This window comes from Amycolatopsis sp. cmx-11-12, from assembly GCF_046269425.1.
In the GTDB taxonomy this organism is placed as follows: domain Bacteria; phylum Actinomycetota; class Actinomycetes; order Mycobacteriales; family Pseudonocardiaceae; genus Amycolatopsis.
Genome location: NZ_JADNQM010000006.1, coordinates 1 through 57,671, shown reverse-complemented (window position 1 = coordinate 57,671; position 57,671 = coordinate 1). Strand labels below are relative to the sequence as shown.

45 protein-coding genes (1 of these 45 running past the window's edge) are annotated in these 57,671 nt (G+C 68.8%); 29 read left to right on the top strand and 16 right to left on the bottom strand.

Going from position 1 to position 57,671, the window contains the following annotated elements; all coding sequences use genetic code 11:
• A protein-coding gene (locus ACLARN_RS10110) for a LuxR C-terminal-related transcriptional regulator (RefSeq protein ID WP_409491063.1) crosses the window boundary here: on the bottom strand, window positions 1-196 show its start. Its footprint begins 2,171 nt before the window's first position; only the first 196 of its 2,367 coding nucleotides appear in the window; it begins with the start codon at window positions 194-196; the stop codon falls past the left edge of the window.
• Window positions 193-1,344 carry a molecular chaperone DnaK gene (locus ACLARN_RS10105; RefSeq protein ID WP_409491062.1) on the bottom strand — a complete coding sequence of 384 codons (1,152 nt, stop codon included), beginning with the start codon at window positions 1,342-1,344 and terminating at the stop codon, window positions 193-195. The genes ACLARN_RS10110 and ACLARN_RS10105 overlap by 4 nt, the downstream gene beginning before the upstream one ends.
• A gap of 296 nt (window positions 1,345-1,640) precedes the next feature.
• Between ACLARN_RS10105 and ACLARN_RS10100 the strand changes: the two genes are divergently transcribed.
• The 5 genes from ACLARN_RS10100 (at window position 1,641) to ACLARN_RS10080 (ending at window position 7,867) form a co-directional block, all read left to right on the top strand.
• Entirely contained in the window at window positions 1,641-2,723 is a 1,083-nt protein-coding gene (locus tag ACLARN_RS10100) for an IniB N-terminal domain-containing protein (RefSeq protein ID WP_409491061.1), read from the top strand.
• Between the two features lie 121 nt (window positions 2,724-2,844).
• Window positions 2,845-4,611 (top strand): dynamin family protein, encoded by a 1,767-nt coding sequence (locus tag ACLARN_RS10095; protein ID WP_409491060.1) that lies wholly within the window; start codon window positions 2,845-2,847, stop codon window positions 4,609-4,611.
• Window positions 4,608-5,813 (top strand): GTPase, encoded by a 1,206-nt coding sequence (locus ACLARN_RS10090; protein ID WP_409491059.1) that lies wholly within the window; start codon window positions 4,608-4,610, stop codon window positions 5,811-5,813. The genes ACLARN_RS10095 and ACLARN_RS10090 overlap by 4 nt, the downstream gene beginning before the upstream one ends.
• A gap of 105 nt (window positions 5,814-5,918) precedes the next feature.
• Window positions 5,919-6,479 carry a TetR/AcrR family transcriptional regulator gene (locus ACLARN_RS10085; RefSeq protein ID WP_409491058.1) on the top strand — a complete coding sequence of 187 codons (561 nt, stop codon included), beginning with the start codon at window positions 5,919-5,921 and terminating at the stop codon, window positions 6,477-6,479.
• Window positions 6,476-7,867, top strand: a complete 1,392-nt coding sequence (locus tag ACLARN_RS10080; protein ID WP_409491057.1) for an MFS transporter — start codon at window positions 6,476-6,478, stop codon at window positions 7,865-7,867. The genes ACLARN_RS10085 and ACLARN_RS10080 overlap by 4 nt, the downstream gene beginning before the upstream one ends.
• Here ACLARN_RS10080 and ACLARN_RS10075 read toward each other — a convergent pair.
• Window positions 7,836-8,237, bottom strand: a complete 402-nt coding sequence (locus ACLARN_RS10075; protein ID WP_409491056.1) for a PPOX class F420-dependent oxidoreductase — start codon at window positions 8,235-8,237, stop codon at window positions 7,836-7,838. The two genes, ACLARN_RS10080 and ACLARN_RS10075, sit on opposite strands and share 32 nt — an antisense overlap.
• Window positions 8,238-8,376: 139 nt before the next feature.
• Here ACLARN_RS10075 and ACLARN_RS10070 point away from each other — a divergent pair, with 139 nt between their 5' ends.
• The 5 genes from ACLARN_RS10070 to ACLARN_RS10050 all read left to right on the top strand — a co-directional run bounded on the left by ACLARN_RS10070 (window position 8,377) and on the right by ACLARN_RS10050 (window position 14,115).
• On the top strand, window positions 8,377-9,594 hold the full coding sequence (locus ACLARN_RS10070) for a glycosyl hydrolase family 8 (RefSeq protein WP_409491055.1): 1,218 nt from the start codon (window positions 8,377-8,379) through the stop codon (window positions 9,592-9,594).
• A 155-nt stretch (window positions 9,595-9,749) separates the two neighbouring features.
• Window positions 9,750-10,712, top strand: a complete 963-nt coding sequence (locus ACLARN_RS10065; protein ID WP_409491054.1) for an ABC transporter substrate-binding protein — start codon at window positions 9,750-9,752, stop codon at window positions 10,710-10,712.
• Window positions 10,699-11,628: an amino acid ABC transporter permease gene (locus ACLARN_RS10060; RefSeq protein WP_409491053.1), complete on the top strand. Its 930-nt coding sequence runs from the start codon at window positions 10,699-10,701 to the stop codon at window positions 11,626-11,628. The genes ACLARN_RS10065 and ACLARN_RS10060 overlap by 14 nt, the downstream gene beginning before the upstream one ends.
• The gene (locus ACLARN_RS10055; protein WP_409491052.1) at window positions 11,621-12,388 is read left to right on the top strand and encodes an amino acid ABC transporter ATP-binding protein; all 768 of its coding nucleotides are present in this window, start codon (window positions 11,621-11,623) and stop codon (window positions 12,386-12,388) included. The genes ACLARN_RS10060 and ACLARN_RS10055 overlap by 8 nt, the downstream gene beginning before the upstream one ends.
• Window positions 12,385-14,115 carry an aminotransferase class V-fold PLP-dependent enzyme gene (locus ACLARN_RS10050; protein WP_409491051.1) on the top strand — a complete coding sequence of 577 codons (1,731 nt, stop codon included), beginning with the start codon at window positions 12,385-12,387 and terminating at the stop codon, window positions 14,113-14,115. The genes ACLARN_RS10055 and ACLARN_RS10050 overlap by 4 nt, the downstream gene beginning before the upstream one ends.
• 70 nt (window positions 14,116-14,185) lie before the next feature.
• Here the strand turns inward: ACLARN_RS10050 and ACLARN_RS10045 are convergent, their stop codons facing one another.
• Complete coding sequence (locus ACLARN_RS10045; protein WP_409491050.1) at window positions 14,186-15,355, bottom strand: macrolide family glycosyltransferase; 1,170 nt, start codon at window positions 15,353-15,355, stop codon at window positions 14,186-14,188.
• Window positions 15,356-15,544: 189 nt separating this feature from the next.
• On the opposite strand from ACLARN_RS10045, the gene ACLARN_RS10040 reads away from it, so the two are divergent.
• From ACLARN_RS10040 to ACLARN_RS10010, 7 genes are all read left to right on the top strand, one after another.
• A complete protein-coding gene (locus ACLARN_RS10040; protein ID WP_409491049.1) occupies window positions 15,545-17,104 on the top strand; it encodes an alpha/beta hydrolase in 1,560 nt (519 codons plus the stop codon).
• Window positions 17,105-17,247: 143 nt separating this feature from the next.
• A complete protein-coding gene (locus tag ACLARN_RS10035; protein WP_409491048.1) occupies window positions 17,248-18,150 on the top strand; it encodes an ABC transporter ATP-binding protein in 903 nt (300 codons plus the stop codon).
• Complete coding sequence (locus ACLARN_RS10030) at window positions 18,147-18,878, top strand: ABC transporter permease (RefSeq protein WP_409491047.1); 732 nt, start codon at window positions 18,147-18,149, stop codon at window positions 18,876-18,878. Before ACLARN_RS10035 ends, ACLARN_RS10030 begins: the two co-directional genes overlap by 4 nt.
• 20 nt (window positions 18,879-18,898) lie before the next feature.
• Window positions 18,899-19,528, top strand: coding sequence for a hypothetical protein (locus ACLARN_RS10025; RefSeq protein ID WP_409491046.1), 630 nt, complete (start codon window positions 18,899-18,901; stop codon window positions 19,526-19,528).
• Window positions 19,525-19,848, top strand: coding sequence for a transcriptional regulator (locus ACLARN_RS10020; protein ID WP_020634259.1), 324 nt, complete (start codon window positions 19,525-19,527; stop codon window positions 19,846-19,848). The genes ACLARN_RS10025 and ACLARN_RS10020 overlap by 4 nt, the downstream gene beginning before the upstream one ends.
• Window positions 19,835-21,151, top strand: a complete 1,317-nt coding sequence (locus ACLARN_RS10015) for a DNA polymerase IV (RefSeq protein WP_409491045.1) — start codon at window positions 19,835-19,837, stop codon at window positions 21,149-21,151. Before ACLARN_RS10020 ends, ACLARN_RS10015 begins: the two co-directional genes overlap by 14 nt.
• 201 nt (window positions 21,152-21,352) lie before the next feature.
• Window positions 21,353-22,498, top strand: a complete 1,146-nt coding sequence (locus ACLARN_RS10010) for a CapA family protein (RefSeq protein ID WP_409491044.1) — start codon at window positions 21,353-21,355, stop codon at window positions 22,496-22,498.
• A gap of 61 nt (window positions 22,499-22,559) precedes the next feature.
• Here ACLARN_RS10010 and ACLARN_RS10005 read toward each other — a convergent pair whose 3' ends face one another.
• Window positions 22,560-23,585, bottom strand: a complete 1,026-nt coding sequence (locus ACLARN_RS10005; protein ID WP_409491043.1) for a family 2 encapsulin nanocompartment cargo protein polyprenyl transferase — start codon at window positions 23,583-23,585, stop codon at window positions 22,560-22,562.
• A gap of 415 nt (window positions 23,586-24,000) precedes the next feature.
• Here ACLARN_RS10005 and ACLARN_RS10000 point away from each other — a divergent pair, with 415 nt between their 5' ends.
• Entirely contained in the window at window positions 24,001-24,765 is a 765-nt protein-coding gene (locus ACLARN_RS10000; RefSeq protein ID WP_409491042.1) for a hypothetical protein, read from the top strand.
• Window positions 24,766-24,779: 14 nt separating this feature from the next.
• Window positions 24,780-25,970, top strand: coding sequence for a DUF6923 family protein (locus ACLARN_RS09995; RefSeq protein ID WP_409491041.1), 1,191 nt, complete (start codon window positions 24,780-24,782; stop codon window positions 25,968-25,970).
• Between the two features lies 1 nt (window position 25,971).
• Here ACLARN_RS09995 and ACLARN_RS09990 read toward each other — a convergent pair whose 3' ends face one another.
• From ACLARN_RS09990 to ACLARN_RS09980, 3 genes are all read right to left on the bottom strand, one after another.
• The gene (locus ACLARN_RS09990) at window positions 25,972-26,988 is read right to left on the bottom strand and encodes an autoinducer 2 ABC transporter substrate-binding protein (RefSeq protein WP_409491040.1); all 1,017 of its coding nucleotides are present in this window, start codon (window positions 26,986-26,988) and stop codon (window positions 25,972-25,974) included.
• Window positions 26,989-27,603: 615 nt separating this feature from the next.
• Window positions 27,604-28,830, bottom strand: a complete 1,227-nt coding sequence (locus ACLARN_RS09985) for a hypothetical protein (protein WP_409491039.1) — start codon at window positions 28,828-28,830, stop codon at window positions 27,604-27,606.
• Between the two features lie 132 nt (window positions 28,831-28,962).
• Entirely contained in the window at window positions 28,963-31,902 is a 2,940-nt protein-coding gene (locus tag ACLARN_RS09980; protein ID WP_409491038.1) for a BTAD domain-containing putative transcriptional regulator, read from the bottom strand.
• A gap of 144 nt (window positions 31,903-32,046) precedes the next feature.
• Here ACLARN_RS09980 and ACLARN_RS09975 point away from each other — a divergent pair, with 144 nt between their 5' ends.
• The gene (locus tag ACLARN_RS09975) at window positions 32,047-32,703 is read left to right on the top strand and encodes an SH3 domain-containing protein (RefSeq protein ID WP_409491037.1); all 657 of its coding nucleotides are present in this window, start codon (window positions 32,047-32,049) and stop codon (window positions 32,701-32,703) included.
• A 43-nt stretch (window positions 32,704-32,746) separates the two neighbouring features.
• A complete protein-coding gene (locus ACLARN_RS09970) occupies window positions 32,747-34,318 on the top strand; it encodes an alkaline phosphatase D family protein (protein WP_409491036.1) in 1,572 nt (523 codons plus the stop codon).
• Between the two features lie 167 nt (window positions 34,319-34,485).
• On the opposite strand, the gene ACLARN_RS09965 is transcribed toward ACLARN_RS09970, so the two are convergent.
• Together ACLARN_RS09965 and ACLARN_RS09960 are read right to left on the bottom strand one after the other, a co-directional pair.
• A complete protein-coding gene (locus ACLARN_RS09965; RefSeq protein ID WP_409491035.1) occupies window positions 34,486-35,490 on the bottom strand; it encodes a winged helix-turn-helix domain-containing protein in 1,005 nt (334 codons plus the stop codon).
• A 50-nt stretch (window positions 35,491-35,540) separates the two neighbouring features.
• The gene (locus tag ACLARN_RS09960; RefSeq protein ID WP_409491034.1) at window positions 35,541-36,734 is read right to left on the bottom strand and encodes a glycoside hydrolase family 105 protein; all 1,194 of its coding nucleotides are present in this window, start codon (window positions 36,732-36,734) and stop codon (window positions 35,541-35,543) included.
• Window positions 36,735-37,000: 266 nt separating this feature from the next.
• On the opposite strand from ACLARN_RS09960, the gene folP reads away from it, so the two are divergent.
• The gene (folP, locus tag ACLARN_RS09955) at window positions 37,001-37,867 is read left to right on the top strand and encodes a dihydropteroate synthase (RefSeq protein WP_409491033.1); all 867 of its coding nucleotides are present in this window, start codon (window positions 37,001-37,003) and stop codon (window positions 37,865-37,867) included.
• Here the strand turns inward: folP and ACLARN_RS09950 are convergent.
• Window positions 37,864-39,384 carry a sensor histidine kinase gene (locus tag ACLARN_RS09950; protein ID WP_409491279.1) on the bottom strand — a complete coding sequence of 507 codons (1,521 nt, stop codon included), beginning with the start codon at window positions 39,382-39,384 and terminating at the stop codon, window positions 37,864-37,866. The two genes, folP and ACLARN_RS09950, sit on opposite strands and share 4 nt — an antisense overlap.
• Before the next feature lie 355 nt (window positions 39,385-39,739).
• On the opposite strand from ACLARN_RS09950, the gene ACLARN_RS09945 reads away from it, so the two are divergent.
• The 4 genes from ACLARN_RS09945 (at window position 39,740) to ACLARN_RS09930 (ending at window position 43,529) form a co-directional block, all read left to right on the top strand.
• Window positions 39,740-40,801 (top strand): ABC transporter substrate-binding protein, encoded by a 1,062-nt coding sequence (locus ACLARN_RS09945; protein ID WP_409491032.1) that lies wholly within the window; start codon window positions 39,740-39,742, stop codon window positions 40,799-40,801.
• A 16-nt stretch (window positions 40,802-40,817) separates the two neighbouring features.
• Window positions 40,818-41,600, top strand: a complete 783-nt coding sequence (locus ACLARN_RS09940; protein ID WP_409491031.1) for an ABC transporter ATP-binding protein — start codon at window positions 40,818-40,820, stop codon at window positions 41,598-41,600.
• Window positions 41,587-42,489 (top strand): ABC transporter permease, encoded by a 903-nt coding sequence (locus ACLARN_RS09935; protein ID WP_409491030.1) that lies wholly within the window; start codon window positions 41,587-41,589, stop codon window positions 42,487-42,489. Before ACLARN_RS09940 ends, ACLARN_RS09935 begins: the two co-directional genes overlap by 14 nt.
• 107 nt (window positions 42,490-42,596) lie before the next feature.
• Window positions 42,597-43,529 (top strand): acyl-ACP desaturase, encoded by a 933-nt coding sequence (locus tag ACLARN_RS09930; protein WP_409491029.1) that lies wholly within the window; start codon window positions 42,597-42,599, stop codon window positions 43,527-43,529.
• A gap of 99 nt (window positions 43,530-43,628) precedes the next feature.
• Here the strand turns inward: ACLARN_RS09930 and ACLARN_RS09925 are convergent, their stop codons facing one another.
• Entirely contained in the window at window positions 43,629-45,320 is a 1,692-nt protein-coding gene (locus ACLARN_RS09925; protein ID WP_409491028.1) for a DEAD/DEAH box helicase, read from the bottom strand.
• A 274-nt stretch (window positions 45,321-45,594) separates the two neighbouring features.
• Here ACLARN_RS09925 and ACLARN_RS09920 point away from each other — a divergent pair, with 274 nt between their 5' ends.
• Both ACLARN_RS09920 and ACLARN_RS09915 read left to right on the top strand, forming a co-directional pair.
• The gene (locus ACLARN_RS09920; RefSeq protein ID WP_409491027.1) at window positions 45,595-46,920 is read left to right on the top strand and encodes a serine hydrolase domain-containing protein; all 1,326 of its coding nucleotides are present in this window, start codon (window positions 45,595-45,597) and stop codon (window positions 46,918-46,920) included.
• A 24-nt stretch (window positions 46,921-46,944) separates the two neighbouring features.
• The gene (locus ACLARN_RS09915) at window positions 46,945-48,675 is read left to right on the top strand and encodes an acyl-CoA dehydrogenase (protein ID WP_409491026.1); all 1,731 of its coding nucleotides are present in this window, start codon (window positions 46,945-46,947) and stop codon (window positions 48,673-48,675) included.
• A gap of 79 nt (window positions 48,676-48,754) precedes the next feature.
• On the opposite strand, the gene ACLARN_RS09910 is transcribed toward ACLARN_RS09915, so the two are convergent.
• Window positions 48,755-51,151, bottom strand: a complete 2,397-nt coding sequence (locus ACLARN_RS09910) for a Tex family protein (RefSeq protein ID WP_409491025.1) — start codon at window positions 51,149-51,151, stop codon at window positions 48,755-48,757.
• Between the two features lie 162 nt (window positions 51,152-51,313).
• Between ACLARN_RS09910 and ACLARN_RS09905 the strand changes: the two genes are divergently transcribed.
• Window positions 51,314-52,801, top strand: coding sequence for a chitinase (locus ACLARN_RS09905; protein WP_409491024.1), 1,488 nt, complete (start codon window positions 51,314-51,316; stop codon window positions 52,799-52,801).
• Window positions 52,802-52,925: 124 nt separating this feature from the next.
• Here ACLARN_RS09905 and ACLARN_RS09900 read toward each other — a convergent pair whose 3' ends face one another.
• From ACLARN_RS09900 to ACLARN_RS09890, 3 genes are all read right to left on the bottom strand, one after another.
• Window positions 52,926-54,584: a GMC oxidoreductase gene (locus tag ACLARN_RS09900; protein ID WP_409491023.1), complete on the bottom strand. Its 1,659-nt coding sequence runs from the start codon at window positions 54,582-54,584 to the stop codon at window positions 52,926-52,928.
• Window positions 54,581-56,050 (bottom strand): flavin-containing monooxygenase, encoded by a 1,470-nt coding sequence (locus ACLARN_RS09895; RefSeq protein ID WP_409491022.1) that lies wholly within the window; start codon window positions 56,048-56,050, stop codon window positions 54,581-54,583. Before ACLARN_RS09895 ends, ACLARN_RS09900 begins: the two co-directional genes overlap by 4 nt.
• A 320-nt stretch (window positions 56,051-56,370) precedes the next feature.
• Window positions 56,371-57,474, bottom strand: a complete 1,104-nt coding sequence (locus tag ACLARN_RS09890) for a winged helix DNA-binding domain-containing protein (RefSeq protein WP_409491021.1) — start codon at window positions 57,472-57,474, stop codon at window positions 56,371-56,373.
• Window positions 57,475-57,671: the final 197 nt, after the last annotated feature.

Genomic DNA, 57,671 nt, shown 5'->3' with positions numbered 1-57,671 from the left:
CGTCGTCGACCAGCAGGGCCTCGACCCCGGCACCCGCGTAGTGGCGCCCGAGCAGGCCGAGCAGATGGGTCTTCCCGTGCCCGCCGGGGGCGACGACGGTGACCCGCACCGGGAGTTCCGGGGCGGTGGTCACCTCGTCGAGCAGGCGCCGGGCACCCGGATGGATGATGCCGGGCTTGTCGAGCAGTGCGTTCAACAGCGACCTTCGGGGGGTGTAACGGCGCCGGGGGTGGGCGGCGCGCAGGAACTCGAAGTGGTGGGAGGGGCTTCGGGACCCTTGCCCGCGGTGGCTTCACGAGTGGTCAAGGTGAGCAGCAGGGTGGTCGCGGCCAGCACCACGACCGCGGCTCCGGCGACGAGAGGCTTGCGACGGCTGAGCAGTTTCGCCGCCCCGGTGCGTTCTGGCAAGGGGAACGGGGTGATGTCGACCGGCGGCCGTTCGGGTCGCTCGGTGAGTTCTCCGGGCACGTCGACCCGGGGGAGCAGGGTGGTTTCCACGGTTTCCACCGCGGCCAAGGCGCTCGAACGCGGGCCGCCGGGTTGAGGAACGTCACGTCGTGCGGCGATGTTCGCCGCGCCGGTCGCCACCGTCAGCACGGGATCGCTGGAGGCGAAGACGGGACACGGCATCCGGCCGGGAACCGGTGGGGCCTCGCCGCAGAACACGATGCCCGCCAACGTCGTCGGCTGGATCCCCGCGCCGTTCGCGAGTTCGAAGACCTTGCCGACGGCCTCACCGGGGTCGACGCCTTCCACCGTCTTGACCGGCTGCCAGCCGTTGATCCCGGCGGTGGCGATCGTGACCACCGCGCCGTCCGGGCCGAATTCGCAGATCCCGGCGGTGACGTCGCCTTGCGGGGCGAGATACGCGTGGAGTGCGGCGATGGGCGCCGGTACCAGCGCGGCACGGGGGTACCCGGCTTCGGTCAGCGCCCGGCGCAGCAGGTCGCGGCGGAACGAGCCCCAGCCGACGGGGTGCGTGATGACGATGTGCCGCGGTTTCTCCCCGAAGCGCTCGGCCGCCTGATCCACCGCGGCGTCCACGAGGACGGCGCTGAGGGATTCGGCGGGGAACCGTTCGCCGCCGACGATCACCGGGACGTCGTCGCCGATCCGCTCGTGGAACCCGGTCAGCAGCCGAGCGGGCGCCGACCGGCCCGCTTCGGCGGCGGCGTCCCCGGTGAGCAGGTAGCCGTCGTCGTCGAGGAACACCGCGGACGCCGCCGACGGGCCGCTCCCGCCGAGCCACGACGGCTCGGGCACGCCCCAGCCGTCACCCTGGTTCACGCAGGTGGCGGCGGTGGTGCGGGTCGAGGCGATATCGATGCCGAGGACGTAGGGCAACGCGCATCCTCCTTCGCTTGACCAGCCCCTAAGGACCATCTAGGGCCACTCACCCGAACGGCTTGCCCCATCCGGGTGAGGGTTGGCATTAAACCCAACGGGGTGCGTCTCGGTTAAGCCCCTAACGCCCTAACGATGTCATACCGATCCCCTATTGGCTGAGTGAGCGACGACCAGGAGTGATCCCCGATGTGCTGGGAGGTACCCCTTCACTAGCTTCGGTGACCTGCGATCAGCCGTGCCGTCGGCGCCGCTGCGTTTGCCCCACCGACCTAGACCACCAGGAGAGTCCTTCCATGGGTTCCGTCCAGACCCTGCACGACTTCACGCTGAACCTGCTGAACGACACCGCCGCCCGCGCGGCGTTCGCCAACGACCCGCAGCAGGTCCTCGCCGACGCCGGCCTCGGTGACATCAACGCCGCCGACGTGCACGAGGTCGTCCCGCTGGTACTCGACTTCGTCCCGGTCGACACCGCCACCGACATCTCCGGCACCGCCGCCTCCACCGCCGACAACCTGGCGGGCTTCGGCGGCGTCGCGAACGTCGTCAACGGCACCGACGGCGAGTGCGCCGACGGTGTCCAGGGCGCGATCGACCAGCTCACCGCGCTGACCGCGGGCCTGCCGGTCGACGTCCCCGGCACCCTGCCGGGTCTCCCCGACCCCGGTCTCCCTGGTCTCCCCGGCCTCCCGACCCTGCCGGGCCTTCCCGACGCCGGTCTCCCGGGTGTCCCGGCCCTGCCGGACGCGGGCCTGCCCGCCGTCCCGGCCGTCTCCGACGTGTCGAACGCCGCCGCCGGCGTGACCGCCCTCGCGCAGAACACCGTCGGCAGCTTCGGCCTGACCGACGACCTTTCGCACGGCCTCGACGCCGCGTCCCTCGGCCAGGCCGGTGACCTCGCCAACGGTGCCGTCGACACCGCGACCGACCTCGCCCACGACGTCCCCGCCGTGGACGCCGTTCCGGTTCCGGCCGTGGACTCGGTTCCGGCCGTCGGCGACCTGGGCAGCGACCTGCCCCGCGTCGACGGTGTCGCGGGCGGTGCCCCCGACTTCCTGTCGCAGGTCGGCGACCTGACCAGCGTCATCGGCCAGACCGGCGTCGCCGACGTCACCACCAAGGTGCACGAGGTCGCCAACAACTACGCCAACGGTGACATCGCGAACAACCTCGGCAACCACGGCGACGTGACCGGCAATGTCGCGGGCAACGTGGCCAACGACGTCGCCCACGTCGCGAACCAGGCAGGCGTCTCCGACGTCCACGACGTGGTCTCCGAGGTCGGCAACAACATCGGCCACAACGTCGGCAACATCGGTGACATCAACATCGGTGCCGGTGACATCGGCTCGGGCAACGACATCCACATCGGCTGAGCTGAACATTTTTCATTTTCGTGCCAGGGTCCCGCGACCGCACCAGGTCGCGGGGCCCGCACGCCGATGTTGGCCTATGCCACATTGATTCCGCGCTTGGTTAAGGGAACACTGCATCCCCGTGACAGCCCCCGCCTGGCTCGACGTGCTCAACGAGACCTTGGACGCCTGTGCCGCCCACGGTCGCGCCGACCTGGCCGAACGCCTCCGGCGGAGACGGGACCAGCAGGTTCCGGGCACCCGGATCGCGGTGGTCGGTTTTCCCAAGCAGGGCAAGGGATACCTGCTCAACGCGCTGCTGAACGCCCCGGTCTGCGCGGTCGGGGACGCGAGTACGCCCGCCGTCCCCACCGAGATCGGCTACGCCCACGATCCCGCCGCCACACTGGTCGGGCACGCCCGTGAACGCGTGCCGGTCGGCGACCTCGCCAAGGAACTCGAGGTCCGGCCGCCCGGTTCGCTGCGCCGGGTCGAGGTCGGCCTGCCGCGCGAACTTCTCGGCACGGGACTGGTACTGGTGGACACCCCGGCCATCGGGGATCCCCGCTCGCCGCGGACGGCGGCCACCCTCGACGTCCTCGCCGACGCGCACGCGGTGATCCTCGTCTCCGACGCGACACAGGAACTCCAGCCTGCCGAACTCGCGCTGGCCCGGCACATCCGGACCTGGTGCCCGGCCTTGGTACTGGCGCTGACCAAGATCGACGTCAGCCCGGACTGGCGGGAACTCGCCGCCCGCAACCGCGCCGCGCTTTCGCGGACCGGCGTCGTCGCCGACGTCTTCCCCGTGTCCGCGACGGTGCGCCAAGCCGCCGCGAAGGCCGGTGACGCCGACCTCAATGGACGGTCCGGTTATCCGGAACTCCTGAACTGGGTAGGAGAACAGGCCGCGCGCCCGATCGAACACACCCGGGCGCTCGCCGCCGCGGTGAGCGTCCGCGCGGCGGCGGTCGAATTGGTCGAGACGTTGCAGACGCGGCTCGACGCCTTCTCGCAGGACAGCGGGATCGACCAGGTCACCCTGCTGCACCAGGCGCAACGGCGCTCCGAGGACTTGCGGCGGCAGAACGTCCGCTGGCAGAACATGCTGTCGGACGAGATCACCGACCTGGTCTCCGACGCCGAATACGACCTGCGTGAGCGGACCAGGGTGATCGTGCGGCATATCGACCGCACCTTCGACGAAGGCGACCCGGTGCAGATCTGGCCGGATTTCCAGACCTGGCTGGAAGAGAACCTCGCCGAGGCCGTCGAAACGAACTACAACTGGGTGTCCGACCGGTCGACGTGGATCGCGCACGCGGTCGCCACCGGTTTCGGCGCGCGGTACGGCCAGGCCCCGGATCTGCCGCTGACCGGGTCCGGAGTGGACTCGATCCCCGAAGTCGGCGCCCCCAAGATCGAGCGGTTCAAGATCGGGCAGAAACTCTTCACCGGGTTGCGTGGTTCCTACGGCGGCGTGCTGATGTTCGGACTGGTCACCAGTCTCGCCGGGCTGCCGCTGATCAACCCGGTGTCCCTCGGCGCCGGTGTCGCGTTCGCCACCAAGAGCGTGCGCGACGAAGGCGGGATGCGGCTTCAGCGGCGTCAGGCACTGGCGAAGGCCGCGGCGCAGCGCCACGTCGACGACGTGTTCATCCGGTTCAGCAAGGAGATCAAGGACGAGATCCGCCAGGTCCAGCGGCGGCTGCGCGACCATTTCACCGCGCTGTCGGACGAACTCGCGGAAGAGCTGACGCGCCAACGGGAACTGATCATCGCCGGATCCACCGAACGGGACCGGCGCACGCAACGGGTCAAGAAGGAGATCGACCGGCTCGCCGCCCTGCATCGGAAGGCGGGAGCTTTAGGCGTGACCGCCCGTGATGTCCGGGAGCTCTCCGCGTGACGGCGCTGGACGTCCGTGAACTGCTGAGTGACGCCGCCGGGCTCTACCGGGACCGTCCGCACGCGGTGGCGATGCTGCGGGAATGCCTGGAGCGACTGGAAGAACCGCTGCGGGTCGGCTTCGTCGGCACACCGGGGACCGGGAAGTCCACTTTGGTCTCCGCGCTGGCGGAATGGCCGACGAGGGCACTGCGTGAACTCGAGCTGTTCGACACCCCGGCGCCTGCCGAACACGTCGACGCGACGGTGCGCCTGGTGCGTCACCTCGAACCCGACGAACTCGCCGGTGTCCGCCCGGTGGGCGGTTCCGCGTTCGCGCGGCAGAGCGCGGTGAACTCGGTGCTGGTGCTCGGCCGGGCAGACGAGGTCGGCGCCGGCCGGATCGATGCCTTGCTCACCGCGAAACAGCTGGCGCGACGGGCTTGGCGCGAGGACCCGAATTGCGCGGGATTCCAAGGCGTCATCGCGGTCGCCGGGCAACTGGGATACGCGGGCCGGGCATTGCGGGACGACGAGTTCGAGGTGCTGCGCGCGCTGGCGTCGGTCTCCCGGCAGGATCTGGAGCGATATCTCCTGTCCGTAGATTCCTTTGTGGACGATCCGTTCCCGGTGCGGATCCCGCCGGAGTCGAGGAAACATCTGGTGGCGCGGTTCGGGCTCTACGGCGTCCGGCTGGCGATCACCCTGATCCGCACCGGCTGCGAGAGCAGGCTGAAGCTTTCGGCGGAACTCGTGCACCGCAGCGGTCTCGGCGACCTGCGGGACACGCTCGCGGGATGCTTCGTCGCCAGGGCCGAAGCTTTGAAGGCACGCACGGCGGTGTTGCGGCTGGAAGCCCTGCTCGCCGCCGAACCGGTCCGCCACGGTGACCGGCTGGCCGCGCGCGTGGAGCGGTTCGCCGCCGCCGCACACGATTTCCGGGAGTTGCGGCTCATCGCCGACGTCCGCGGTGGCCGTACGGCGTTGTCCGGGGAGATCGCCGAGGAGGCCGCCCGGTTGCTCGGCGCGCAGGGACTCGCGCCCACCGAACGGCTCGGCCTCGAACCCGACGCCGACCCGGCCGAGATCCACGCGAGCGCCGAGAGCGCGCTCGCCGGATGGCGGCACGAGGCGGAACGGGCCGACGCCGCGCACGCCGAACGCGCCGCCGCGCGGGTGATCGTGCGTTCGGTGGAAGGACTGCTCAGCCTGTTCGTGGCTTGACTCGCGGCCAAGGTGTTCTTGGTACTTACAGCGGCTGGAGGCCTTCGCGGCCACCTTGCTTGTTAGTGGTTAGTAACTGGTAACTTGGCAGGTATGGCCCAACGGATGAGTGGAACCGAACGACGTGCCCAGGTGCTGGCCATCGCGGCGACCGAGTTCGCGGAACACGGCCTGCACGGGGCGTCCACGGAGAAGATCGCGAGGCAGGCGGGGATCACGCAGGCGTACGTCTTCCGGATGTTCGGCACGAAGAAGGCCCTGTTCCTGGAGCTGGTCCGGGCGGCGTTCGAGCGGGTCAGCGGCGGGATGCGGGACGCGGGCGAAGGGAAGACCGGCCTGGACGCGCTCTCCGCGATGGGTGCTCAGTACTTCGACCTGCTGGCCGACCGGACCGGGTTGTTGTTGCAGCTTCAGGGTTTCGCCGCGTCTGGCGACCCGGAGGTGCGGGACGCGGTGCGGGAGTGTTTCGCCCGGATGTGGGGTACGGCCGAGGACGGCACCGGGCTCGAACCGGTGACCGTGAAGACGTTCCTCGCCTACGGGATGCTGCTCAACGCCGGTGCCGCACTGGACGTCGGGGAGGTCGACGCGGTCTGGGCCGAGGGGGTCCGCACCCGGATCCAGCCGGGCCTGTTCTCGCACGTCACCACCGAGACGAACCGGTGAGCGCCGACGCCGGACGCCTGAGTACCGCGCTGATCTGCACGGCGTTGGCGGGCGCGGTGATCGGCAGTGTCGGCGCACCCCTCATCACCCCGGTCGCCACCGGGATGCACGTGTCCCTCGACGCCGCGCAGTGGACGCTGACGGTGACCCTGTTCACCGGTGCGATCGCGGGCCCGGTGCTGGGCAGGCTCGGCGGCGGCCCGTACCGCCGCGTCACCATTCTGGCCACTTTGGCCCTGGTCACGGCCGGGGGACTGCTGACGGTTCTTCCGCTCCCGTTCGCGGCACTGGTGATCGGCCGCGGACTGCAAGGGCTCGCGGTCGCGGTCGGGGCGCTGCTGATGAGTGTCGCTCGCGCCCACCTGCCACCGGAGCGTTCGACGTCGACGATCGCCGCGTTGTCGGTCGCGTCGACTGTCGGCATCGGAGTCGGCTATCCGGTGATCAGCCTCATCGACCAGCTCGCCGGACTCCGCGCCGCGTATGGACTCGGGCTCGTCCTCTCCGCGGTCGCGCTGGCCATCGCCTGGCGGACCTTGCCCGTCGAGGCGCCAGGGGAGCGACCCCGGATCGACGTCACCGGTGCGCTGCTCCTCGCCGCCGGAACCCTCGGGCTCCTCCTCGTCATCGCCGAACCCGCGATCTGGGCGGCGCCTTGGTCGGCTGTCGGCGCTCTCACTGGTGTTGCCGCGCTCTTGGCCGTGTGGGCGTTCATCGAACTGCGCACCACGACGCCGTTGGTGAATCTTCGGCTGCTCGGCCAAGGTCCCATCCTGCGCGCGAACGTGGCGATCCTCATCGCCGGGGCGGGCTTGTACCTGCTGTTCAGCCTGTTCACCCGCTACGTGCAGACCCCCGACGGTGCCCACTACGGCTTCGCGCTTCCCGGTATCGCCGCCGGCGCGGCCCTGATCCCGTTCTCGCTGCTCGGGTTCGTCGCGGGAAAGTCGGTGCCACGCCTCATCTCACGCGTCACCGAACGGTGGACGTACACGCTTTCGGCCGTGATCGCCGCCGCCGGTGCCCTGCTGTTCGTCGCCGGTAACCAGTCCTTGCTCGCCGTCCTCGCCGCGATCGCGCTACTCGGTTTCGCCGTCGGAGGCGTCTTCGCGGTGATGCCCAAGCTCGTCCTCGTCGGTGTGCCCCAAGAAGAAACGGCCAGCGTGCTCTCGATCAACCAGATCGCCCGCAGCATGGGAATGAGCGTCGGCAGCGCGCTCGCCGGCTTCCTGCTCGCCGCCACCACTCCGAACGGCGGACTGCTGCCCACCCGGAACGGCTACGTCACCGCGGCGTTCTGGGCGCTGCCGCCCCTCGCCGTCAGCGCGCTCATCCTCGCCGCGACCGGCTCGCCCGTTAGGCGTTGCCGAGTACGCGGGTCACGGTGATCTCGATGACCACGCGCTCCGGGTTCGGCTTGGGCTGCCGGTAGCGCGCGGCGTAGCGGTTCTCGGCGTCGCGGACCGACTCCGGATCCTCGCGCAGCACCGCGCGTCCCTCCAAAGTGGACCAGCGCGGTCCGTCGATCTGGCAGGCGGCGACCGGAATGCCCTGTTCGTCCGCTTCCTTGATCATGCGGGCCTTTTTGGACGAGCGGAACGTGATCACGCGGGCGATCCCGGTCTCGAAGTCCACCGTGACCCCGACGGCGACGACATGAGGAGTCCCGTCGGGGCGGACGGTGGTCAGGGTGGCGAGATGCCGCTCGGTCCAGAATTCCCGGAAGGTCTCGCCGCGCGCGCTCAAGTCGATCGTCATGCGCTCACGTTAAGGCACGTTCACGCAAGCGTCATTTGAGGTAATAGTAAGGAAACTTTCTTAACTCTCTTGTTTTTGGCCGATCCGGATGTCACTCTCGAAACGCGCCGCCGCCACCAACGATGTTTCCGGAGGAGCCATGAGAAAGACCGTTCGGACAGTGCTGGCCGCGGCCGCGCTGACCGCCGGGCTGGTCGCCACGACCGCCCCCGCCACCGCGGCCACCACTCAAGGAACCCCATACCTGCCAGGCGTTCTGCGCCCGTCGGTGTCACAGGAGACGCAGGACGCGGCACTCGCCAAGTACTACGACTACTGGAAGAAGAACTTCCTCACCACCAAGTGCGGGACGGGCACCTACGCGGTCAAGGCACCGGACGCCGACCACGCCTTCGTCGCCGAGGGCCAGGGCTACGGCATGACCATCGCGGCGATGATGGGGACCAAGGACTCGCAAGCCCGGACCGTCTTCGACGGCATCCTCAAGTTCGTGAAGGCGCACCCTTCGTCGATCGACAAGGACCTGCACGCCGCCGAGCAGGACGCCAGCTGCAAGAGCGTCAACGGCACCGACTCGGCGACCGACGGGGACCTCGAAATCGCCTACGGCCTGCTCCTCGCCGACAAGGTCTGGGGCAGCGGCGGTTCGGTGAACTACAAGGCCGAGGCGCTGCGGATCATCAAGGCGATCAAGCGCAGCGAAGTGCACCCCACCACCAAGTTCATGCGGCTGGCCGACTGGGCCGACAGCGGCAAGTACCTCTACAGCTCCCGATCCTCGGACTGGATGCCGGGTCACCTCCGCGCGTTCGAGAAGGCCACCGGGGACTCGTTCTGGGGCCAGGTCCGGACCCGGCAGGAGAAGGCCGTCACCCAGCTTCAGCAGCAGTACGCGCCGAAGACCGGGCTGATCCCGGACTTCGTCGTCAACACCAACTCCACGCCGAAGCCCGCCCCCTTCGACTTGCTCGAGGGCAAGGACGACAAGTACAGCTACAACGCCTGCCGCGACCCGTGGCGCCTCGGGGTCGACGGCATCACCGTGTCGGGGAGCCCGGCGCAGGGCCAGGTCCGGAAGATGAACACCTGGATCCAGCAGAACACCGGCGGCGACCCGGCCAAGATCACCACCGGCTACCTGTTGTCGGGTGCCAAGATCCCGGGGCAGACGGGTCAGCACCCCTGCTTCACCGCGTCGTTCGCCATCGCGGCGATGAACGACCCGGGCAGCCAGGCCTGGCTCGACAAGCTGTGGACCTCGATCACGACGTGGTCGCCGAACGCCAAGGACTACTACGGCACCGGCATCACCCTGCAGGTCCTGCTCATCCTCTCGGGGAACTACATCGCTGTCTGATCTCCCGTGAAGGCCCCCTTCCCGCGGTTCAACCGCGGGAAGGGGGCCTTCACGCGCGAAACGGACATCCACCGGACAGGATTTCAACTGTCAGTTGACCTCTTCAACAGCCAGTTGTAGCGTCGGCGACCATCCGAAGCCTGTGGAGGTCCGTCATGCCGTCGACGCCGCTCACCCTGAACCGAACCTGGCGCCTGGCCGTGCTCACCGGCCTGGCCGCGCTCGTCACCGCGGCCTGCGGAGGTGGGCCCGACGGGGCGGGCGGCCAGGAACCCGCGGCCTCGGGGGCACCCGCCGCGATCCCGGACACGACCGCGTTGATCGAGGCCGTCCAGAAGGACGCAGCCGTCACCCTGCCCGCGAAATACGCGCAGGCCGGGATGCTGCACCTGGCGTCGAACCTGCAGTCCGCGCCCAACAACTTCTACGCCGCCGACGGCAAGACCCCGATCGGCTACGAGGTCGACCTCGCCAAGGCCCTCGGCAAGAAGCTGGGCGTCACCGTGCACCACCAGGACATGGCGTTCGGTTCGCTGATCACGAGTCTCCAGTCCGGCCGCGTCGACCTCACGATGGCCGCGATGAACGACACCAAGACCCGCCAGGCGCAGATCGACTTCGTCGACTACTTCGCTTCCGGTATCACGATCATGGTCCGCAAGGGCAACCCGGACCAGATCGCCGGCCCGGACACGTTGTGCGGCAAGAACGTCGCGGTCGTCCAGGGCACGAGCCACCAGAAGTTCGCCGAAGAACAGAACGGCAAATGCACGCAGGGCGGCAAGCCGGCGCTGACCGTGACCGCGACCGACAGCGACACCCAGAATCAGAACCAGCTCCGCACCGGCCGGGTCGCCGCCATCCTCAACGACCTGCCCAGTGCGGTCTACATCTCGCGGACCGCGGGTGAGGGCAAGTTCTTCGAGGTCGTCCCTGGCGAGCCGATCAACGGCGGGCCGTACGGGATCGGCGTCAACAAGGAGAACAAGCCGCTGGCCGAGTCCGTCCAGAAGGCGTTGCAGTCCCTGATCGCCGACGGCTCCTACGGCAAGATCCTCCAGGCTTGGGGCGTCGAGCAGGGCGCGGTCAAGGAGGCGAAGCTCAATGGCGGAAGCTGAGCGGTCAACCCCTGCGCGGTCAACTACTGAGCCGCTGCCGATCGTCCGGCTGAAGCACTGGGGCCGCTGGGTCAGCGCCGTCGTCATCCTCGTGCTGCTGGTCCTGCTCGGGATCGCGCTCGGGAACGCCCAGATCCAATGGGATTCCGTGCCGGAATTCCTGTGGTATCGCGTGATGGCGGTCGGCCTGCTCAACACCGTGCTGCTCGCGGTGATCGCGCAGGGTTCGGCGATCGTCATCGGGATCGTGATCGCCCTGATGCGCCGGTCGGCGAATCCGGTGGCGCGCTGGTTCGCGGCGGGCTACATCTGGCTGTTCCGCGGGCTTCCGGTGCTGTTGCAGATCCTGATCTGGTACAACCTGGCGCTGGTCTTCGAATTCGTCTCGATCCCGCTGCCGTTCGGCGGCTACCTGCTGCACGAGCAGACCAACGTGCTGATCACCGCGTTCACCGCGGCGCTGCTCGGCTTGGCGCTCAACGAAAGCGCGTACATGGCGGAGATCGTCCGCGCCGGGCTGAACAGTGTCGACAGTGGACAGACGGAGGCGGCGAAGTCGATCGGGATGTCGCCGGGTGCGACGTTGCGACGGGTGGTGCTGCCGCAGGCGATGCGGGTGATCATCCCGCCGACCGGCAACGACTTCATCAACATGCTCAAGGGTACGTCGATGGCGTCGGTGATCGGCGTGACCGAACTGATCCACGCCGCCAACAACATCTCGTCGAACAACCTGCTGGTGATGGAGACCCTGCTGGCCGCCGCGGTCTGGTACATGGTCGTGGTGACCGTCGCCGGTGTCGGGCAGCACTATCTGGAGCGCGCCTTCGATTCGGAGGAGCGGGCGCGTGGCCCGTTCTCCCGCGCCGCCAAGGCCTTGCGCACCGCGCCGCTGGTGAGGAGTGAACGTGTCTGAGCCGCTGCTCAAAGCCGTCGGCGTCCGCAAGAGCTACGGTCACACCGAAGTGCTGAGCGGGATCGACCTCGAAGTCCATAAAGGACAGGTGGTCTGCCTGCTCGGCCCGTCGGGCGCGGGGAAGAGCACGTTCCTGCGCTGTATCAACCATTTGGAGACGATCGACGCCGGGCAGGTCTGGGTCGACGGCGAGCCGATCGGCTTCCGGCTGCGCGACGGCAAACTGTACGAACTGAAGGAACGCGAGGTCGCCCGCCAGCGGCGCGACATCGGCATGGTGTTCCAGCGGTTCAACCTGTTCGGTCACCGGACGGCGCTGCAGAACGTCGTCGAGGGGCCGGTGCGGGTGCTCGGCGTCCAGGCGGAGGAAGCACGCGTACAGGCGCTCGATCTGCTCGATCGGGTCGGTCTCGTGCACCGCGCCGACGCCTACCCGGCGCAGCTGTCGGGCGGGCAGCAGCAGCGGGTCGCGATCGCCCGGTCGCTGGCGATGAAACCGAAGCTGATGCTGTTCGACGAGCCGACGTCGGCGCTCGACCCGGAACTCGTGGGCGAGGTGCTGGCGGTGATGGGTACGTTGGCCGCGGAGGGGATGACGATGGTCGTGGTGACGCACGAGATGGGGTTCGCGGCCGAGGCGGCGGACGAGGTGGTGTTCATGGCCGACGGCGCGGTCGTCGAAACCGGGCCGCCGGGGGAGATCCTGAGCGCCCCGAAGCACGATCGGACCAAGCAGTTCCTGGCTCGGGTCCTCGCATGACGCGGATCTCGCCGCGGTACCTGTTGCAGTTCGGCGAACCCGCCGGGTACCTCGACTTCGCCCGGTTCGGCCCGCCGTCGCACGCCGTGCTCGACACGACGGCGAGCCTGCTGGACCAGTCCACCAAGGCCGGTCCGTCCACTGTGGACGACCTGATGCGGCAGGAGACCCGGGCCAAAGCCGCCGCCGCGCGGCTTTCCGGCAGCGACACCGATCACACGGTGTTGTTGCCGCACACCAGTCTCGGGTTGTTCCAGGCCGCGTTCAACGCTCCGGGCGGCGAGGCGCTGGTCTCGGCGTCGGAGTTCCCGGCCAACACCTACCCGTGGGCGCGGGCCGAACAGGCGGGGCGGCTGACCGTGCGGCGGCTGCCGCTGGGGAACGTCACCGTGGACGCGGTCAAAGCGGCGCTGACCCCGGAGACGTCGCTGGTCAGCGTGAGCGCCGTCGACTTCCGCACCGGGTACCGCGCCGATCTGGCGGCGATCCGCGAGGTGGTGGGGGACAGGCTGCTCGTCGTCGACGGGATCCAGGGCTTCGGGGTGACCGAGGCGCCGTGGGAGGTCGCGGACGTCCTCGTCGTCGGCGGCCAGAAGTGGCTGCGGGCGGGCTGGGGCACCGGATTCGCCGTGCTGTCCGATCGCGCGCTGGAGCGGATGGAACCGATCCTGTCCGGCTGGACCGGCGCCCGCGACCCGGGATTGTTCGACGACGAGATCCATCCGGCCGACGACACCGCGGCCGCGTGGTCGATCTCGAACCTGAGCCCGATCACCTCGGGCGCGTTCGCGGCCGCTCTGGAACTGGTCGAAGAGGCGGGCGTCGAGGCCATCGCCGGGCGGATCGCCGAACGTGTCGGTGAACTCGAAGAAGTCGTGAAATCTGTTGGGGGAGAGGTGGTTTCGGCCGTCGAGCGACGGGCCGGGATCCTCGCCTTCACCCTGCCCGGCCACGCCGCCGAGCAGGTGGGTTCCGCGCTGGCGAACGCCGGGATCGCCGCGACCGTGCGGCCGGAACACGTCCGGCTGTCCCCGCACGCGTCGACTCCGGCGAGCACGGCGGAGCTGGTGCGGTCGGCTTTGGAACGCTTGACGAAACCGGTCGGTGTGGTGGGAGCGCCCGTTCCGGTCGCCGGGCAGGCGTCGGGGGACTTGCTCACCGCGCTCGTCCCGGCGGTGCACGCGCTCGCGGCGATGCTGGGGCCGGGCAACGAAGTCCTGCTGCACGACCTGAGCAGGCTGCCGGACTCGATCGTCGCCATCGCGGGTGACCTCACCGGCCGGACGGTCGGCGGCCCGATGACCGATCTGCTGCTGGGCCTGGTCCGCCGCGGCACCACCCAGGACCTGACGAACTACGAGACCCACGGCCCCGACGGCCGCGCGATCCGGTCCTCGACGCTGTTCCTGCGGGACGCCGACGGGGTCGCGATCGGCTGCCTGTGCGTCAACCGGCTGACGGACGGCGCGCCGAAGGCCAACGGGCACGAACCCGAGACGTTCCCGCCGGACGTCGACAGCCTGCAACGGTTCCTGATCGGGCGCGCGGTGACGAAGGCCGGGATCCCGGTGGACCTGATGAAGAAGCGGCACAAGGCGGCCGTGGTCCGGGAACTGGACGAGGCGGGGTTCTTCCTCATCAAGGACTCGGTGGACCACCTCGCCGGGGAACTCGACGTCACCCGGTACACGATCTACAACTACCTGAACGAGATCCGGGCGACCTGACACGCGCGTGTTATGAACGGACCTTTCATAACAAAATTTGTTATGAAAGGTCCGTTCATAACAGCTGGTGCTACTTCAGGAAGGACTCCACGGCGTCCGCGGCCCGGTCGATCCCGCCGTTCCCGCGCGTCTCGGCCCGGACTTCGGCGAGGCGAGCCGCCACCGAGGGCGACCCGGCCACCCGCTCGACCGCGGCCCGCAGCACGGACGCCGTCACGTCCGAAGCCGCGAGTTCTTCACCGACGCCCAGTTCCGCCAGTTTCGCCGCGTTGCCGAAGCCGTCGGTGGCCAGCGGGATCGCGACGGTCGGCACGCCGTACCACAGCGATTCCGTGCTGCCGCCCATACCGGCGTGCGTGATGAACGCCGACGCGGCCTCCAGCACCGCCAGTTGCGGGACGAACGGGTGCACTTCGATGTGCTCCGGAAGCGGCCCGAGGTCGGCCGGGTCGGTCTGCCCGATCGAGATGACCACGTGCCAGTCGGAGTCGCGGAACCCGTCCACGCACGCGCGGAACAGGTCGATCTGGTCGGTGAACGCCGTGCCGAGCGACATCAGCAGGACTTTCTTGCCGCTCGACGGCGGGGTCCAGCTCCGGTCGGCCAGCCGTTCGGGATCCAGCGCCGGGCCGACGAACCGGACCGACGACGGAACCCGCTCGACGTTGGGCTGCATCGCCCTCGGCAGCAGCGCGAGAACGTGCTCCGGGTGGGAGATCCAGTCCCAGGCGTCGGCCTCGATCCCGTTTTCCTTCAGCCACCGGGTGAAAGTGACGAAATAGTCCTTTCCGGACGGTGAGCCGCGAAGCGAGTCGAGGATGTCGCGCAGGTCTTCTTCGTAACCGTCCCAGGCGACGTACGTCGGGGACAGCTGTACCGCCGGAACGCCATAGCGCCTGCCGAGCAGGGGCGCCGGCAGCCCGCCGATGTCGTACAGCAGCAGGTCCGGGCGGTTGTCGTCATAGAAATCGGTCAGCACCGGCATCACCTGGATGCCCTCGTCGAGGAAGACCCGCATCTGCGAGCCCGGGTCCTCGGGCCACGCCGACTGGTCGCCGAGCGGGAGGATCGACGGATGCGACACGACCTCGGCCCCGGTCGGTTCGATCAGCCCGGTGAGCGGCTCGCCCACGACGTAGCTGACCCGGTGCCCGCGAGCGACCAGCTCACGGATGACGGCCAGTGACGGGTAGATGTGACTCGGCGCGGTGCAGCCGATCATCGCGATGTGCTTCTGCATGATGTCCTGTCTGGATCCGTGACGGGAAAGCCTAGCGCGCCGGTCGAAGCCTCCCAACCGATTAACCGGTTGCCCGGTTTGCCGCGATCGGGACCCGCCGTTGGTAGGGACCTTCGCCGGAAGACTTCCCCAGGTCACGACCGCGGATAGGGTTTCGGGGCTTCACCTTTGGAGGGAAAGGGAGAAACCGTGAGACGTGTTCTCATCACCGCGCTGGCCGTGGCCGCACTCGCCTCGGTCGCGGTGACCGCACCGGCCGGTGCGGAAGAAACGGCGCGACCCGCCGAGACGATCACCTGGGGGGCGTGCACCGACCCGGCGCTCGTCACCGCGGGCGCCGAATGCGGCTTCCTGTCCGTGCCGCTGGATTACTCGCGGCCACGCGGCGAGAAGATCCAGCTCGCCATCAGCCGTGTCAAGCACAAGACGCCGGAAGCGCAGTACCAGGGCGTCATGCTCACCAACCCCGGTGGCCCCGGCGGCTCCGGACTGCTGCTCGCGACCCGCGGGACGCGCGTGCCGAACCACGCCGGCGACGCCTACGACTGGGTCGGCTTCGACCCGCGCGGCGTCGGCTCCAGCAAGCCCGCGCTTTCGTGCATCCCGAACTACATGGACTACAACCGGCCGAACTACGTGCCGACGACGCGGCAGCTGGAGAGGACCTGGCTGGAGCGCTCGAAGTCCTACGCCGACGCGTGCGCGAAGAACAACAGCCGCGCGCTGCTCGACAACATCAAGACGACCGACACCGTCCAGGACATGGACAGCATCCGCAAGGCGCTCGGCGCGGAGAAGCTGAACTTCTACGGGTACTCCTACGGCACCTACCTCGGCCAGGTCTACGGGACGCTGTTCCCGCAGCACGTCCGCCGGATGGTCCTCGATTCCACTGTGGACCCCCGCAACGTCTGGTACCAGGCGAACCTGAACCAGGATCTGGCGTACGACGTCAACCTCAACATCTGGTTCGGCTGGGTCGCGTCGCACGACGACGTCTACCACCTCGGCAAGACCCAGGCCGCGGTGAAGCGGGTCTTCGACGAGCAGCTGAAGAAGCTGGCCGCGGTGCCGGCGGGCGGCTACATCGGGCCGGACGAGTTCCTCGACGTCTTCCAGCAGGCTTCGTACTACCAGCTGCGCTGGACGCTGCTCGGTGACGCACTGGCGAAATTCGTCAACAAGGGTGACTGGCAGACGATGAAGGGGCTCTTCGAGGGCTTCGGCGGCCGCGGCGACGACAACGGTTACGCCGTCTACCTCGCCGTCCAGTGCACGGATGTGAAGTGGCCGCAGAGCTGGCAGCAGTGGAAGCACGACAACTGGCGGACCTACCAGAAGGCGCCGTACTTCACCTGGCAGAACGCTTGGTACAACGGACCTTGCCTGTACTGGCCCGCGAAGCCCGGCAAGCCGGTCAAGGTCGACGGCAAGAAGGTGCCGAGTGTGCTGATGATCGGCGAGACGCTCGACGCGGCGACGCCGTACGAAGGCAGTCTCGAGGTCCGTAGCCGGTTCCCCGGCGCTCGCCTGATCGGTGAGCCGGGCGGTACGAGCCACGCCATCACCCCGCGCGGTAACGCGTGCGTCGACAACCGGATCGCCGACTACCTGGCGACCGGTGCGCTGCCCGACCGCAAACCGGGGCGGACGGCCGACGTCGAATGCGCGCCGCTGCCGCTTCCGGTGCCACCTCCGGTTCCGGCGGCCGCTGCCTCCGGCGCGGCACTCTCGCGGGTGCCCGCCTAGCTCCAAGTACATGAAGGCCCCCTTCCTTGCGCCTAGGTACAGGAAGGGGGCCTTCATGTACTTCTGAGGTTTCCTCCGCAGGGGACTTTGTGTTACAAAGTGGAAGTGAGCTTTGTAGTTCAGAGTGCTTGAAGGGGGAAGTCATGGCGGACGCGTTCAGTCTCGAAGGGCTGGTGAAGCGCTTCGGTGACGTCCTGGCCGTCGAAGACGTCAGTGTGCGGGCCGCACCGGGGGAGGTGGTGGCGCTGCTCGGGCCGAACGGCGCGGGCAAGTCGACCACGATCGACATGCTGCTGGGCCTGACCAGGCCCGATGCCGGTCAGGTGCGGGTCGCCGGGCTCAGCGCCGCCGAGGCGATGGACCGGGGCCTGGTCGGCGCGATGGCGCAGAACGGGACGTTGCTCAGGGACGCCACGGTCGCCGAACTCGTCGGCCTGTTCGCCTCGCTGCACCGGAATCCGCCGCCGATCCGCGAGGTGCTCAAACGCGCCGGGGTCACCGAGTACGCGAACCGCCGCTGCGGGAAGCTCTCCGGCGGCGAACAGCAGCGGGTGCGGTTCGCGCTCGCGCTGGTCGGCGATCCGGATCTGCTGGTGCTCGACGAGCCGACCGCGGCCATGGACGTCGAGGGCCGCCGCCGGTTCTGGGCGTCGATGCGCGAGTACACCGAGACGGGCCGGACGGTCCTCTTCGCGACGCACTACCTCGCCGAGCCCGAGGACTACGCGGACCGCGTGGTGCTCATGCGGCACGGCCGGATCGTCGCGGACGGGCCGGTCGGCGAGGTCCGGGCCGCGGTCGCCGGCCGGATGCTGCGCGCCGTCGTCCCGGACGCCACCGAAGCCGCGCTCGCCGCGTTGCCCGGAGTGTCGCGCGCGGTGCTGCGGGCCGGGCACGCGGAACTGAGCTGCGCCGATTCCGACGCCGCCATCCGCGGTCTGCTGCGCGAGTTCCCGCTCGCCGCGAACATCGAAATCACCGCTGTGGGACTGGAAGAGGCCTTCATCGCGCTGACCGCCGATGTGGCCGAAGGAGCGTTGCGATGAACATGACCTACCTGGCGCTGGAGATCAAACGCATCGTCCGCAGCCCGCAGTTCGCGTTGTTCACCATCGGGATGCCGCTGGCGATGTTCCTGTTGTTCGGCGGGATCTTCGGCGCCCGCGACATCGCACCGGGCGTCTCGACCGCGACGGTGACCATGGTGAACATGGCCGCGTACGGCGCCATGACCGCCGCGCTGTTCACCGGCACCCGCGTCGCCACCGAACGCACCGACGGCTGGCAGCGCACCCTGAGGCTGACGCCGATGCGGGCACCTGGCTATCTGATGGTCAAGGTGTCGGCGGGGTTGTTCGTCGCGCTGCCCGTCCTGCTGGTGATCTTCGCGGCGGGCATGATCCGCGGCATCCGGCTCGAAACCGGCCAGTGGCTGACGATCTTCGGCACGCTGTGGCTCGGGACGCTGCCCTTCGCGGTGCTGGGCCTGATGATCGGCCTGTTCGGCAAGGGCGACACCGTGCAGGCGGTGACCGGCGCGCTGATGCTGCCGCTGGGCATGTTCGGCGGGTTGTGGATCCCGTTGCAGGTCCTGCCGGGCTGGATGAACACCGCCGGGCACCTCATGCCGACGTACTGGCTCGGCGAGATCGGCCGTGCGCCGGTGCTCGGCGGTTCGGGCACGCTGACCGCCGCCGGAGTGCTCGTGGGCTGGCTGGTGGTGCCCGCGCTGGTGGTGATGGCGAGGTTCCGGCTTGACACGGCGAGACTGTGAACCCGTGTTAGTTTTCCGAAGTGGTGGACGATGAACGGGACGACGACGCGCGGCCGATGACGCCTGAGGAGTCGCTCGCGCTCATCGCCAGGCAGTCGGAGGAAACCCGGCGTGGGATCGGGCCGAATCCGGCGGTGCTGCTCGCCGTCTGGGGTGCGGTGTGGCTGTTCGGTTTCGGCCTCGTCTACGTCTCCGCCCCGCCCACCGCGTTGATGCCACTGTGGGCCGCCGCGGCGATCGCCGCCGCCGGTTTCGCCGGGGCCATGGCGTACTCGGCGGTCTACGGCATCCGGGCGAGCCGCGGCGTACGCGGGCCGTCCCGGCTCGTCGGGGCGATGTACGGGTGGAGCTGGATGATCGCGTTCGGCGGGCTGACGGTGGTGAACACCGCGCTGATCCGGCTCGGCCTCGACACCGAGCTGATCCCGTTGCTGTGGTCCGGGACCGCGCTCACGCTGACCGGCCTGATGTACCTCGCCGGCGGAATGCTGTGGCAGAGCAAAGTGCAGTACGGCCTCGGTGTGTGGATCATCGCGTGCGGCGCGGCGAGTGTGCTGGCCGGGGGACCGCACAACTTCCTCGTGCTGAGCCTGGCGGGCGGCGGTGGCTTCCTGGTGGCGTCGCTGGTCTTCCTGGTGCGGTCGCGATGAGCGAAGACGGGCTGCCCCAGCTCGATCCGGTGATCCACGCGCAGGCGCGGCTGCGGGTCACCGTGGCGCTGTCGAGCCTCGGGCCGGGGGACCGCATCACTTTCCCGCGGTTGCAACAGTTGCTGGACATGACGCCGGGGAACCTGTCGACGCATCTGCGCAAACTCGAGGACGCCGGCTACGTCGAGATCACCAAGGCCTTCGAGCACCGCACGCCGGTGACGCTGGTCGAGCTGACCACCCGGGGCCGGGCCGCGTTCGAGGAGTACACGAAGGCCCTGCATCGTCTTCTCGAGGTTCCGGGCGATGGGCGGGCATGACCGGTGGGTCATCCACCTCGACATGGACGCGTTCTACGCCTCCTGTGAACAACTGACCCGGCCGACCCTGGCGCAGCGGCCGGTGCTGGTCGGCGGCGCGGGCCCGCGCGGAGTGGTCGCCGGGGCGAGTTACCAGGCGCGCGAACACGGCATCAAATCGGCGATGCCGATGTCGCAGGCCCGGCGGTTGTTGCCGCCCAACGGGGTCATCCTGCCGCCGCGGTTCAAGCTGTACGAACTGCTGAGCACGCGGGTGTTCGATCTCGTCGCCGAATACGCGCCCGTGCTGGAACGGATCTCGCTCGACGAGGCCTTCGCGGAACCGCCTTCGCTGGCCGGGGCTTCGTCGGCCGAGGTGCGCGAGTTCGGTGCCCGACTGCGGGAGCACATCCGGTCCGAAATCGGCCTGGTGGCGTCGATCGGGGCGGCGTCGGGGAAGCAGGTCGCGAAGGTCGCGTCGGACGAGGCCAAACCGGACGGGCTGCTCGTCGTCGACCAGGGCACCGAACGTGACTTCCTCGCCCCGCTGCCGACCAGGGCGCTGTGGGGGATCGGCCCGGTCGCGGAGGGGAAACTGCGGGCGATCGGCGTCCGGACGCTGGGGCAGCTGACCGCGCTCTCCGACGCCGACGCGGTGTCCACTTTGGGCAGTGTGGTCGGGCGGGACCTGCGGCGGCTGGCCACCGGTGTCGACGACCGGCCGGTGTCCGACCGCGCGGAACTCAAGCAGGTCAGCGCGGAGACGACCTTCGACAGGGACCTGATCGACCTGGCGAGCCTGCGGCGCGAGGTCCGCGATCTCGCCGTCCACGCGCACAACCGGCTCGTCAACGCCGAGCGGGTCGCGCGGACGGTGGTGGTGAAACTGCGGCACACCGATTTCAGCACGGTCACGCGTTCGGAGACGATGGCCTCGCCCACCGACGAATTCGACCAGCTCGCTTCGATGGCGGAACGGCTGCTGATCGACCCGACCGAATTCGGCGGGGTGCGGCTGGCCGGGGTCGCGTTCTCCGGGCTTTCCGTGCCGCATCAGGATCCGCTGTTCACTCTTTCCGTTCCGGTCACCGAAGCGCCGTCGGTCTCGCGAGCACCCGCGCCGGTGCCCGTGGTCCCATCGACCTGGCGGCCCGGCGACGACGTGGTGCACGACGCGCATGGCACCGGCTGGGTGCAGGGCGCCGGGCATGGCCGGGTGACCGTCCGGTTCGAGACGCGCTCCAGCGGCCCGGGCGTCGCGCGGACCTTCCTCCAGGACGATCCGGCCCTCCGCCGCGGCGATCCGTCCGATTGCCTCGCCTGACCCCCGCAATTCGGCACCGGAATGCGGTCCTTGCACGCGCAACTACCGCAACTAGGGGACGAAACGCGAGGGAGAGGGCGGTGCGATCCTGTGGAACTTGTCCGAAGTCTGTCCGATGATTCTTGTTGACTTTGGTTGAGTGTCACGCCCGATCGGCGTAAGGCAGGATGAAGAGAGCATGTCACCCGATCGAGGGAATCGATGTTCACCTCCCGCGCCCGTCAGACCACCGCTCTCCTCGGCGCCGCCGTACTGCTCGCCGCGTGCAGTGCCACTCCCGAGCCACAGCAGCAGCCCGCCGCGTCCAGTGCCCCGCCCGCGCGGTCTTCGACGCCGGACGGGTCGTTCACCGTGGTCGCGACCGGCGACGTGCTGATCCACCCCGCGCTGACCGACCAGGCGAAGGAAGACGGCAACGGCGAGATCGACTATCGGCAGCTGCTGGCCGGGATCAAGCCGCTGATCGCCGGGGCCGACCTCGGCATCTGCCATCTCGAGACCCCGCTCGCCCCGAAGGGCGGACCGTACAGCGGGTATCCGTCGTTCAGCGCGCCGCCCGAGATCGTCGACGCGCTCAAGGACACCGGGTACGACAACTGCTCGACGGCGTCCAACCACACGATCGACCAGGGCGTGGAGGGTGCGACGCGGACACTCGACAAACTCGACGAGGCGGGGATCAAGCACACCGGTTCGGCGCGCTCGGCCGAAGAAGCGAAGAAGCCGCTGATCGTCGACGTCAACGGGGTCAAGGTCGCCCAGCTCTCCTTCTCCTACGGGTTCAACGGGATCAAGGTGCCTTCGGGGAAACCCTGGCTGGTCAACCAGATCGACGCCGAAAAGGTGATCGCCGAGGCCAAGGCCGCGCGGAAGGCCGGTGCTCAGGTCGTGCTCGCGAGCCTGCACTGGGGCACCGAATACCAGCACGAGCCGAACGCGGAACAGCGCCAGCTCGCGAAGAAGCTGCTCGGCGACGACTCGATCGACCTGATCATCGGCCACCACGCGCACGTCGTGCAGCCCTTCGAGCAGATCAACGGCAAATGGGTCGCCTACGGTCTCGGCAACAGCGTCGCCCGGCATTCGGAGCCGAAGGGCTCGACCGAACAGGGCGCGGCCGCGCGGTTCCGGTTCGTGCGGGACGGTGAGCGATGGAAGGTCGACAAGGCCGAGTACGTCCCGACGCTGGTCCAGCTCGGCCCGCCGATCCGGCTGCTCGACCTGACCGCGGGGCAGAGCGGCGACGCCGGGGCGGATGCACTGAAGAGCACCGCTCTCAAAAACACCGACGAGGTCGTCCTCAGCCGTGGTGCCGGTGACCAGGGCCTGACCCGCCCCGGTCGCTGAACGGAACACGGGTGGGCCGAGCTGTTCGCCCGGCCCACCCGTGCCCTCTCCGCGCCCGCCTTCAATATCGTCGTCGCACCACCAGTTTCGCGAGGGCCGCGAGCTCGGCGCCTGGGCGGGGCACCGGGTTCGAGACGGCGAGATGGTGCAGCGCGCCGGTCAGGAGCGCGTCGGCCTGCTCCTGGCTCCACGTCCGGCCGCCCGCCCGTTCCACCAGTTCCGCCGCGTGGGGCAATTCCGCGGCGTCAAGGTTTTCCTTGCGGTACAAGACATCCAGTTCTCGCCCGGCATCCGTCCCGGAGTGGAGCGCGGCTACCACCGGCAGGGACTTCTTCCGGTTGGAGAGATCCGAGTGGACCGGTTTCCCGGTCACCGCCGGATCGCCCCAGATCCCGAGGAGATCGTCGATGTGCTGGAACGCCAGCCCGAGTGCCCTCCCGTACTCGGTCAGCCGGTCGACCTGATCCTGCCTCCCTTCCCCGGCGAGCGCGCCGAGCGTGCAAGACGCCCCGAGCAACGCGCCGGTCTTCCCCTCGGCCATCCGTACGCATTCTGCGGTGTCGACGTCACCGCGTTCTTCGAACTTCAGATCCGCGCTCTGTCCTTCCAGTAGGTCGATCACGGCCGTGCTCAGCACTCGCAGCGCGGTCTGCCCGAACGGGGACAGCACCTCGAAAGCCCGGCTCAGCAGGGCGTCCCCGGCGAGGATCGCGGCGCCGGTGCCGAAGACGGTCCAGGCCGTCGGGCGGTGCCGCCGGGTGGTGTCGGAATCCATCACGTCGTCGTGCAGCAGCGAGAAGTTGTGCACCATCTCCACCGCGACCCCCACCGGGACGGCGACTTCGGCGTCGCCGCCGACAGCCTCTGCGGCCAGCAGGGCGAGCGCGGGCCGCAACGCCTTGCCACCGTCCGAAGTGGACGGACGGCCGTGCTCGTCCCACCAGCCGAAGTGGTAGCCGGCGATCAGCCGCATGGACTCCGGCAGCTTCCCGACCGCGTCCCGCAGTGCCGGGTCGAGCAGATTCCGGCTCCAGCTCAGAACCTCGCCGGCGGGCCGCGCACCGGCGCGGGTGTCGATGGTGGTCAACGGGCTCCCTCTCAGCCTTACGCCCGGGTTCGGCGTTCTCCGGAATTCCTGGCGCGTCGGGTCTCAATGAATTCACAAATCGCGGATACCCGCCCGAATGGGGAGGCGCGAAATGAACATAGCAAGCGAAAATCCCCGCACAAACACACGATCGGGTAGCCGGGTACGTTCACCTGTTTGCCGGATCGGTGACGTCCAGTGGCGGCTGCTCACTCGGTCGTGAAGCCTTGCTCTCACGGTGGTGACGGAGCTTTCCGGCGCGTGTCGAAAATCGTTTCGCGGTATGGGAAATTGGGCCGAGCCGGTGATGATCGACTTTCTCTTCTGCGCCGCCAGTATGAATTGATTCAACTGACCTTCTCGGTGCGGCGGACGGTGAACTAGTTTCAACAGTCTCCACGGGGTAAGGAGTCGAATGGGCATTTACCTGACCGGCATCGCCTGGGTCGTCGGGGCGGCGGTCGGCGCGGGATTCGTCGGCTACCTCGTCCGCAGGTTCGGCTGGGACGAAGGACGGCCGGACAACAACGACGCCGCAGGCCAGGTGTTCACCATCGTCGGCGGGCTGCACGCGGTCTTGGTCGCGTTCATCCTGATCTCCCTCTTCGACTCCACGAGCGCGGCACGCGAAGGCTCCTATCACGAGGCGGACAGCCTGGTCGCCGCCGTCTGGGCCTCCGATTCACTGGGGACGGAGGTCAAGGACGAGGTCCGGAAGCTGAGCGCGGAGTACATCGCCACGGTCGAACAAAAGGAATGGCCGTTGATGGCCGCGGGCGGGGAGACCGTCCCCGACACCGGCTGGACGCAGCTCGACCAGTTGCGGAAGGCGGTGGACAAGGCCCCGTCGGACGAGGACTGGGTCCGGGAGCGCAAGGCCGAGGCGGCCGCCCAGCTCTGGCAGGTCTACGAGGCGAGGCAGGATCGGCTCAGCGCCGTCGAGGGCGGCAGGGTCGGCGGTGTCGTCTGGTTCGCACTCATTCTCGGCAGCCTCGTCTCGGTGCTGCTGCCCAACCTGTTCGGCGGCACCCGGCTGGCCGCGCATCTGGTCATCGTCTCCACCCTGGCAGGCACGGTCACGCTGCTGCTGTTCGCGATCTACCAGTTGCAGAACCCGTTCGGCGGCGGGGTACGGATCCCGCCCGACGCGTTCACCGCCGCGCTGACAAGGATCTCCTGAGCACCGTGGACGGGGTGACGCGGGCAGCCGCGATGGTGGCCGTCTCCGGGCTGGTGGGCGCGTCGGCGCTGCTGGCCCCGATGACCGCGCGCGCCGCCGAGACCTGCCTGGTGGTGCAGGCCGAGACGGGTTCGCACGGGAAGTCGAAGCTGCGCTGGCTCGACGTCGGTTCGGGGACCACTTCGCGCGTGACCGACGCGGGGTACCGGCTCAACGCGCTCGGCTATTCCGCGACCCGGGACCTGGTCTTCGGTGTCGCCGAAGGACTCAGCCGGGGCGCGCACGCGGTGACGATCGATCGTGACGGCGGCACCCGGGATCTCGGCCCGATCACCCGCGCCGGGAACCGGCTGCCGGTGTGGAGTCCCGTCGCGGGGGTGACCGCCGGCGCGATCGGCGGGAATTCCTGGTACCTGCTCAGGAACGGCACACTGTACACAGTGGACTTGACGCCGGGGGAGCGGTACCTGCGGGTGATCCGGACGGTGTTCCTGCGGCCGATCACGCTCGTCCACGACGTCAACGACTTCGCGTATCACAACGGACTGCTCTACGGAGTTTCCACCACCTGGCGCGGAAAAGGCGCCGTGATCACCATCGACCCGGAGTCCGGAAAGGTCCGTGAAGCCGACGACGCCCGGTTCCCGCCCGCCGACGTCTACGGTTCCGTCGTGCTCGCCCGCGACGGCGCCTTGTACGCCACGGCGAACCGGATCGGCGGGCGAAGCGTGCTCTATCGCCTGGATCGCGGCGGGCAGGTGACCGTGGTGCGTTCGGGCGCGCCGCTGGCGGGCTCGGACGCGGCGGGCTGTCTCACCGCCCCCGAAGTCCCCGAGCCGCCGAACCCGGAACCGCCCAAGCCGACGCCGACCCCCACTCCGACTCCTGCGCCCACTCCTGTTCCCACTCCGAAACCGACTCCGACTCCCAGCCCGACCTCGACCCCTTCACCGACGTCGAGCCCGAGCCCGAGTCCGACGCCCACGTCGTCGCCGAGCCCGGCGCCCACTTCCTCGCCCAAGGTCGTCCCGCCGCCCGCCCCGGCGCCAAAGCCGACCCGTGCCGCCCCGCCAAGGGAACGTGAGAAGGCTTCGGACGCCGACCCGCACGCCCGCACGAAGGAGAAGCGCCGGTGGGGCCTGACCGCGCTGGTGCTCATCCTCGGCGGCGGTGCGGCGGCGGGTGCTGTCCGGCGGGGCAGGTGAGTCAGTACTTGAACTGGTCCACGTTCTCGCGCGTGATCAGCAGCGGGTCGCCAAGGAGCACGGTCTTCGTGGCCTCGTCGTACTTGATCGCCGGGAGTTCGAGGTTGACCTTGTTCGACGGGCCGAGCCGTTTGCCCTCGGCGATCTGCTTGCCGGCCCAAGCCGTGAGGTAGCCGAGCGATTCGACGTTCCAAAGCACGGAAAGCGACGCGGAACCGTCCAAGAGGTACGGCTTGATCGCCTGCGGTGTCCCGACGCCGACGGTGAAGACGCGGCCGATCTTCTGCTGGGAACGGACGGCCTCGGCGACCCCGGGCGCGGACGTCGTGCACTCGCCGACGAGGCCGGTGAGGTCCGGGTACTTGGCCATCAGGGCCTTGGCCATCGAGGTGGCGGTGTCCTTGTTCTCACCGGCGTAGACCGTCTCGACGAGCTGCGCATGGGGATACTCCGTAGCGGTATAGGCACGCTGAACGGCGATCCACGCGTTGAGGTTCTCGGCGGTCTCGCCGCACGAGACGATCGCGTACTTACCTGCCTTGCCCATCTTCGTCATCAAGGCGTCGGTGAGCGCCTTGCCGATGCCCTCCGGCGTCGCCTGGTTGACGAAGAGTTCGCGATCGGTGCCGGGCGCGTCGGTGTCCGAGGTGATCACATGGACACCCTTGGCCCGCGCGTCGGTGATCGCCGGCGCCATCGAGCCGGGGTCGTTCGGGGCGATCGCGATGACGTCCACCCGCTGGTCGACGAGGTCGCGCACGATCGAGACCTGCGCGGCGGGGTCCACCGTCGCCGGACCGGTCGAGGTCCATTCGACACCGAGTTGCTTGGCCGCGGCGATCCCGCCGGTGTTCATCGCCTCGAAGTACGGGATGCCCGCGACCTTCGGCACGAACGCGATCCGGATCGGTTTGGCCGCCATCCCGGCAGGCTCGTCACCGCCGCACCCGGTCAGCCCGAACACCATGCCCAAAGCGAGCACAGTGGCAACGACGAGCGTCTTCGTCGGCCCTCGCATCTCCACCCCATAGTCACGGAACAACCTGAACCAGCCGATCGGTCTGCGCGCGGTGGAGACCTCCGGCGAAACTAGGGTCTCTGGTTACCCCGGTCAACCGGATGAGCGCAAAGGGTTACTGAAGTGAGTTCATCGACCAGGCCTGATTACCGAATCGGCTTACGGGTGTGACGGTCAGCGACCGAGAGGTATGCCGCGTATACGGGCTAGGGGTGTGTGGAAATAGGGACGTTGAGTGTCCCTATTTCCACACACCCCCTCCGGATCCGGTGGTCACAGGGTCTCCTCGTACGGGACCGGGTGGATTTCTGGTCATCTGACGATGCTGTTGGCGAATTCGTGGCCAGGCGAAAGGGCCCCGGGGCGTCGCGTGTTCTCCATCCAGTCACGCGAGTTCTCCGCCTGGACACACGTGATCGCCGTCCAGTCACGCGTGTGGTCCCCGGCAACACGCCAGGAGAGCTTCGCGTGGCCACGAATTCACCAACAGCATCATCCAACGCACCAAAATCCACAGTGAGGGGCGCGGTCCGGCACTGCGCCAACTGTGCCGCTCAAAGGAACAAAGCGAAGGCCCGGCGTTATGGGGTACGCCGGGCCTTCGCGTTCAGGGGTTCACGCGCACTTGGGTGCGACGGGCAGATCCGATCCGGTCTTCAGGTACGTGTCGGAGATGTAGTGCCCCGGGCCGATCCGGTCCCAGATGTTGCTGGTGCCGAACTTGCCGGTGACGGTCTCGCCCTCGACGTAGCATTCGATGTTGACCTTCGCGTAGTTCGCCGCGAGGCCCTTGATCGCCGCGGTGGTGCTCGCCGACGCCCGGACGTTCATCGGGTCGCCCGCCGTGCTGACGACACCGGTCGGGCCGGAGCCGGTCCACAGGTAGGAGACGTTGACCCAGCCGTTGTCCGACATCTTCAAGCCGTCCCAGAAGGTGCCGTCGGCGAGGTCGATGCCCGCCGGGTTGGCCACCTTGCGGCCGAACTCGTCCTTGCCGCCGTTGTAGCCGTCCTGGTACGCGGCCTGCGCTTCGGGCTTGCCCTGCGGCAGGTTCTTCCACATCTGACGGGTGGCCGACGGGTTCCAGTAGTCGTCCTTGGTGTTCCACGGGCCGACGTCCCACACCGGCGCGTACTCGCAGCGGCTGTTGTCGGTGCGGCAGATGCGGACGGTGTAGTTGCCGGTGTTCTTCGGCGCCAGGCCACGACCCGAAGGCAGGGCGACGAAGTGGTCGCGAGACTTGATGACGTGCCCGTTGGCGGTGGTGCCGCCGACGAGACCTTCGCGGGTGCCGAACACCTTGTACGTCAGCGGGGCAGCGGCCGCGCCGATCGCGTTGGCCTGCGGGCCGAGTTCGCCCTGGAGCGTGACGTCGCTGACCTTCGCGGTCACGCCGTCGTTCACGGTGCGCAGTCCGATCCGGACCTGGACCGTGGAGACCGAAGTGGACAGCTGGGCGGCGCCACCCTCGGTGGGCGTCCATTCGGTCCAGTCGTTTGAGTTGAGCTTCCCGCGGACATCGACCTCGACTTCGGTGCCCTTCGGCGCGTCCGCGGTCACCTGGGCGGTGACGCGGTTCACCGGCTTCCCGAGGTTCTGTTCGCCGAGCAGCAGGTAGCCCTGGCTGCCGATGGAGTCGGGTTTTCTGTGCCAGGCGGCGTTTTCCAGGCTGAGCACGCCACCGTCGCTGCGAACGTTGACGTCATCGCCGTCCACAGTGGACAGGTCGGCGCGCCAGCTCCCTTCGGGGGCCGCGTTCGCGGGGCTGGCGGCCAGCGCGGTGACCGCCCCCATGGCCAGCGCGGCCGCCATCACACGGCGGGCCTTCACGGTCCGGACCATTCCGGTCTCCCTTCGAGCACTCTCGGTTGCTACGAAGGGAGCTTCTCCGGGACCTGTACACGATCGATACAAACGCGATTCGGCACCTGGTTGCGATGGGTGAATCGCAACCAGGTGCCGAATTGCGGGGCGTCAGGCGCTCGCGGAGTCGCCGTAGGAGGCTTCCGCGGATTCCTGAAGACGCGAGGCGAGCGCGGATTCCTGTGGCCGCGCGGAGAGTTCCCGCCACAACGCCAGCGCGCGTTCCGAGTACGTCCGCGACCGCTCCGGCTGGCTCAGTGCCTCGTGCAGTTCCCCGAGCAACTGCGACACCTCGGCCTCGGACCGGCGGTCCCCGTTGCGCCGGTGCACACTCAGCGAATTGACCAGCAGCAGTTGCGCGTGCGCCAGATCGCCGCTGTGCAGATAAAGTTCGCCGAGATTCTGGTTCGCGTACCCGACGCAATGGTCGTCGCCGAGTTCGTTGAAGATCGCGATGGCCTGGTCGACCCACTCACGCGCCCCGGCGAGATTGCCCTGATGCTGCCGCAGCATCGCGAGCCGCTTCAGCGCGTGCGCCTCCCGATGCCGGTCGCCGATGGTCGCGGACTGTTCGAGCGCTTCGGTGAACCAGTGTTCCGCCTCGGCGAATCGGCGTCGCGCCAGCCACACCGCGCCGATCGCGATCCGCGCGACGGCCTCGCCGTGCGGGTCACCGGCCGCCGTGAACTGATCGAGTGCCGCGTGACAGTGCTCCAGCGCGACGGTGTCCTCGCCCTTGATCCGCAGCACGGTGCCGAGCCCGGCCAGCGCGATCGCCGCGCCCCGCGCCTCGCCGATCTTGTCGAACAACAGCTGCGACTGCTCGAACGCGACCAGCGCTTCGGCGTAGCTGTCCTGGTACAGCTGGACCTGGCCGAGGTTGCGCTGGATGATCGCCTCGCCGCGTAGCTCGCCGGATCGGCGGGCGGCGGCGAGCGCCACGGCGTGCGTGTGCAGCCAGTCGTCCTGATGCCCGCGCTGGTCGAAGTACGGCGCCAGCGCGGCGGCGAGACGCCAGGCGAGCGCGTCGAGACCGAGGTCGGCGGCCAGCGAGACGGCGGCGACGCAGGTGTGCCGCTCGGCGGAGAACCACGCGGCCGGATCCTCGATCAGCCGCTCGGCCCCTGGCGGGAGCGCGGGCTGGGCGACCGTGTCATCCCGGTAGAGCCCGAAGAAATGGATCGGCATTCGGTCCGCGGCTTCGACCGCGAGCGCGAGATATCCCTCCAGTACCCGTTTCGTGGCGTCGCGCGCCTTCGCCGGGACGTCCTGCGCACGCAGTTCGGCGGCGTAACACCGCAACAGGTCGTGCAGGCGATAGCGGGGCTCGCCGGTGCCGTCCGAGCCGACGAGATCGACCAGGTGGGCGTCCACCAGCACGTCGAGGACGTCGTCAGCGTGGGTGCGGCCGAGCAGGGCCGCGACCACCCAGGAGGGGAACTGGACCGAGCCGAGCCCGCCGAGGCCGCGGAACGCGGACGCCGCCGACATCGGCAGCAGGTCGTAGCTGAGTGTGACACTGGCCCGGACGGCCAGATCACCGACGCGGAGTTCGTCCAGTCTTCGTCTTTCGTCCCGCAGCCGGTCCGCCAGCACGCGCAGCGTCCAGCCCGGCCGGTGGGTCAGCTTCGCCCCGGCGACCCGGATCGCCAGCGGCAGATGACCGCAGTGGCGCAGGATCGCGGTCGCGCATTCCGGCTCGGCGGCGACCCGATCGGTTCCGACGATCCCTTCGAGCAGCTTCGCGGCCTCCGCCTCGGGCAGGAGGTCGACGTCGACGGGGGTGGCCCCGGCCAGATCCGGCATCCGCATCCGGCTGGTGATCAGCACCGCGCAGGCGCCCGCGCCGGGCAGATGCGGCCGGACCTGCGCCGCGCTGCCGGCGTCGTCGAGGACGACGCACATCCGGGTGCTCGCCAGCCGGGACCGCAGCAGCGCCGCGCGTTCGGGGAGATCACGCGGCAGCCCCGCGTCCGGCACGCCCAGCGCGCGGAGCAACTCGGCGAGCACGGTCATCGGCGGCCTCGGCGAGGTCGACGTCCCGGCGAGGTCGACGTGCAACTGGCCGTCGGGGAAGTCTTCCCGTACCGCGTGCGCCACCCGGATCGCGACCGAGGACTTGCCGACCCCCGGCGCCCCCGAAAACACCGCGATGGTGGGTTTTCCCTGTTCGCGGCGGTCGCGGAGGAGACCGACGAGCTCGCCGACCACCTCTTCGCGGCCGGTGAAGTCCGGCAGGTCCAGTGGCAGCTGGCAGACCGGTGCCATCGGCCGGGTGACGGCGAGGGCCATGGTGTCCGGAGCCACGACCAGCGAAGCCCGCAGTTCCCGCAGCCGCGGCCCCGGTTCGGTGCCGAGTTCCTCGGCCAGCACTTTCTCGGCCGTTTCGTACGCCTCGATCGCGTCGGTCGTGCGGCCGTCGGCCCGCAGCGCGACGATCAGCTGCTGCCAGAGTTCCTCGCGCAGCGGATGCTCGGTGACCAGGCCGCGCAGTTCGGCGACGGCTTCGGAGGTACGGCCGAGTTCGATCCTCGCCCGCAGCCGCTGTTCCTGGACCGCGAGCCGCAATTCCGTCAGCCGGGCCACGGTCGCGCCCCAGCCGTGGTCGTGGGGGAGCCCTTCGAGGACTTCGCCACGCCACAACGCTTCGGCTTGATCCAGCAGGTCGAGGGCGGATTCGGCCTGCCCGTGGCCGAGCGCGTCCTGTGCGCGGGCGGCCAGATCACCGAATCGGATGTGGTCGATCTCCTCAGGGGTGGCTTTGAGGATGTAGCCGGACGCCCGGCTGCCGATGCGTTCCCCCAGTCCGGGGTCGCGGTCGGCGAGACGTTTGCGGAGTGAATGGACGTAGGTGCGGATGTTCGCCGCCGCCGAACGCGGAGCCGACGAGGGCCACAGGACCTCGATCAGCAGTTCGGTGGAGACCACGACGTTGGGCTGGAGCAGCAGTGCGGCGAGCAGCAGACGCGGTTTGGGGCCGCCGAGCGGCACCACCTGTCCGTCCACCGCCACTTCCAGCGGACCGAGAACGCGAAACCCGAGAATTGTCACCTAAACCGCCAATACGGCAGGAGCCCCATATCCGCCGATAATATTGCCGTCCCGCCATGGTTGGCTAGATCCATTCGCATGCATGTGCAGACAGCGGGTCGGCGTTTGTACGGGATGTGTACGACGCCGGTTGACGCTGAAGTCATGAAGCGTTCAAGTGTCCGGCGACTCGCCGGTTTCTTCCTCGTGCTGGCGACGGCGGGCGCCTTGGGACTCGCCGGCGCTACTCCCGCGCTGGCCGCGGCCACCGGGACGGTCAAGACGGCGGGTGATCCGCTGAACGTGCGCCGCGCCCCGAGCACCTCTTCGAGCGCGGTGCGCACGGTGGCCAACGGCGCCACGGTGACCATCGACTGTCAGACGCAAGGGACCGAGGTCACCGGTCCCTTGGGCAAGACGACGTTGTGGGACTACGTTCCCGCGCTCGGCGGCTACATCTCGGACGGCTACGTCTACACCGGCTCCGACCAGCGGATCGCGCCCGACTGCGGGGTCGGTTCCGGCAGCGCCGAATGTTCCACCGGCGTCTGCGCGGGCGAAGGCCAGTTCCGGTCATCGGATGCTCATTTCCTCGTCTACGACAAGGACGCCGACGGCAAGTCCGCTGTGGTCGCCTACTGGCTGAAGGGTGGCGCCGGCCCGTTCTACGTCTGGGCTTCCGGCGGTAACGGCACGCACGTCGACAAGGCCGTTCCGGTCGCGAAGGGGTCGTGGGTCTATTACAAGGTCTGCGTCGCCAACGCTTCCGCGAATCCGGCCCTCGAGGCTTGTAGTGGCGGCATCACCGATTACGCCGCGTGAAATCCCTCCCTGTTCTTTCCCCACTTCGAAAGGTTGAATTCTCATGGGTCAGGTGAACCGGCGGGCGGTACTCCTCGGTGGAGCCGCGGCGGTTTCGGCGGCGGCGTTATCGTCGACGGTGCCTTCGTGGGCGAACGCGAGAACGATGGCGGCGGCGCCCGCCATCCACGACCCGTTCCAGCTCGGTGTCGCCTCGGGTGACCCGCTGCCGGACAGCGTCGTGCTGTGGACGCGGCTCGCTCCCGCCCCGCTGAACCCCGACGGTTTCGGCGGTATGCCGGACGCCGCGTACACAGTGGACTGGGAGATCGCGAACGACCAGGCGTTCTCCTCGATCGCGCAGAAGGGCACCGCCACCGCGGCCCGCGCCTCCGGGCACAGCGTGCACATCGAACCGGCCGGGCTCCAGCCGGGACGCGAGTACTTCTACCGCTTCAAAACCAGCGGCTTCATCTCACCGGTCGGCCGGACCAGGACCGCCCCCGCCGCCGGTGCCGCTGTCGACCAGCTGAAGTACTGCTTCTCCTCCTGCCAGCACTGGGAGGAGGGCTGGTACCACTCGTACAAGGGGATGCTCGCCGACGACCCGGATCTGGTGCTGTTCCTCGGCGACTACATGTACGAGAAGAAGTCCGGCCGCGCCGCCGCCGAGCGCAACCCGCGACGGCTCGCCTTCACCGAGGACGTGAAGACGCTGGCCCAGTACCGCGCCCGGCACGCCCAGCACAAGACCGACGTCGACCTCCAGAACGCGCACGCGATGGCGCCGTGGATCGTGGTCTTCGACGACCACGAGGTGATGAACAACTGGAACTCCACCACCAGCCCCGCCCCGGTCGATCGCAAGGCCGCTGGGTTCCAGGCGTTCTACGAGAACATGCCGATCAGGGCGACCGCCAAGCCGAGCGGCGCGGCGATCCGCCTGTACCGGCAGTTCGGCTGGGGGAACCTCGCCCGGTTCCACATGCTCGACACCCGCCAGTACCGCAACGCGCAGGTCCCCGACCCGTCCGGTTCGGCGGGCCCGGCGTGCACCGACATGCGGGCGACCTCGCGCAGCATCCTGGGCACGGCGCAGGAGGCGTGGCTGCTGAAGGCGCTGGAGACGCACCCGGCGAAGTGGGACTTCCTCGGCCAGCAGGTCTTCTTCGCCACCCGCGACGGCGATGGCAACAAGGCGACCTGCGAGAGCCCCGACTCCTGGCAGGGTTACGAGGCCTCCCGCGACCGGATCGCGAAGGGCATCGTGGACCGCAAGGTGCCGAACCCGATCGTGCTGACCGGCGACGTCCACCGGCACTGGGCGGCCGACCTGCGCCGCGACTACTTCAACCACAGTGACCCGGTGTTCGGCTCGGAACTGGTGACGACGTCGGTCACGAGCAACAGCGACACCGCGACCGATCCGTCGTCGGCCTGGCTCTCGAACAACCCGCACGTCAAGTACTGCCGCGGAAAGCGTGGCTACGTCCGGGTGACGGCGTCGCAAGCACAGATGCGGGCGGACTTCATGACGGTTTCGGACACCACCGAGTACGACTTCTCGAAGGTGACCCTGGCCGCGGACCGCAGCTATGTGGTGGAAGCCGGGAAGCCAGGCTTGCAACGGGTCTAAGGGGGCTCGTGGCATGCGCGGGCGGTCGGGACCAAGTACATGAAGGACCCCTTCCTGTACCTAGGCGCAAGCAAGGGGGCCTTCATGTACTTCAGGCGAGCAAGGCGGGGTGGCCGCCCCGTGCACGCGTTCAACTGGCCGTGAAGGCCAGCACGACCCCTTCAGCTTCAGGACAGCAGGTCCACCAGCGCGTCACCACGAGGAGTCCGGACCACGAGGACGACTTGGCCCTCACGGTGCCGCTGGATCAGACCCGCCGACACGAGCTGTTCGCAGTGGTAGGTCGCGGTGCTCGCGGCGCAGGACAGCAGATTCGCGATCTCGCCCATCCGGGCGGGTTTTCCCAAGTGCCGCAACAGTTTCGCGCGGTGGGCGCCGACCACCAGGTCGAGCCCTTCGGTGCCGGGGCCCGGTTCGGCCTTGCCGTTGTCGAGCAGGCCGTCCAGCCCCGGCAGGGGGTAGCCGATCCAGATGGCGTTCTCTTCGTCGAAGTTGGACACCACCGACCGGCAGCCCGCGAGCATCGGGACGAGGATCAGTTTGCGGCCGCGGACGGCGTAGCGCGCCGGTTCGGCGTCGGGCAGCAGCAGTGAGCCGTTGCTGAACCGGAAATGGGGTCGCAGCAGGCCGAGTACCGCGTCGGTCCCGCCGCGGACGGAGGCGACACCGATCCGTTCGATCTCGCGGTCGAGCAGGGGCCGGGCCTTGGTCCAGAGGTTTTCGGTCGCCAGCCGGGTCGCGGTGAAGGCGTCCGCGAGCGAGGCGACCCAGCGTCTCGGATGGTCGGCGGCCTGCCGCCACTGCGCGGGCAACCGGTCGCCGAAGACCTCTTCCAGGCCTTTCAGGACGTCGGCTTCCGTCAGGTCGCGCAGCATTTCCGCCTGAGCGGCGGCGGAAGCGTCCCCGGCGGGACTGATCGGCACGATGAAGTCCGGTTGCACGGAGGTGCCGCGGCGGGCGAGGGCGCTCGCCGCACGGTATCCCTGCTCCGGGATCGCCGAGCCCACCTGGCGGCGCCAGGGGGCCGGCAGGCCGCGGTCGTAGCCGCCGACGACTTCGACGAGCAGGGAGACCAGTGAGATGTGCGGGGAAACCGTCACACTGACCGGGATCGTGCTGGTGTCACCGAGTTCGAGCCGGGTATAGGAGGCCTGGGGCGGCGTCTCGCGCATCCGGTCGTCCCTCCTGGGATTGGGGCGTCGCAGCACGCGATGTTAGCGCCTCAGGTCAATACCCGGCACCGCCCGGAAAAACCCAGTTGCTCGTTCATGATGAGAAACGCGCCGAGACCGTGGAAATCGTTGGTGTTGCGCTTACGCCCGTAGTAATACGCGGTGTCGCCGACATTAGTGCCCTCGGAGATGTTCGCGATATCCGCCAATCCGTCGGAACCGGTCGAAACCTGGGACAAGACCCCGCGGTAGCCCTTCGCGGCCACCGGTCCGTACTCGGTGCCGATGTAGCCGCGTTCCACGGCCCGGGAGAGCAGGAACGTGTACATCGCCGACGCCGAGGTCTCCAGCCAGTTGTCCTTGTCGCCGCCCCGGTCGACGACCTGGAACCAGCGGCCCGAAGCCCGGTCCTGCCACCGGGTGTACCCCGCCGCGAGGAACTTGACGACGTCGACGAGGCGACGGCGCCGCGGATGGCCGTCGGGCAGGATCTCGAGCAGGTCGATCGACGCCATCCCGAGCCAGCCGATCGCGCGGGCCCAGTGATACTTCGAATGCCGTCCGTCGCCCGAAGCCCACGATTCCGAGCCGTCTTCGTCGTAGGCGTGGTAGAGCAGGCCCTTGGCGGGTTCCTTGAGCCGGTCGAAGTACACGACGACGTTCTTCGCGGCCTCTTCGTAGCAGTAGCCGGAATCGCCGAAGGTCTTGCCGTACAAGGCGAGGAACGGTTGCGCCATGTACACGCCGTCCGCCCACAACTGCCCGGCCCTGCTCGTGGCATGGAACATCCCACCGTCGGACGTCCGGGGATAGGACGGGAACCGGCGGCGCAGCTGGTCCGCAGCGGTCTTGTACTTCGCCTGCCCGGTTTCGGTGTACAGCAAGGGGAACATCTGCCCGGAGCGCATCGCGTCCAGGTTGGTGAAGCCGTTGGAGATCCCGCTTTCGGTGACGAACCGGTCGTACCAGGCGAGGATGTAGTCGAGGTAGCGCCGCTCCCCGGTGCGCCGGTACACCAGGTACTGGCCGTAGAGGTACAGGCCGCGGGTGTAACCCCAGCCGCCGAGGGTGGCCGGGGTGTAGCGCTTCATCGTCGAGTCGACGACCGCCCGCGACCAGTCCACGGATCCCGGTGTGGCAGCGGCGGCCACACCGGGGATGGCCAGTGCGCCGAGGGCGCCCGCGGTTCCCGCCAGCACGGTGCGCCGCGAAAGCCGTGCCGCGCGAAGAGGATTTTGGGACATTCGTGGCCCTTCCTGCGCCGGGGACACCGGGGGAGTGGGTGGCCGGGATGCCGATCCGCCGTCCGTCGGCATCCCGACCAGCTCTGGGGGCTGAACTTTCCTTGCGGGACAACGTCTACTCGTCTTCTCGACGGTGAGTCAAGAGAGATCCGATCTCTTACGTCATATATCAGATATGCCACTCGAATGGCCGCTCCCGGTGTCCGGGACGGGTCCCGGTGGGCGGCACTCTCTCCGGAGTCGGTCCGCTCGCCTACGATCGGTACGTGAACGAGCTGACCTTCCGCGGGCGCCAGGTCGCCCGGGACCGCGCACTGGTCATGGCGATCGTCAACCGCACCCCCGATTCCTTCTACGACAAGGGCGCGACCTTCTCGGACCCGGACGCGCTCGCCGCCGTCGCGCGGGCGGTGGCGGAGGGGGCCGACATCGTCGACATCGGCGGGGTGAAGGCCGGTCCCGGCGCGGAGGTCGACGTCGAGGAAGAGATCCGACGGGTGGTCCCGTTCGTCGAGCGGATCCGCGAACTACACCCCGACCTGGTGATCAGCGTCGACACCTGGCGGCACGAGGTGGGCAGGCGCTCGGCCGAGGCGGGCGCGGACCTGATCAACGACACCTGGGCGGGTGCCGATCCGAAACTGGCCGAGGTCGCGGCGGAGTTCGGCACCGGCTACGTCTGCTCGCACACCGGGAACGCCGTCCCGCGCACCCGCCCGTTCCGGGTGACCTACCCGGACATCGTCGCCGATGTCGTCGCGGAGACGACGGCCCACGCCGAAGCGGTCGTCGCACTCGGTGTCCCGCGCGAGGGTGTGCTGATCGACCCGACCCACGACTTCGGCAAGAACACCTGGCACAGCCTGGCGCTGCTGAGGCACGCGCGGGAACTGGCCGACACCGGCTGGCCGGTGCTGATGGCACTGTCCAATAAGGACTTCGTCGGGGAGACGCTCGGGGTGGAACTCGCGGAGCGGGTCGACGGGACCCTCGCCGCGACGGCCTGGGCGGTGGCCGAGGGGGCGAAGGTGTTCCGGGTGCACGAGGTGAAACGCACCCGGCAGGTGCTGGAGATGATCGCGTCGATCCAGGGGACGAGGCCTCCCGCACGCGCGATCCGCGGCTTGGCCTAGCCGTCCAGCGGAACCACCGCCGAGACCGTGCTCCCGGATCCGGGCTCGCCGACGACGGTGAGTTCACCGCCGAGCGCGCGGACACGGTCGCGGAGGCCGTGCAGCCCGGAGCCACCGTCGATATCGGCCGCGCCGGTGCCGTCGTCGTGGACGTCCACCCGCAAGCGGTCCTCCTCGACGCCGATGCGCACGCGAACCTCCCGCGCCCGAGCGTGCTTCAGGGCGTTGGTGACCGCCTCGGAGACCACGAAGTACGCCGTCGCCTCGACGGCGCCGCTGAGCCGGGGCACGTCCGCGGCGTCGAGGCCGACCTCGAGCGGGATCCGGTCCAGCAGTGACCGGACCGCCGCGATCAGCCCGGCGTCGGTGAGGATCGCGGGGCGGAGGCCGTGCGCGAGCTCGCGCAGTTCGGTGACGGTGCCCTGAAGTTCGTCGATGGTGCCTCGCAGCAGGCTCGCGACGGCCGGGGTCAGCTCACCGCCGAGCCGTCGTTCGGCCATACGCAGCAACAGCACGATGCTCACCAGACGCTGCTGTGCGCCGTCGTGCAGATCGCGTTCGACGCGTCTCCGCTCGTCGTCGGCGGCGGCCACGATGCGGGCGCGGGAGGCCTGGACCTCGACGAGGCGTTCCTCCAGTTCCGCGGCGAGGCGCTGGTTGTCCAGCACCAGCCCGGCGGCGGCGTTGAGCGCGTCGATCGACCGGCTGTCCTTCCACACCTCGTCGTCCTGCACGAGCGCGGCCAGCCCGGTGCCGTCGCGTTCCAGCAGGAGCCGGATCATCTCCGCGTTGCCGACCCGTGCCCGCAGCACCCCGATCAGGAACGCCAGCGGCCACAGGCAGAACGAGATCCGGTAGACGTCGAGCAGCAGGTCGGAGGCCGGATGCCCGGAGCCGAGCGCGCTGCCGACCGTGGTGCTCACCGCGCCGATCACGGCGATCGCGACGACCGGGGAGAGCAGCCGCCGCTGCGGGAGGCGGCCCGCGAGCCAGCGGTAGAGCAGCACCGCGACGACGCCGCCGCCGATCAGCGCGCCGACCAGTTCGAGGAGCCGTTTGACCAGTCGCTCGGCCTCCGGGGAGGCCGCGACCGCGGCGAGGTTCTTCGGATCGTCGTTGACCAGCAGGCTGAGCACCGCCGCCCCGAAGACCACGGCGTACGCGGAGAGGACGAGCACGCGTTCCCAGCGGGACCGGAGTTTTCCGTGCGGGAAGACGACCACGAGATGCGCGATCACCGGACTGGACGCGGCCGTCAGCGCCAGGCCGGCGGTGTGCGCGAGCGGGTCACCGGCGAACTGCAGGTCCTCGGCGAACAACGCGAGCCCGGCCAGCGCGATGAGCAGGCCGATGGGGTTCGAGGCGCGGCGGACGTGCGCGACGGCGCCGGCCAGGAGGAAGAGGAACCCGGTCGCCGTCGACAGGGTGGTGTCGAGCGCGGTGTGCGTGCCGTCGGCGAGCTTGAGCGTCATCGCGAGGACGCCCATCCCGATCCCGGCGGTCAGCACGCCCGCCATGGCGACGGTCCGAGGGTGGTTCACCACTTAGTGGTCGCCATCGGAAGTCCTCCGGGGGTCTCGACGGCCCAGCTTCCCGCTGGACGCACGGCCACAAGGCCCGAGTACGACACCTGTCAACCACTAAGCGTGGTTCGCCCGTTCGGCCCGAACCGTTACACCGGGAGGACCCCCTGATCGGGCGGTACGGTCATGGGACGCCCGTCCTGAAATGTGGAACGACTGTTCCGCCTGGTGTCAAGGTTTCCCGGTATCTTTCCCGTCATGCGGATGGCGATGCGGCTGAGCGGCCGAACGTGTCACTCTCGCGGCCACCACCCGAGGCTGAGCTGTACCCCCGAAAGGCGACACCCCCGTGAGCACCCACCACAGAACCCGCCTGCTGGCCGCGGCCTTCGCCGCCCTGACCCTGGCCGGTGGGATCGCGGGGTGTTCACGCGCGGACAACGCCGCGGCGCCGTCGGAGCACAAGAGCCAGGGCGCCGCGGGTGAGGTGCGCGTCGGGTACTTCCCGAACGTGACGCACGCGCCCGCGCTGATCGGGGTGAAGAACGGCTTCTTCGCCAAGGAACTCGGCTCGACGAAGCTCACCGCCCAGACGTTCAACGCCGGGCCCGAAGAGGTCAACGCGCTGCTCGGCAACTCGCTCGACATCGCCTTCATCGGCTCCGGCCCGGCGATCAACGCCTTCACCAAGTCCAAGGGCGCCATCCAGCTCGTCTCCGGCGCGGTCACCGGCGGCGCGCAGCTGGTGGTGAAGCCCGAGATCACCACACCCGAGCAGCTCACCGGCAAGAACATCGCGACGCCGTCGCTGGCGAACACCCAGGACGTCGCGCTCAAGAAGTTCATCGCCGAGAAGAAGCTGCCCGACGTCAAGATCACCAACCTCGACAACCCGAAGACGTTCGACGCCTTCAAGAAGGGCGAGCTCGACGGTGGCTGGCTGCCGGAGCCGTGGTCCTCGCGGCTGGTGCTGGACGCGGGCGCGAAAGTCCTGCTGGACGAGAAGACCCTGTGGCCGGAAGGCAAGTTCCCGACTACCGTCGTGATCGTCCGCAGCGAGTTCCTCCAGCAGCACCCGGAGACCGTCACCGCCATCCTCAAGGGTGAGCTCGCCGCCATCGACTGGGCGAAGACCAACCCCGCCGAGGCGAAGAAAGTGGTCAACGGAGAACTCAAGGCGCTCGCGGGCAGCACACTGAACGAGGCCGTTCTCGACCGCGCGTTCTCCGGCATCGAACTCGGCATCGATCCGGTGGCGTCGACCTTCACCCAGCTCGCGCAGGACTCGGTGACCGCCGGGGTGGTGAAGTCCGCGGTGGACCTCAAGGGGTTCGCCGACTTCGGCCCGCTCAACGCCGTGCTCTCCGAGCAGGGCAAGCCCGGCGTGGACGCGCCCGGACTGACGAAGTGACCGGAGGGGATCAGCGATGACGACCACTTTGGAACCCGGCCTGTCCACCGGTGTCGCCGTGCGTCTCGACGGCGTCCGGAAGGTGTTCGGCCCGACCGGTCGCGCCGTCGTGGCCCTCGACGGGATGGACCTGACGGTCGCCCCCGGCGAGTTCGTCTGCCTGCTCGGCGCCTCCGGTTGCGGCAAGAGCACCCTGCTGAACCTGGTCGCCGGACTCGACCGGCCGACGTCCGGTTCGATCACCTTGGAGACCTCCCGGCCCGCGGTGATGTTCCAGGAGGCCGCGCTGATGCCGTGGCTGACCGCGGCCCGCAACGTGGAACTGCCGCTGCGGCTGGCCGGTTTCGGCCGGGCCGAACGCCGAGAGAAGGCGGCCGAACTGCTCGAACTCGTCCGGCTCGGCGGCGCGGGCGACAAGCGGCCGCACGAGCTGTCCGGCGGGATGCGGCAGCGCGTCGCGCTCGCCAGGGCGCTGGCCGCGACCCTGCGTGTCGGCGGTGACCCGGAGCAGTCGCTGCTGCTGATGGACGAGCCGTTCGCCGCGCTCGACGCCATCACCCGCGACGTCCTGCAAGGCGAACTGCTGCGCGTCTACCGCAGCACCGGCACCTCGGTGCTGTTCGTGACGCACGACGTCCGCGAGGCCGTTCGGCTCGGCCAGCGCGTCGTGCTGCTCTCGTCGCGGCCGGGCCGGGTCGTGCGGGAATGGCGCGACGTCCAGGCCTCCGACGCCGAGGAGCTGACGCTGGAGATCACCGGTCACCTCCGGGAGGTGATCAGTACCCATGCCGCGGCTTGACCGCCCCGACGCCGGGGCGTCTGTGGCGGAGGAAGCGGACGAGGCCGTCGGCGCGGGGCTCGATTCGCTCGACACCCCCGCCGGCGAGCGCCGGGAAAGCCGGGGGAAGCGGTTCCTGCGCGGTTTCGTGCCGCCGTTGGTCTTCCTGGCCTTGCTGGTCGTGCTCTGGCAGATCCTGTGGGCCGCCGCGTTCTGGCCGGAGTCGATGCTGCCCGCGCCGCTCGCGGTGTGGGACGAACTCGTCGACATCACGAGCACGGGCGAGATCTTCGAGTTCGTCTGGACGTCGGTGCACCGGGCGGCGCTGGGCTTCCTGATCGGCGTGGTCATCGGTACCCCGCTCGGCCTGCTGGTGGCGAAGGTCCGGCTCGTCCGGTCGGCGGTCGGGCCGTTCCTGACCGGGTTGCAGAGCCTTCCGTCGGTGGCCTGGGTGCCGGCGGCGATCCTGTGGTTCGGGCTGAACGACGCGTCGATCTACTTCGTCGTCCTGCTGGGTTCGGTGCCGTCGATCGCGAACGGCCTCGTCTCGGGTATCGACCAGATCCCGCCGATCCTGCCGCGCGTCGGCCAGGTGATGGGGGCGAGCCGGTTCTCCTCGGCCCGGTACATCCTGCTGCCCGCCGCGCTGCCCGGCTTCCTGGCCGGGCTCAAGCAGGGCTGGGCGTTCTCGTGGCGTTCGCTGATGGCCGCCGAGCTGATCGCGCTGTCCCCGGCGCTCGGCAAGGGGCTCGGCGCGTACCTGAACGAGGGCTCGTCGTTCAACAGCATGGAAGGCGTGATCTCGGCGATCTTCCTGATCCTGCTGGTCGGCGTCGGCATCGAGCTGCTGGTGTTCCGCCCGCTGGAACGTTCGGTCCTGCGGGCGCGGGGACTGACGGCCTCGCTCTAGATCTCACGGGGCCTGAGCGTTCATCTGCCGGAGGTGGCCTACCTACGACACCGTAAGTTACGGTGTCGTAGGTAGGTGTTTCCCGTTGTCCCGGAAGGAAGAAACGCATGGCGGTCCCCGAAAGCACCCGGCTGATGCTCGAGCTCGAGGGGACGGTCGAGGAGAACCTCAACCGGCATCTCGGGGTCGCCAAGGAATGGATGCCGCACGAGTACGTGCCGTGGAGCGAGGGCAAGAACTTCGCCGAACTGGGCGGCGAGCCCTGGGATCCCGAGCAGTCGCGGGTGTCGCCGATCGCGCGGACCTCGCTGGAGGTCAACCTGCTCACCGAGGACAACCTCCCGAGCTACCACCGCGAGATCGAGCGCGCCTTCGGGCGCGACGGCGCGTGGGGCACCTGGGTGCACCGCTGGACCGCAGAAGAAGGTCGTCACGGCATCTGCATCCGCGACTACCTGCTGGTGACACGCGCGGTGGACCCGGTCGAGCTGGAGCGGGCGCGGATGCAGACCATGCAGGCCGGGTACGACAGCGGTGACAAGGCGTTACTGAACGTCTTCGCGTACGTGTCGTTCCAGGAGCTGGCGACGCGGCTTTCGCACCGCAACACCGGGCGGTACACACAGGATCCGTTGTGCGAGAAGCTGCTCTCGCGGGTCGCGATGGACGAGAACCTGCACATGATCTTCTACCGCAACCTGGTGAAGGCGTCGCTGGAGCTTTCACCCGACGCGATGATGCGCGCCATCACCGACGAGGTCGTCCAGTTCCAGATGCCGGGCGCGGTGATCCCGAGCTTCGTGCGGAAGGCCGCCCTGATCGCGAAGGCGGGCATCTACGACCTGCGGATCCACCACGACGAAGTGATCTGGCCGCTGCTGCGGCACTGGAAGATCTTCGAGCTGGAAGGACTCGGCGAGGAGGGGGAGAAGGCCCGCGACGAACTCGACCAGTTCCTCAAGGCCCTCGACACCCAGGCGTCACGGTTCGAAGAGCGCCGGGCGGCCACTGAAGCCCGCCTCGCCGCCCGAAACGCGTGACCAACCGGGCATCACGCGTGATCAGACGGAGAACTCACGTGATCAGACGGAGAACTCCGTGTTCTCCATCTGATCACGCGTGATCGCCGTCGGCGAGAGTTAGCGCGAGCGGCGAGAGCCAGCGCGCGTTCCCGAGGAGAAGGCGGCGGCACCGCCACGGCGGGCCGGAGCGCCACCGGACTGGTTTCGCGAGGGCTGGGACTTCGCGGCACCGGAACCCCGGCGCGGCTGGGACTCGGAGGCCCCGCGACGAGCCTGGCCGCCCTTGGGGGCGCCTTCGCGACGTCCCGTGCTTTCAGCCGCACGACGGCCCTGACCGGTGGGGGCGCCGCCACGGCGGTCGCCTTCGGTCCGGGGCTGACGCGAACGGCCTTCCGAAGATCCTCCAGCACCACCAGTGCCGCCAGCGCCACCGCGACGCGCGCCACCGGAGGAGCCACGGCCACCACCGGAAGCACCGCGGCCGCCGACGGAGGGGCCACGGCCGCGACCGGCCCGGTTACCGCGGCCCCGGTTCGCCGGACGGTCGTCTTCGTCATCGCCCTTGCCGGAGATGGCCTCGCCGCTGGCGCTGACCTTCTTCGGACGCGTGTCCACGATCGGCCGCCGCGGTGACGCGGTGAACGAACGCTCGCCGGGGGCCAGCTCGGACAGCAGCGGGTGGCCGGGGCCGAGCTGTGTCGTGGTCGGCTTGATGCCCGCCTTGCGGGTGAGGTCGCGGACGTCGCCGACCTGCGCGTCGGTCATCAGCGTGACGACGGTGCCGGACGCACCGGCCCGCGCGGTCCGGCCGGACCGGTGCAGGTACGCCTTGTGCTCGACCGGCGGGTCGGCGTGGATGACGAGGGTGACGTCGTCGACGTGGATGCCGCGGGCGGCGATGTCGGTCGCGACCAGCGTCTTCGCCGCGCCGGAGGAGAACGCCTCCAGGTTGCGCGTGCGCGCGGTCTGGCCGAGGTTGCCGTGCAGTTCGACCGCCGGCACCCCGGAGGCCATGAGCTTGCGCGTGAGCTGCTTGGCGCGGTGCTTCGTCCGGGTGAACACCAGCGTGCGGCCCGGTGCGGCGGTGAGGTCGATCAGCACCGGCAGCCGGTGGGTCTCCTCCAGGTGCAGCACGTGGTGCTGCATGGTCGAGACCGGCGACTGGGCCGAGTCGACGCTGTGCGTGACCGGGTCGTGCATGAAGCGTTTGACCAGCACGTCGACGCCCGCGTCGAGGGTCGCGGAGAACAGCAGCCGCTGCCCGCGCTCCGGGGTCTCGGACATGATGCGCCGGACGTCGGGCAGGAAGCCGAGGTCGGCCATGTGGTCGGCCTCGTCCAGCACGGTGACCTCGATGTGGTCGAGCTTCACCTCACCCGAACGCATGTGGTCGGCGAGCCGGCCGGGGCAGGCGACGACGATGTCGACGCCGTCACGCAGCCGGGTGATCTGCGGGTTGGGGCTGACGCCGCCGAAGATGGTGGTGACCTTGAGGCCGAGCGGCTTGGCCAGCGGCAGGAACGACGCCTCGATCTGGGTGGCCAGTTCGCGGGTCGGGGCCAGCACCAGCGCGCGCGGACGGCCCGGACGGCGCCGCGTCGGACCGGCGGCGAGCCGGGCGAGGACGGGCAGCACGAAGCCGTAGGTCTTGCCGGAGCCGGTGCGGCCGCGGCCGAGGACGTCCCGGCCTGCCAGCGAATGCGGCAGCGTGGCGGCCTGGATCGGGAACGGGCTGGTGACGCCCTGCTCGGCGAGCGAGTCCACGAGGGTCTTGGGCAGGCCGAGTTCGGTGAAAGTAGGTGTGCTCATAAGCGTATGGGCGCGTATGCGCCCTGGTATCTCCGTAAGAATAGGAACGGTTGTCCTGCCCGGCGCAGACCTCGGGGGCCGCGGCGCGTGGTCATTCGACAACGAAACGCGGCCCGAGGCAGAACTGAGCGGACCGCAATGCCAGTGTACTTGGTCGTGATCTCCCGGGCTACGTGATATCGCCCGCACCGGTCCGCCGATGTTCGTCGGTTCGTACGAGCCGGACGCGGCGTCGCGGTGAAACGCTGGCCTGACCGTACGAAAGGGGACACGGGTGCCGAACGTTCAGGATCTGCAAGGCGTGCTCGACGAGGAGGCGCGCGGGGCGGGTGTCCCCGGCGCGGTGGTGGGGGTGCTGCACCGCGGCGAGGAGTCGGTGTTCGCCACCGGCGTGTCCAGTGTGGACACCGGACTGCCGGTCGACGCCGGAACGCTGTTCATGATCGGCTCGACGAGCAAGACGTTCGCCGCGGCCGCGTTGTTGTCGCTGGTCGAAGAGGGCGTGCTGGACCTGGACAAGCCGGTCGCCGAGTACCTGCCCGGACTTCGGCTGGCGGATCTCGTGGCGCAGAAGACGGTGACGGTGCGGCATCTGCTCACGCATTCCGCCGGGTTCCTCGGCGACGTCGACCTCGACACCGGCTGGGGCGACGACGCGTTGGCGCTGGCGGTCGAGCAGTTCGGCGACCTGCCGCAGATCTTCCCGCCCGGCGAGGTCTTCTCCTACTGCAACGCCGGGTTCCAGCTGGCGGGCCGCGTCGCGGAGGTCGTCTCGGGCCGTACCTTCGAAGACCTGGTCCGCACCCGGTTCCTGGAGCCGCTCGGTATGACCGAGTCGTATTACCTGCCGTGGGAGGTGCTCACGCGCCGTCACGCCGTCGGTCATGTGGAGCAGGCCGTCGCGCACACCGTGGGCCTGACCCGCGCGGACAGCGCCAGCGGCGGCCTGTGGTCCACCGCCGGAGACCAGCTGAAGTGGGCCCGGTTCTTCCTGACCGGGGAGTCGGCGGGCGAACCGCCGCTCAGCGCCGCGACCTGCGACCTCATGCGGACACCGCAGCGCAAGGCCGCGCTGCGGTTCGAGGAGGTCGGGCTGAGCTGGCTGCACACCACCCACGGGGCCGCCCGGCTCGTGCGGCACGGCGGCAACGTCAGCAACCTGCAGCTTTCGGAGTTCGTCACGCTGCCGGAGGCGGACTTCGCGGTCACCGTGCTGACCAACAGCGCGGGTGGCGCGGCGCTGGGCCGCAACGTCGTCGACTGGTGCCTGGAACACCTGGTCGGCCTGCCCCCGGTCGAGAGCCTGCCGCCGCGGCCGACGCCGTCGCTGGTCGAGTACACCGGCCGCTACGAGACCGGGCAACTCGCGTTCGAGATCACCGACCGCGACGGCGCGCTCTGGGCCCAGCTCGTCGCCGACGTCGAGGACTTCCCGTCGCCGCCTCCGTTCGAGGCCGTCTTCGTCGCCGACGACGCGATCGCCCCGGCCGCCGACACCCGCGCGGCCACCGGCCGCTTCCTGCGGAACGACCACGGGGAGGTGACTTCCGTCGAGTTCGGTGGCCGGACGGCGAGGCGGCGCGCTACGGTTACCGGGTAGTAACTTCGGCGACCAGGAGTGACGATGAGCGAAAAGGCGACCGCGTTGTTGCTGAACCCGGGTGGGTACGACCCACGGCAGTTCGACCCGGAGACGCGTCGCCTGCTGCGTGCCACCATCGAGTGGTTCGAACAGCGTGGCAAGCGCAAGCTCACCGAGGACTACCACGAGCGGACCTTCTACGCGGACTTCATCGAGTTCGCGGGCAAGGAAGGCTTGTTCTCGACGTTCCTCACTCCCGGCGCCAACGCCGACGGCGACCCCGACAAGCGCTGGGACACCGCGCGCGTCGCGGCGCTGTCGGAAATCCTCGGTTTCTACGGCTTGAACTACTGGTACCCGTGGCAGGTCACCATCCTCGGCCTTGGCCCGGTGTGGCAGAGCGCGAACGAGGCCGCCCGCAAACGCGCGGCGGACTCGCTCGCGGCCGGCGGCGTCGCCGCGTTCGGACTGTCCGAAAAGGAGCACGGCGCCGACATCTACTCGTCGGACCTCGTGCTGACCCCGGACGGCAACGGCGGCTACCGCGCCAACGGGTCGAAGTACTACATCGGCAACGGGAACTGCGCGCGGACCGTGTCGGTGTTCGGCCGCATCGACGGTGTCGAGGGCCCGGACCAGTACGTGTTCTTCTACGCGGATTCGGAACACCCGAACTACCGCGTGGTGAAGAACGTGGTGCCGTCGCAGATGTACGTCGCCGAGTTCGAGCTCAACGACTACCCGGTGTCCGAAGAGGACATTCTGCACATCGGCGCCGAGGCGTTCAGCGCTGCGCTGAACACGGTCAACATCGGCAAGTTCAACCTGTGCTTCGGCGGCATCGGGATGTCGACGCACTCGCTGTACGAGGCGATCACGCACGCGCACAACCGGGAGCTGTACGGCAAGAAGGTCACCGATTTCCCGCACGTGCGCCGGGAATTCGTCGAGGCGTACGCGCGGCTCGTCGCGATGAAGCTGTTCTCCGACCGCGCCGTGGACTACTTCCGCAGCGCGAACCCGGACGACCGCCGGTACCTGCTGTTCAACCCGATCACCAAGATGAAGGTGACCACCGAGGCGCAGAAGGTCATCGGCCTGGTCGCGGATGTGGTGGCGGCCAAGGGTTTCGAGACCGACACCTATCTCGCGATGGCCAAGAACGACATCGACGGCCTGCCGAAGCTGGAAGGCACGGTGGCGGTGAACCTCGCGCTGATCGCGAAGTTCGTGCCCGCGTACCTGTTCGCGCCGCAGGCCTACGAGCCGGTGCCGACGCGCTCCGACGCCGCCGACGACGAATTCCTGTTCCGTCAGGGACCCGCGCGCGGGCTGTCCAAGGTGCGGTTCCACGACTGGCGCGAGGCCTACGCCAAGGCGTCCGCGATCCCGAACGTCGCGCGGTTCACGGAGCAGGCCGAGGCGCTGGTGAAGCTGTTCACCGACGCGACCCCGGACGAGGCGCAGCAGCAGGACCTCGACTTCGGGCTGGCGCTGACCGAGCTGTTCACGCTGGTCGTCTACGGGCAGCTGGTGCTGGAGCAGGCGGAGATCACCGGGATCGAGACCGAGGTCGTCGACCAGATCTTCGGCGTCCTGGTGCAGGACTTCAGCGTCGCCGCGATCGACCTGCACGGGAAGTCTTCCTCGACCGAGGCGCAGCAGGCGCTCGCGCTGGCCTCGGTGCGGAAGCCCGTTGTGGACGCGGCCCGCTTCGACCACGTTTGGTCGCTCGTCCGTGATCTCTCGGGCGCCTACGCGATGAACCCCTGAGTCTCTAGCCCCCAATGCGCGTGAAGGCCCCCTTCCCTCGGCTCAGCCGAGGGAAGGGGGCCTTCACGCGCAAAGTGACCTACTTGCCGTAGCCAGCCTTGCGGAGGGCGTCCGCCAGCGAGCCGCCCCCGCCGCCGGAGTTCCCGCCCCGGTCCCGGCCGCCGCGACCACCCTGGCCGCCCTGACGCTGCCCGCCTTGACGCTGGCCGCCGCCCTGACCGCGGTCACGACCGCCGCCATCACGACCGCCGCCACCGCCGCCCTGCTCGCGAGCGGGCTTGCCGGGCTCGTCGTCCAGGCGCAGAGTCAGCGAGATCCGCTTGCGCGGCACGTCGACTTCCAGGACCTTCACCTTGACGATGTCGCCGGGTTTCACGACCTCACGCGGGTCCTTGACGAAGTTCTTCGACAGCGCCGAGACGTGCGCGAGGCCGTCCTGGTGCACGCCGACGTCGATGAACGCGCCGAACGCGGCCACGTTCGTCACGACGCCTTCCAGCCGCATGCCCGGCTTGAGGTCGCCGATCTTCTCGACGCCGTCGGCGAAGGTCGCGGTCTTGAACGCCGGACGCGGGTCGCGGCCAGGCTTGTCGAGTTCGGCGAGGATGTCGGTCACCGTCGGCAGACCGAAGGTGTCGTCGACGAACTCGGACGGCTTCAGCGCTTGCAGCGTCCGCGAGTTGCCGATCAGCGCGCGGAGGTCGGTCCCGGTCGAGGACAGGATCCGCCGCACCACCGGATAGGCCTCCGGGTGCACCGAGGACGAGTCGAGCGGGTCGTCGCCGTCCGGGATCCGGAGGAAGCCCGCGCACTGCTCGAAGGCCTTGGGACCGAGCCGCGCGACCTCCTTGAGCCCGGTCCGCGTCTTGAACGGGCCGTTCTCGTCACGGTGCGCCACGATGTTCTCGGCCAGGCTCGTCGTGATGCCCGAGACGCGGGTCAGCAGCGGCGCCGACGCGGTGTTGACGTCCACGCCGACCGCGTTCACGCAGTCCTCGACCACCGCGTCGAGTGACCGCGACAGCGAGATCTCGGACAGGTCGTGCTGGTACTGCCCGACACCGATCGACTTCGGGTCGATCTTCACCAGTTCCGCCAGCGGGTCCTGCAGCCGCCGCGCGATGGAGACCGCGCCGCGCAGCGAGACGTCCATGCCCGGCAGTTCCTGCGACGCGAACGCCGACGCCGAGTACACCGACGCGCCCGCCTCGGAGACGACGGCCTTGGTCAGCTTCAGTTCCGGATGCTTCTTGATCAGCTCGCCGGCGAGCTTGTCGGTCTCGCGTGACGCGGTGCCGTTGCCGATCGAGACCAGGTCCACCTTGTGCCGGGCGCACAACGCGGCCAGTTCGGCGATCGACTGGTCCCATTTGTTGGCGGGCTGATGCGGGTAGATCACGTGGGTGCCGACGACCTTGCCGGTGTCGTCGACGACGGCGACCTTCACACCAGTGCGGAAACCGGGGTCGAGGCCCATCGTGGCGCGCGTGCCTGCCGGGGCGGCGAGCAGCAGGTCACGCAGGTTCGCGGCGAACACGCGGACGGCGTCGTCCTCTGCCGACTGACGCAGCCGCATCCGCAGGTCGATGCCCAGGTGCAGCAGGATCTTCGTGCGCCACGCCCAGCGGACGGTGTCGCCGAGCCACTTGTCGCCGGGCCGGCCCTCGTTCGAGATCCCGAACTTGTGCGCGATGCGGGTCTCGTAGTCGGTCGGGCCGGTGCGCGGTTCTTCCGACGGCTCCTCGGGCTCCATCGTGAGGTCGAGGATCTCCTCCTTCTCGCCGCGCAGCATCGCGAGGATCCGGTGCGAGGGAAGTTTGGTGTACGGCTCGGAGAACTCGAAGTAGTCGGAGAACTTCGCGCCCTCGTCGGCCTTGCCGTCACGGACCTTCGAGGTAAGGCGGCCCTGCGACCACATCTTCTCGCGCAGCTCGCCGATCAGGTCGGCGTCTTCGGCGAAGCGCTCGACGAGGATCGAACGGGCGCCGTCCAGCGCGGCCTGCGCGTCCGCGACACCCTTGTCGGCGTCGACGAATACCGCGGCGGCGGCCTGCGGGTCGGTGTTCGGGTCGTTCAGCAACCCGTCGGCGAGCGGCTCCAGCCCGGCCTCACGGGCGATCATCGCCTTCGTCCGCCGCTTGGGCTTGTACGGCAGGTAGATGTCTTCGAGGCGGGACTTGGTGTCCGCCGCCATGATCGACGCTTCGAGCGCCTCGTCCAGCTTGCCCTGGCTACGGATCGACTCCAGCACGGCTACCCGGCGCTCGTTGAGCTCCCGCAGGTAGCGGAGGCGTTCTTCGAGCGTGCGCAGCTGGGCGTCGTCCAGCATCCCGGTGACCTCTTTGCGGTACCGGGCGATGAACGGCACGGTCGATCCGCCGTCCAGCAGGTCGACGGCCGCCTTGACCTGCCCCTCGCGCACGCCGAGTTCTTCGGCGATCTTCTGCTCGACTGTCTGCAGGCCCTGCACGCTCACTCCCACGCTCCTGAAATCCGCCCTCGGGTGCTCTCGGACCCTGCATTCTGCCGCTTCCGCCGAGCCGACTTTCGTATGGCCTCCTCTAACCGAACCCTTGACAGTTGTATTGGTCTAGTCCATTTTGATGTGGCCGACATCACCCGTTCGTGGAGGCCAGCCGTGAAAGTCAAGCCGAAACACGCGTTCCTCGCCCTGCTGTCGTCACTGGCCGTGTGCCTGGGGGTGACTTTCGCGGTCTCGGGCAGTGCCTCGGCCGCCAACATCCTGACCAACCCGGGCTTCGAACTCGGGACCACGAGCGGCTGGACCTGTACCGGCGCGTCCTCGGTCGTCACCACGCCGGTCCACTCGGGCACCCGCGCGCTCAGCGCGACCCCGGCAGGCCAGGACAATGCCCGCTGCTCGCAGAGCGTGCCGGTGAAGGCCAACACCGCGTACACACTTTCGGCCTGGGTGCAGGGCAGTTACACCTATCTGGGCGTCACGGGCACCGGGACGGGTGACAAGAACACCTGGACCCCGGGCGGTGCCAGCTGGAGCCAGCTCTCGCTGAGCTTCACCACCGGCGCGTCCACCACCAGCGTCGACATCTACCTGCACGGCTGGTACGGCCAGCCCGCGTACTTCGCGGACGACGTCAACCTCGACGGCCCCGGCGGCTCGCCGACCACCACCCCGACGACGCCGACGACGCCCACCACCACCACCACCACGAGCAACTCGCCGACGACGACCACCAGCAACCCGCCGACGGGCAACCTGCCGAAGCACGTGATCACCGGCTACTGGCAGAACTTCTACAACGGCGCGAAGGCGCTCAAGCTCGCTGACGTGCCGACGAAGTACAACATCATCGCGGTGTCCTTCGCCGACGCGACGGCCACGCCGGGCGCGGTCACCTTCACCCTCGACTCGGGTCTGTCGAGCCAGCTCGGCGGCTACACCGACGCGCAGTTCAAGGCCGACATCAAGACGGCGCAGGCACGCGGGCAGAAGGTCATCCTGTCGGTGGGCGGTGAGAAGGGCACGATCCGCGTCGACTCCTCGGCCGCGGCGACGAACTTCTCCAACAGCATGAAGTCGCTCATCGCGACCTACGGCTTCGACGGCGTCGACATCGACCTCGAGAACGGCGTCAACGCGACCTACATGGCGCAGGCGCTGCGCAGCATCCACGCGGCGGGCGGCACGGTCATCACCATGGCGCCGCAGACGATCGACATGCAGAGCCCGGCGGCGGAGTACTTCAAGCTGGCGCTGAACGTCAAGGACATCCTGACGATCGTCAACATGCAGTACTACAACAGCGGCACGATGCTCGGCTGCGACCAGAAGGTCTACTCGCAGGGCACGGTCGACTTCCTCACCGCGCTGGCCTGCATCCAGCTGCAAAGCGGCCTGCGTGCCGACCAGGTCGGCCTCGGCCTGCCCGCCTCCGGTTCCGCGGCGGGTGGCGGCTACCAGGCGCCCGGCAACACGGTCAACGCGCTGAACTGCCTGGCGAAGGGAACGAACTGCGGTTCGTTCAAGCCTTCGACGACGTACCCGACGATCCGGGGCGCGATGACCTGGTCGATCAACTGGGACGCTTCGCAGGGCTACGCGTGGTCGAACACGGTGAGCGCGGGCCTGGCGGGCCTCCCGTGATGATCCGCCGCTAGACCGGGGCGGGGCACCGCCGTCGCGCGGGCGACGGTGCCCCGCCCCTTCCACCTCGCAATTCGGCACCTACTTGCGGTATTTGCGCCACGCAAACATCGCAAGTAGGTGCCTAATTGCGGAGGGGGAGGGCTGCGGGAGCCTCCGGGGGAACGACGGGCTTGCGCGGGGCGATGGGGGACAGGCGCCGGTAGGGAGAGCCCAGCGGCGGACGCGGGTCGGCCTCACCCTTGTTGGGCCACAACGACATCGCGCGTTCCGCCTGCGCCGTGATGGTCAGCGACGGATTCACTCCGAGGTTCGCCGAGATCGCCGAGCCGTCGGCGATATGCAGTCCGGGATGGCCGTGCACCCGCTGGTACGGGTCGACGACGCCGGTCTCAGGGCTGTCGCCTATCGCGCAGCCGCCGATGAAGTGCCCGGTGATCGGGATGTTCGCCAGATCCGTCCACGCGCCCTGCGCCAGCCCGCCGATCTTGTCCGCCACCCGTCGCGTGACCTCGTGCCCGGCGGGGATCCACTCGGGGTTCGGGTCGCCGATGCCCTGCTTAGTGGTCATCCGGCGGCCGAAGAGCCCGCGTTTCGTGTACGTGGTCACGGAATTGTTCAGTGTCTGCATGACCAGCAGCCCGACCATCCGCTCCGACCACCGGCGCGGGTTGTGCAGCCGTACCAGGTTCCGCCGGTTCCGCGCCAGTTCGCGCAGACCCAGCACCCATCGGCGCTTGCCCGGTTCGGCGTCGACGAGCACCGTCGTCAGCAGGCCCATGAAGTTGCTGCCCTTGCCATAGCGCACCGGTTCGACGTGCGTCACGGCGTCGGGATGGATCGACGACGTGATCGCGACGCCGCGGGTGAAGTCGGTGTCGTCACGCAACGACCGCGCGGCGAGCACGGCTTCGGAGTTCGTCCTGGCGAGCAACCCCAGGCGCGGCGACAGCTTCGGCAGTGTTCCCGAGTCCTTCATCGAATGCAGAAGCCGTTGCGTGCCCAGGGAAGCGGCGGCGAACACGACCTGTTCGGCGGTGAAGGTGCGCTTGCGTTTGCGCACCCAACGTCCTGTTTGGACAGTGTCGACCGCGTAGCCGCCGTCGATCGGCCGGACCGCCACCACGGTGGTCAGCGGATGGACCTCCGCGCCCGCTTTTTCCGCCAGGTACAGGTAATTCTTGACGGTCGTGTTCTTCGCGCCGACCCGGCAGCCGGTCATGCATTCACCGCAGTGCGTGCACGGAGTCCGTCGTGGGCCTTCGCCGCCGAAGAACGGGTCAGTGTCGCGCTTGCCGAAGTAGACGCCGACCGGTGTCGGCCGGTAGGTGTCCGCGATGCCCATGTCCTCGGCGACCTCGCGCAGGACACGATCGGCCGGGGTGACCAGCGGGTTCTCCACCACGCCCAGCATCCGCTTCGCCTGGTCGTAATGCGGGGCGAGTTCGGACTTCCAGTCGGTGATGTGCACCCATTGCGGGTCTTCGTAGAAGGTGTCCGGGGGTTCGTAGAGCGTGTTCGCGTAGACGAGCGAACCGCCGCCGACGCCCGCGCCGCTCATCACGAAGGTGTTCTTGAGCAGGGTGAGCCGCTGGATGCCGTAGCAGCCCAGTTTCGGGGCCCACAGGTACTTCCGCAGTCGCCACGAGGTCTTCGCGAACTCGTCGTCGGCGAACCGGCGGCCGGTCTCCAGCACGCCGACGCGATAGCCCTTCTCGGTCAGCCGCAACGCTGTCACGCTGCCGCCGAACCCGGAGCCGATCACCAGAACGTCGTGGTTCATCGCGGCCCGGCCGTCCGGTAGTCGCCGAGGTCGAGTGTCTTCGTCCGGCGGTCGTACTCGGTCACCAGACCCGGCCAGTTCGTGCTCACCCGCCCGTTCTCCTGACGGTACCAGCTGGCGCAGGTCGTCCAGACGCTGTGGCCGAGCCGTCGCTGGATCTCCTTGTCGTAGCGGTCTTCCACCTCGGGCACGACGTCCATATAGGACACTCCCGGCTGGTTGAGGTGTTCGACGGCCTGCCGGATGTAGCGTGCCTGCCGTTCGATCATGTAGATGATGGAGCCCGCGCCGAGGTTCGTGTTGGGGCCGTAGACGCAGAACAGGTTCGGGAAACCCGGCACGGTCATGCCGAGGTACGCTCGCGCGCCGCCCTTCCACGCGTCGGACAGCGCCCGGCCGCCGAGCCCTTCCACCTTGAGCTCGCCGAGGAAATCCGTTGCCGCGAAACCGGTTCCGTAGACGATGACGTCGGCCTCGTGCTCGACGCCGTCCTCGGTGAGCACCCCGGACGGCGTGATCGCGCTGATACGCCGGGTCTCCACCGCCACGTTGTGCTGTGCGAGCGCGGGCAGGTACTCGTTGGTGAACAGGATCCGCTTGCAGCCAAGAGGATAGTCCGGGGTGAGTTTCTCGCGCAGTGCCCGGTCCTTGATGTGACGATGGCGCAGCTGGGCCGTCCGCAGCTCGAAGATCTTGGCCAGCAAAGGATGTTTGGTCATCGCGTACGTCGCGTACTCGGCGAGGAGGAAGATCCGGAGCCTGCCGAGCAGTTGCGTGGCCGGGAGGTGCCGGAACAGCCGTTGCTGCCAGCGCCGGTAGCGGGTGTCCCGTTTGGCCATGATGTAGGGCGCGGTGCGCTGGAACACCGTCAGTTCACCGGCCTGGCGCTGGAGTTCGGGCACGAACTGGATCGCGCTCGCGCCGGTGCCGATCACCGCGACCTTCTTGCCGCGCAGGTCGGCGTCGTGCTCCCAGCGCGCGGAGTGGAAACTGGTGCCCTCGAAGGTGTCCTGGCCGGGGATGTCCGGCTGGACCGGCCGCGAAAGCTGCCCGACGGCGGGAACGAAGACCTTTGTCTCGAAGGTCTCGCCGCCCGCGGTCTCGACGCGCCAGAGCCCGCGTTCCTCGTCGAACGCCGCGCCGGTGACGCGGGTGCCGAAGCGGATGTGCGGTTCGAGTCCGTAGCGGCGCACCACGCGTTTGAGGTACTCGTGGATGTCGGGTTGCAGCGAGAACCGCTTCGGCCAATCGGGGTTGGGCTCGTAGGAGAACGAGTACAGCGGCGACGGGATGTCGCAGCCCGCGCCCGGATAGGTGTTCTCGCGCCAGACGCCGCCCGGTTCGTCGGCGCTCTCCAGGATGACGAAGTCGTCGATCCCGGCGCGTTTGAGCTCGATCGCCGTCCCGACCCCGCCGAACCCCGTACCGACGATCAGCACGCTCGTCTTCGATGACCCAGTGCTCATGCCGGTCGACGCTACGCAGCCCTCACCCTGCCCGGAAGTACCCGCCCGGCCACCAAATCGAGATTTCCGGCCACGCACTTGCCGCAATTCGGCACCTGGTTGCGGTAGTTCGACGCCGAACCATCGCAACCAGAGGACGAATTGCGGGGGTTACCTGCCCCGATCGCGACGACGGGAAGCCGGGAGCGAAGGGGTGTGTGGAAATAGGGACACTCAACGTCTCTATTTCCACACACCCCCTTGCCCCGACGTCAGCATGGCACGACACCCCGCGCGTTTCGGCACCTAGTTGCGGTAGTTCGTGCCACCAACTACCGCAATTAGGTGCCGAATTGCACCGTGTGGGTCTCGGCGTTGGGGTGAGCCCAGGTCAGGAGGCGGTGGGCGGAGCTTTCGAGGGCGTCCAGGTCGCGCTTCGGGACGCGTTCGAACGGCGTGATCACCACCGAAGCGGCCTTCTTCGCCCCCTTGATCTCCCAGAGGCCTTTCACGAATCCGTCGACCAGGATGGTGCCCTTGACCAACCCGTTCTGGGTGATGACGACCTTGCGGTGCTCGTCGCTGATCACCCGGGTGCGGTCGGCGTAGGACAGCACGGTCTGGTCGAACGGCCCCAAGAGCCGCGCCGGCGCCGGGGTGTCCGGATCGGGCCGCGGCGCGTCCGGCAGGTCGAACAGCTCACGTCCGTTCTCGTCGCGGAACGTCCGCAGTTCCGGCCGCAGCCGCTCGGCGACCTCTCCCAGCTTCGTGATCCCGGCCCACGCCTGCACGTCCTGGACGCTCGCGGGCCCGAACGCGGCCAGATAGCGCCGGAACATCCGCTCCGGTGACGGCGTCGTGTCCGGTTCGGCGCCGAGCCAGTCCCCGGTTGTCTGATACGTCGGCTGCCCGGACTTCCCCCAGATCCCGCGAGGCGGGAGCTGCACCAGCGGCAGCAGCGCCCGCGCGACGTGCACCAGCGCCGACGGTCCCGCGCTTTCCCAGCGCTCCGCCAGTTCCGCGCCGAGTTCGGCGGACGACAGCGGCCGCTCGCCGAGCAGTTTGCGGGCAGTGCGGGCGATCTCCTGGTGATCGAGACCCTTGATCTCCGGGGTGAACTGGGTGTTGCCGTCCACCGAGCGGTCGTAGAGCGGCTGCACGATCGGCCGCCACGCCAGCGCGTCCGACGGCGTCACCAGGTGCACCGTGCCGCGCATGAGCGCGATCCGCACGACACTCTTGTCGAGCAGCAGGTTCGCCAGGTCCTCCTGGCGGAACCCGTGCAGCCGCGTCCACAGCGCGAAGTACGGCGGGTTCGGTGCCTGCGCCTGCAATCCGGCGAGATGCTCGACTGCTTCGAGTGCGGTCATCTTCGAACGCCGGAGCAGCAGCTGCCGGTCCAGCATGGCGCGGTTCAGCGCGCGCCTGCTCAACGTGTCGGACATGCCGCTCACCTTAATCGGGATCGAGGACAGTTACGGTCCTCAATGCGAGAGCCGCTGCCGGGATCCATAATGGGGACTTTTCATCTTGGTCTTGGCTGGTGGGGTGGGGTTGACCGGGTGTGTTAATGCCGGGGTGGGGTGGTGCTTGTCAGATGTGCCGGGTGCGTTGTTCGTGCTGGATGAGCACGAGCAAGGCT

Excerpts from the sequence above, each read along its gene's own strand:
- ACLARN_RS10100 (WP_409491061.1), top strand. The coding sequence starts at position 1,641 with ATGGGTTCCGTCCAGACCCTGCACGACTTCACGCTGAACCTGCTGAAC.
- ACLARN_RS10085 (WP_409491058.1), top strand. The coding sequence starts at position 5,919 with ATGAGTGGAACCGAACGACGTGCCCAGGTGCTGGCCATCGCGGCGACC.
- ACLARN_RS10075 (WP_409491056.1), bottom strand. The coding sequence starts at position 8,237 with ATGACGATCGACTTGAGCGCGCGCGGCGAGACCTTCCGGGAATTCTGG.
- ACLARN_RS10070 (WP_409491055.1), top strand. The coding sequence starts at position 8,377 with ATGAGAAAGACCGTTCGGACAGTGCTGGCCGCGGCCGCGCTGACCGCC.
- ACLARN_RS10065 (WP_409491054.1), top strand. The coding sequence starts at position 9,750 with ATGCCGTCGACGCCGCTCACCCTGAACCGAACCTGGCGCCTGGCCGTG.
- ACLARN_RS10060 (WP_409491053.1), top strand. The coding sequence starts at position 10,699 with ATGGCGGAAGCTGAGCGGTCAACCCCTGCGCGGTCAACTACTGAGCCG.
- ACLARN_RS10050 (WP_409491051.1), top strand. The coding sequence starts at position 12,385 with ATGACGCGGATCTCGCCGCGGTACCTGTTGCAGTTCGGCGAACCCGCC.
- ACLARN_RS10045 (WP_409491050.1), bottom strand. The coding sequence starts at position 15,355 with ATGCAGAAGCACATCGCGATGATCGGCTGCACCGCGCCGAGTCACATC.
- ACLARN_RS10035 (WP_409491048.1), top strand. The coding sequence starts at position 17,248 with ATGGCGGACGCGTTCAGTCTCGAAGGGCTGGTGAAGCGCTTCGGTGAC.
- ACLARN_RS10030 (WP_409491047.1), top strand. The coding sequence starts at position 18,147 with ATGAACATGACCTACCTGGCGCTGGAGATCAAACGCATCGTCCGCAGC.
- ACLARN_RS10020 (WP_020634259.1), top strand. The coding sequence starts at position 19,525 with ATGAGCGAAGACGGGCTGCCCCAGCTCGATCCGGTGATCCACGCGCAG.
- ACLARN_RS10015 (WP_409491045.1), top strand. The coding sequence starts at position 19,835 with ATGGGCGGGCATGACCGGTGGGTCATCCACCTCGACATGGACGCGTTC.
- ACLARN_RS10010 (WP_409491044.1), top strand. The coding sequence starts at position 21,353 with ATGTTCACCTCCCGCGCCCGTCAGACCACCGCTCTCCTCGGCGCCGCC.
- ACLARN_RS10000 (WP_409491042.1), top strand. The coding sequence starts at position 24,001 with ATGGGCATTTACCTGACCGGCATCGCCTGGGTCGTCGGGGCGGCGGTC.
- ACLARN_RS09990 (WP_409491040.1), bottom strand. The coding sequence starts at position 26,988 with ATGCGAGGGCCGACGAAGACGCTCGTCGTTGCCACTGTGCTCGCTTTG.
- ACLARN_RS09985 (WP_409491039.1), bottom strand. The coding sequence starts at position 28,830 with ATGGTCCGGACCGTGAAGGCCCGCCGTGTGATGGCGGCCGCGCTGGCC.
- ACLARN_RS09975 (WP_409491037.1), top strand. The coding sequence starts at position 32,047 with ATGAAGCGTTCAAGTGTCCGGCGACTCGCCGGTTTCTTCCTCGTGCTG.
- ACLARN_RS09970 (WP_409491036.1), top strand. The coding sequence starts at position 32,747 with ATGGGTCAGGTGAACCGGCGGGCGGTACTCCTCGGTGGAGCCGCGGCG.
- ACLARN_RS09965 (WP_409491035.1), bottom strand. The coding sequence starts at position 35,490 with ATGCGCGAGACGCCGCCCCAGGCCTCCTATACCCGGCTCGAACTCGGT.
- ACLARN_RS09960 (WP_409491034.1), bottom strand. The coding sequence starts at position 36,734 with ATGTCCCAAAATCCTCTTCGCGCGGCACGGCTTTCGCGGCGCACCGTG.
- ACLARN_RS09950 (WP_409491279.1), bottom strand. The coding sequence starts at position 39,384 with ATGGCGGGCGTGCTGACCGCCGGGATCGGGATGGGCGTCCTCGCGATG.
- ACLARN_RS09940 (WP_409491031.1), top strand. The coding sequence starts at position 40,818 with ATGACGACCACTTTGGAACCCGGCCTGTCCACCGGTGTCGCCGTGCGT.
- ACLARN_RS09935 (WP_409491030.1), top strand. The coding sequence starts at position 41,587 with ATGCCGCGGCTTGACCGCCCCGACGCCGGGGCGTCTGTGGCGGAGGAA.
- ACLARN_RS09930 (WP_409491029.1), top strand. The coding sequence starts at position 42,597 with ATGGCGGTCCCCGAAAGCACCCGGCTGATGCTCGAGCTCGAGGGGACG.
- ACLARN_RS09925 (WP_409491028.1), bottom strand. The coding sequence starts at position 45,320 with ATGAGCACACCTACTTTCACCGAACTCGGCCTGCCCAAGACCCTCGTG.
- ACLARN_RS09915 (WP_409491026.1), top strand. The coding sequence starts at position 46,945 with ATGAGCGAAAAGGCGACCGCGTTGTTGCTGAACCCGGGTGGGTACGAC.
- ACLARN_RS09900 (WP_409491023.1), bottom strand. The coding sequence starts at position 54,584 with ATGAACCACGACGTTCTGGTGATCGGCTCCGGGTTCGGCGGCAGCGTG.
- ACLARN_RS09895 (WP_409491022.1), bottom strand. The coding sequence starts at position 56,050 with ATGAGCACTGGGTCATCGAAGACGAGCGTGCTGATCGTCGGTACGGGG.
- ACLARN_RS09890 (WP_409491021.1), bottom strand. The coding sequence starts at position 57,474 with ATGTCCGACACGTTGAGCAGGCGCGCGCTGAACCGCGCCATGCTGGAC.